55 protein-coding genes, 3 tRNA genes and 1 pseudogene (1 of these 59 only partly in view) are annotated in these 57,671 nt (G+C 49.8%); 28 read left to right on the forward strand and 31 right to left on the reverse strand.

All coding sequences use genetic code 11. From position 1 onward, the window contains the following. Nucleotides 1-26: 26 nt before the first annotated feature. Complete coding sequence (gene pdxB, locus NNO08_RS03670; RefSeq protein ID WP_271456209.1) at nt 27-1,163, reverse strand: 4-phosphoerythronate dehydrogenase PdxB; 1,137 nt, start codon at nt 1,161-1,163, stop codon at nt 27-29. A 108-nt stretch (nt 1,164-1,271) separates the two neighbouring features. Here pdxB and flk point away from each other — a divergent pair, with 108 nt between their 5' ends. Beyond that, a complete protein-coding gene (flk, locus tag NNO08_RS03675; protein ID WP_271456252.1) occupies nt 1,272-2,279 on the forward strand; it encodes a flagella biosynthesis regulator Flk in 1,008 nt (335 codons plus the stop codon). Here flk and NNO08_RS03680 read toward each other — a convergent pair. Both NNO08_RS03680 and NNO08_RS03685 read right to left on the reverse strand, forming a co-directional pair. Then, nucleotides 2,276-3,454, reverse strand: coding sequence for an MFS transporter (locus tag NNO08_RS03680; protein ID WP_271440236.1), 1,179 nt, complete (start codon nt 3,452-3,454; stop codon nt 2,276-2,278). The genes flk and NNO08_RS03680 overlap by 4 nt on opposite strands. 179 nt (nt 3,455-3,633) lie before the next feature. Beyond that, a complete protein-coding gene (locus tag NNO08_RS03685) occupies nt 3,634-4,008 on the reverse strand; it encodes a hypothetical protein (protein WP_271440255.1) in 375 nt (124 codons plus the stop codon). 171 nt (nt 4,009-4,179) lie between these two features. On the opposite strand from NNO08_RS03685, the gene NNO08_RS03690 reads away from it, so the two are divergent. From NNO08_RS03690 to NNO08_RS03700, 3 genes are all read left to right on the forward strand, one after another. Beyond that, nucleotides 4,180-4,437, forward strand: a complete 258-nt coding sequence (locus NNO08_RS03690; RefSeq protein WP_271440235.1) for a helix-turn-helix domain-containing protein — start codon at nt 4,180-4,182, stop codon at nt 4,435-4,437. 150 nt (nt 4,438-4,587) lie between these two features. Beyond that, nucleotides 4,588-4,956 (forward strand): hypothetical protein, encoded by a 369-nt coding sequence (locus tag NNO08_RS03695; RefSeq protein ID WP_271456210.1) that lies wholly within the window; start codon nt 4,588-4,590, stop codon nt 4,954-4,956. Beyond that, complete coding sequence (locus NNO08_RS03700) at nt 4,956-5,474, forward strand: YbjP/YqhG family protein (protein WP_271456211.1); 519 nt, start codon at nt 4,956-4,958, stop codon at nt 5,472-5,474. The genes NNO08_RS03695 and NNO08_RS03700 overlap by 1 nt, the downstream gene beginning before the upstream one ends. Nucleotides 5,475-5,521: 47 nt before the next feature. Here NNO08_RS03700 and fabB read toward each other — a convergent pair whose 3' ends face one another. Then, nucleotides 5,522-6,742 carry a beta-ketoacyl-ACP synthase I gene (fabB, locus tag NNO08_RS03705; protein ID WP_005129715.1) on the reverse strand — a complete coding sequence of 407 codons (1,221 nt, stop codon included), beginning with the start codon at nt 6,740-6,742 and terminating at the stop codon, nt 5,522-5,524. Between the two features lie 159 nt (nt 6,743-6,901). Here fabB and mnmC point away from each other — a divergent pair, with 159 nt between their 5' ends. Further along, nucleotides 6,902-8,902, forward strand: coding sequence for a bifunctional tRNA (5-methylaminomethyl-2-thiouridine)(34)-methyltransferase MnmD/FAD-dependent 5-carboxymethylaminomethyl-2-thiouridine(34) oxidoreductase MnmC (gene mnmC, locus NNO08_RS03710; RefSeq protein ID WP_271456212.1), 2,001 nt, complete (start codon nt 6,902-6,904; stop codon nt 8,900-8,902). Between the two features lie 151 nt (nt 8,903-9,053). Here mnmC and NNO08_RS03715 read toward each other — a convergent pair whose 3' ends face one another. The 6 genes from NNO08_RS03715 to prmB are packed head-to-tail and all read right to left on the reverse strand — an operon-like array spanning nt 9,054 to nt 13,604. Beyond that, nucleotides 9,054-9,329: a YfcL family protein gene (locus tag NNO08_RS03715; protein ID WP_005129722.1), complete on the reverse strand. Its 276-nt coding sequence runs from the start codon at nt 9,327-9,329 to the stop codon at nt 9,054-9,056. Nucleotides 9,330-9,361: 32 nt separating this feature from the next. After that, the gene (locus tag NNO08_RS03720; RefSeq protein WP_271440231.1) at nt 9,362-9,910 is read right to left on the reverse strand and encodes an elongation factor P hydroxylase; all 549 of its coding nucleotides are present in this window, start codon (nt 9,908-9,910) and stop codon (nt 9,362-9,364) included. Beyond that, nucleotides 9,910-10,719, reverse strand: coding sequence for a sulfite exporter TauE/SafE family protein (locus NNO08_RS03725; RefSeq protein WP_103014173.1), 810 nt, complete (start codon nt 10,717-10,719; stop codon nt 9,910-9,912). Before NNO08_RS03725 ends, NNO08_RS03720 begins: the two co-directional genes overlap by 1 nt. Next, entirely contained in the window at nt 10,719-11,543 is an 825-nt protein-coding gene (gene mepA / locus NNO08_RS03730; protein WP_271448544.1) for a penicillin-insensitive murein endopeptidase, read from the reverse strand. The genes NNO08_RS03725 and mepA overlap by 1 nt, the downstream gene beginning before the upstream one ends. A gap of 3 nt (nt 11,544-11,546) precedes the next feature. After that, entirely contained in the window at nt 11,547-12,632 is a 1,086-nt protein-coding gene (gene aroC / locus NNO08_RS03735; protein WP_271440229.1) for a chorismate synthase, read from the reverse strand. Between the two features lie 39 nt (nt 12,633-12,671). Further along, a complete protein-coding gene (gene prmB / locus NNO08_RS03740) occupies nt 12,672-13,604 on the reverse strand; it encodes a 50S ribosomal protein L3 N(5)-glutamine methyltransferase (RefSeq protein WP_271440228.1) in 933 nt (310 codons plus the stop codon). Nucleotides 13,605-13,770: 166 nt separating this feature from the next. On the opposite strand from prmB, the gene smrB reads away from it, so the two are divergent. Continuing rightward, nucleotides 13,771-14,322, forward strand: coding sequence for an endonuclease SmrB (gene smrB / locus NNO08_RS03745; protein ID WP_003839296.1), 552 nt, complete (start codon nt 13,771-13,773; stop codon nt 14,320-14,322). A gap of 100 nt (nt 14,323-14,422) precedes the next feature. Here smrB and sixA read toward each other — a convergent pair whose 3' ends face one another. The 4 genes from sixA to NNO08_RS03765 form a co-directional block, all read right to left on the reverse strand. Then, complete coding sequence (gene sixA, locus NNO08_RS03750) at nt 14,423-14,908, reverse strand: phosphohistidine phosphatase SixA (protein WP_048211041.1); 486 nt, start codon at nt 14,906-14,908, stop codon at nt 14,423-14,425. A 208-nt stretch (nt 14,909-15,116) separates the two neighbouring features. After that, nucleotides 15,117-17,264 (reverse strand): fatty acid oxidation complex subunit alpha FadJ, encoded by a 2,148-nt coding sequence (gene fadJ / locus NNO08_RS03755; protein ID WP_271456213.1) that lies wholly within the window; start codon nt 17,262-17,264, stop codon nt 15,117-15,119. After that, on the reverse strand, nt 17,264-18,574 hold the full coding sequence (gene fadI / locus NNO08_RS03760) for an acetyl-CoA C-acyltransferase FadI (protein ID WP_271448546.1): 1,311 nt from the start codon (nt 18,572-18,574) through the stop codon (nt 17,264-17,266). Before fadI ends, fadJ begins: the two co-directional genes overlap by 1 nt. A gap of 176 nt (nt 18,575-18,750) precedes the next feature. Next, entirely contained in the window at nt 18,751-19,035 is a 285-nt protein-coding gene (locus NNO08_RS03765) for a YfcZ/YiiS family protein (protein ID WP_137384194.1), read from the reverse strand. A 371-nt stretch (nt 19,036-19,406) separates the two neighbouring features. On the opposite strand from NNO08_RS03765, the gene fadL reads away from it, so the two are divergent. Then, the gene (gene fadL / locus NNO08_RS03770) at nt 19,407-20,738 is read left to right on the forward strand and encodes a long-chain fatty acid transporter FadL (protein ID WP_005129763.1); all 1,332 of its coding nucleotides are present in this window, start codon (nt 19,407-19,409) and stop codon (nt 20,736-20,738) included. A gap of 60 nt (nt 20,739-20,798) precedes the next feature. Here the strand turns inward: fadL and mlaA are convergent, their stop codons facing one another. Next, on the reverse strand, nt 20,799-21,554 hold the full coding sequence (mlaA, locus tag NNO08_RS03775) for a phospholipid-binding lipoprotein MlaA (protein WP_005129765.1): 756 nt from the start codon (nt 21,552-21,554) through the stop codon (nt 20,799-20,801). Nucleotides 21,555-21,840: 286 nt separating this feature from the next. Between mlaA and NNO08_RS03780 the strand changes: the two genes are divergently transcribed. The 3 genes from NNO08_RS03780 (at nt 21,841) to NNO08_RS03790 (ending at nt 24,259) form a co-directional block, all read left to right on the forward strand. Next, complete coding sequence (locus NNO08_RS03780; protein ID WP_271456214.1) at nt 21,841-22,782, forward strand: formate/nitrite transporter family protein; 942 nt, start codon at nt 21,841-21,843, stop codon at nt 22,780-22,782. Nucleotides 22,783-22,857: 75 nt separating this feature from the next. Further along, nucleotides 22,858-22,932, forward strand: a tRNA-Arg gene (locus tag NNO08_RS03785). Nucleotides 22,933-23,092: 160 nt separating this feature from the next. Continuing rightward, nucleotides 23,093-24,259 (forward strand): tyrosine-type recombinase/integrase, encoded by a 1,167-nt coding sequence (locus NNO08_RS03790; protein WP_222016555.1) that lies wholly within the window; start codon nt 23,093-23,095, stop codon nt 24,257-24,259. A 3-nt stretch (nt 24,260-24,262) separates the two neighbouring features. Here NNO08_RS03790 and NNO08_RS03795 read toward each other — a convergent pair whose 3' ends face one another. The 3 genes from NNO08_RS03795 to NNO08_RS03805 all read right to left on the reverse strand — a co-directional run bounded on the left by NNO08_RS03795 (nt 24,263) and on the right by NNO08_RS03805 (nt 27,172). Continuing rightward, on the reverse strand, nt 24,263-25,195 hold the full coding sequence (locus tag NNO08_RS03795; RefSeq protein WP_222016540.1) for a retron St85 family RNA-directed DNA polymerase: 933 nt from the start codon (nt 25,193-25,195) through the stop codon (nt 24,263-24,265). Beyond that, nucleotides 25,192-26,166 carry a retron St85 family effector protein gene (locus NNO08_RS03800; RefSeq protein ID WP_222016573.1) on the reverse strand — a complete coding sequence of 325 codons (975 nt, stop codon included), beginning with the start codon at nt 26,164-26,166 and terminating at the stop codon, nt 25,192-25,194. The genes NNO08_RS03795 and NNO08_RS03800 overlap by 4 nt, the downstream gene beginning before the upstream one ends. 733 nt (nt 26,167-26,899) lie before the next feature. Further along, nucleotides 26,900-27,172, reverse strand: a complete 273-nt coding sequence (locus NNO08_RS03805; RefSeq protein WP_023568591.1) for an ogr/Delta-like zinc finger family protein — start codon at nt 27,170-27,172, stop codon at nt 26,900-26,902. A gap of 237 nt (nt 27,173-27,409) precedes the next feature. Between NNO08_RS03805 and NNO08_RS03810 the strand changes: the two are divergent. Together NNO08_RS03810 and NNO08_RS03815 are read left to right on the forward strand one after the other, a co-directional pair. Next, nucleotides 27,410-27,532, forward strand: a pseudogene (locus NNO08_RS03810) (WbuC family cupin fold metalloprotein); the annotation flags it as partial. Nucleotides 27,533-27,648: 116 nt separating this feature from the next. Beyond that, nucleotides 27,649-28,188, forward strand: a complete 540-nt coding sequence (locus NNO08_RS03815; protein WP_271456215.1) for a DUF2058 domain-containing protein — start codon at nt 27,649-27,651, stop codon at nt 28,186-28,188. Nucleotides 28,189-28,288: 100 nt separating this feature from the next. On the opposite strand, the gene pgtA is transcribed toward NNO08_RS03815, so the two are convergent. From pgtA to pgtC, 3 genes are read right to left on the reverse strand one after another with little or no spacing between them, the layout of a single operon-like run. Beyond that, entirely contained in the window at nt 28,289-29,536 is a 1,248-nt protein-coding gene (gene pgtA, locus NNO08_RS03820; RefSeq protein ID WP_271456216.1) for a two-component system response regulator PgtA, read from the reverse strand. Next, nucleotides 29,526-31,535 (reverse strand): two-component system sensor histidine kinase PgtB, encoded by a 2,010-nt coding sequence (gene pgtB / locus NNO08_RS03825; RefSeq protein WP_271456217.1) that lies wholly within the window; start codon nt 31,533-31,535, stop codon nt 29,526-29,528. The genes pgtA and pgtB overlap by 11 nt, the downstream gene beginning before the upstream one ends. Then, complete coding sequence (gene pgtC / locus NNO08_RS03830; protein ID WP_271456253.1) at nt 31,532-32,731, reverse strand: phosphoglycerate transport regulator PgtC; 1,200 nt, start codon at nt 32,729-32,731, stop codon at nt 31,532-31,534. The genes pgtB and pgtC overlap by 4 nt, the downstream gene beginning before the upstream one ends. 415 nt (nt 32,732-33,146) lie before the next feature. Here pgtC and pgtP point away from each other — a divergent pair, with 415 nt between their 5' ends. Further along, complete coding sequence (pgtP, locus tag NNO08_RS03835) at nt 33,147-34,538, forward strand: phosphoglycerate transporter PgtP (RefSeq protein WP_040231431.1); 1,392 nt, start codon at nt 33,147-33,149, stop codon at nt 34,536-34,538. Nucleotides 34,539-34,653: 115 nt separating this feature from the next. On the opposite strand, the gene NNO08_RS03840 is transcribed toward pgtP, so the two are convergent. After that, nucleotides 34,654-34,896 (reverse strand): YfdY family protein, encoded by a 243-nt coding sequence (locus NNO08_RS03840; RefSeq protein ID WP_271440216.1) that lies wholly within the window; start codon nt 34,894-34,896, stop codon nt 34,654-34,656. 440 nt (nt 34,897-35,336) lie between these two features. Between NNO08_RS03840 and lpxP the strand changes: the two genes are divergently transcribed. Beyond that, nucleotides 35,337-36,257 (forward strand): kdo(2)-lipid IV(A) palmitoleoyltransferase, encoded by a 921-nt coding sequence (gene lpxP, locus NNO08_RS03845; protein ID WP_005129779.1) that lies wholly within the window; start codon nt 35,337-35,339, stop codon nt 36,255-36,257. A 41-nt stretch (nt 36,258-36,298) separates the two neighbouring features. Here lpxP and NNO08_RS03850 read toward each other — a convergent pair whose 3' ends face one another. Next, nucleotides 36,299-36,913 carry a lysozyme inhibitor LprI family protein gene (locus NNO08_RS03850; RefSeq protein ID WP_271448555.1) on the reverse strand — a complete coding sequence of 205 codons (615 nt, stop codon included), beginning with the start codon at nt 36,911-36,913 and terminating at the stop codon, nt 36,299-36,301. Between the two features lie 344 nt (nt 36,914-37,257). Here NNO08_RS03850 and ypdK point away from each other — a divergent pair, with 344 nt between their 5' ends. Next, nucleotides 37,258-37,329 (forward strand): membrane protein YpdK, encoded by a 72-nt coding sequence (gene ypdK / locus NNO08_RS03855; RefSeq protein ID WP_010723117.1) that lies wholly within the window; start codon nt 37,258-37,260, stop codon nt 37,327-37,329. A 67-nt stretch (nt 37,330-37,396) separates the two neighbouring features. Here the strand turns inward: ypdK and alaC are convergent, their stop codons facing one another. Beyond that, nucleotides 37,397-38,635, reverse strand: coding sequence for an alanine transaminase (alaC, locus tag NNO08_RS03860; protein ID WP_137384255.1), 1,239 nt, complete (start codon nt 38,633-38,635; stop codon nt 37,397-37,399). A gap of 387 nt (nt 38,636-39,022) precedes the next feature. On the opposite strand from alaC, the gene NNO08_RS03865 reads away from it, so the two are divergent. From NNO08_RS03865 to NNO08_RS03875, 3 genes are all read left to right on the forward strand, one after another. After that, the gene (locus NNO08_RS03865; RefSeq protein WP_086523807.1) at nt 39,023-40,720 is read left to right on the forward strand and encodes a sensor histidine kinase; all 1,698 of its coding nucleotides are present in this window, start codon (nt 39,023-39,025) and stop codon (nt 40,718-40,720) included. Between the two features lie 14 nt (nt 40,721-40,734). Then, the gene (gene ypdB, locus NNO08_RS03870) at nt 40,735-41,469 is read left to right on the forward strand and encodes a two-component system response regulator YpdB (protein WP_271440214.1); all 735 of its coding nucleotides are present in this window, start codon (nt 40,735-40,737) and stop codon (nt 41,467-41,469) included. 82 nt (nt 41,470-41,551) lie between these two features. Further along, nucleotides 41,552-41,752, forward strand: a complete 201-nt coding sequence (locus tag NNO08_RS03875; RefSeq protein WP_271456218.1) for a hypothetical protein — start codon at nt 41,552-41,554, stop codon at nt 41,750-41,752. A 78-nt stretch (nt 41,753-41,830) separates the two neighbouring features. Here the strand turns inward: NNO08_RS03875 and NNO08_RS03880 are convergent, their stop codons facing one another. Beyond that, nucleotides 41,831-42,457: a LysE family translocator gene (locus NNO08_RS03880; RefSeq protein ID WP_271456219.1), complete on the reverse strand. Its 627-nt coding sequence runs from the start codon at nt 42,455-42,457 to the stop codon at nt 41,831-41,833. 468 nt (nt 42,458-42,925) lie between these two features. Next, nucleotides 42,926-43,891: a glucokinase gene (gene glk, locus NNO08_RS03885; RefSeq protein WP_115643122.1), complete on the reverse strand. Its 966-nt coding sequence runs from the start codon at nt 43,889-43,891 to the stop codon at nt 42,926-42,928. Nucleotides 43,892-44,095: 204 nt separating this feature from the next. Between glk and NNO08_RS03890 the strand changes: the two genes are divergently transcribed. Then, complete coding sequence (locus NNO08_RS03890; RefSeq protein ID WP_271440210.1) at nt 44,096-45,331, forward strand: ion channel protein; 1,236 nt, start codon at nt 44,096-44,098, stop codon at nt 45,329-45,331. Here NNO08_RS03890 and NNO08_RS03895 read toward each other — a convergent pair whose 3' ends face one another. Continuing rightward, the gene (locus NNO08_RS03895) at nt 45,332-46,984 is read right to left on the reverse strand and encodes an alpha-keto acid decarboxylase family protein (RefSeq protein WP_271456220.1); all 1,653 of its coding nucleotides are present in this window, start codon (nt 46,982-46,984) and stop codon (nt 45,332-45,334) included. A gap of 183 nt (nt 46,985-47,167) precedes the next feature. Between NNO08_RS03895 and mgrA the strand changes: the two genes are divergently transcribed. From mgrA to NNO08_RS03925, 6 genes are all read left to right on the forward strand, one after another. Beyond that, nucleotides 47,168-48,157, forward strand: a complete 990-nt coding sequence (mgrA, locus tag NNO08_RS03900) for an L-glyceraldehyde 3-phosphate reductase (protein WP_271456221.1) — start codon at nt 47,168-47,170, stop codon at nt 48,155-48,157. Nucleotides 48,158-48,294: 137 nt separating this feature from the next. Then, nucleotides 48,295-48,621: a DUF2502 domain-containing protein YpeC gene (ypeC, locus tag NNO08_RS03905; RefSeq protein ID WP_005122377.1), complete on the forward strand. Its 327-nt coding sequence runs from the start codon at nt 48,295-48,297 to the stop codon at nt 48,619-48,621. Between the two features lie 277 nt (nt 48,622-48,898). Continuing rightward, complete coding sequence (locus NNO08_RS03910; protein ID WP_271456222.1) at nt 48,899-50,104, forward strand: PfkB family carbohydrate kinase; 1,206 nt, start codon at nt 48,899-48,901, stop codon at nt 50,102-50,104. 45 nt (nt 50,105-50,149) lie between these two features. Next, on the forward strand, nt 50,150-51,112 hold the full coding sequence (locus tag NNO08_RS03915; RefSeq protein ID WP_137384263.1) for a sugar ABC transporter substrate-binding protein: 963 nt from the start codon (nt 50,150-50,152) through the stop codon (nt 51,110-51,112). Nucleotides 51,113-51,185: 73 nt separating this feature from the next. After that, nucleotides 51,186-52,712 (forward strand): sugar ABC transporter ATP-binding protein, encoded by a 1,527-nt coding sequence (locus NNO08_RS03920; protein ID WP_271456223.1) that lies wholly within the window; start codon nt 51,186-51,188, stop codon nt 52,710-52,712. A 13-nt stretch (nt 52,713-52,725) separates the two neighbouring features. Further along, entirely contained in the window at nt 52,726-53,718 is a 993-nt protein-coding gene (locus NNO08_RS03925) for an ABC transporter permease (RefSeq protein WP_271456224.1), read from the forward strand. Nucleotides 53,719-53,769: 51 nt separating this feature from the next. On the opposite strand, the gene NNO08_RS03930 is transcribed toward NNO08_RS03925, so the two are convergent. Next, the gene (locus NNO08_RS03930) at nt 53,770-55,008 is read right to left on the reverse strand and encodes an Nramp family divalent metal transporter (RefSeq protein WP_048210998.1); all 1,239 of its coding nucleotides are present in this window, start codon (nt 55,006-55,008) and stop codon (nt 53,770-53,772) included. Then, nucleotides 55,005-55,079 carry a hypothetical protein gene (locus NNO08_RS23150; RefSeq protein ID WP_418219455.1) on the reverse strand — a complete coding sequence of 25 codons (75 nt, stop codon included), beginning with the start codon at nt 55,077-55,079 and terminating at the stop codon, nt 55,005-55,007. Before NNO08_RS23150 ends, NNO08_RS03930 begins: the two co-directional genes overlap by 4 nt. A 273-nt stretch (nt 55,080-55,352) precedes the next feature. On the opposite strand from NNO08_RS23150, the gene nupC reads away from it, so the two are divergent. After that, a complete protein-coding gene (gene nupC / locus NNO08_RS03935; RefSeq protein WP_048210997.1) occupies nt 55,353-56,555 on the forward strand; it encodes a nucleoside permease NupC in 1,203 nt (400 codons plus the stop codon). 145 nt (nt 56,556-56,700) lie between these two features. Here the strand turns inward: nupC and NNO08_RS03940 are convergent. Next, nucleotides 56,701-56,776, reverse strand: a tRNA-Ala gene (locus tag NNO08_RS03940). A 38-nt stretch (nt 56,777-56,814) separates the two neighbouring features. Further along, nucleotides 56,815-56,890, reverse strand: a tRNA-Ala gene (locus NNO08_RS03945). Nucleotides 56,891-57,111: 221 nt separating this feature from the next. Between NNO08_RS03945 and NNO08_RS03950 the strand changes: the two genes are divergently transcribed. Next, nucleotides 57,112-57,474 (forward strand): YfeC-like transcriptional regulator, encoded by a 363-nt coding sequence (locus tag NNO08_RS03950; protein ID WP_003028277.1) that lies wholly within the window; start codon nt 57,112-57,114, stop codon nt 57,472-57,474. A 1-nt stretch (nt 57,475) separates the two neighbouring features. Further along, nucleotides 57,476-57,671, forward strand: the beginning of a protein-coding gene (locus NNO08_RS03955) for a MerR family transcriptional regulator (protein WP_271440203.1). It continues 197 nt past the right edge of the window; only the first 196 of its 393 coding nucleotides appear in the window; the start codon lies at nt 57,476-57,478; its stop codon lies off the right edge, out of view.

Consider the following 57,671-nt stretch of genomic DNA (forward strand, 5'->3'; position numbering starts at 1 on the left):
ATTCAACAGGGAGCATTAAGAAGACATTAATGTGCCGGATGATGAACGGCGTTAAAACCCAGCTTACACAACAGGGCTGCGGCAGCAGCGTCGTCACACATTACGTATAAAGACGACCACTCGCGACGTTCAAGATAATTCTTGCGCAGTTTATCAAATTCACCCGGAATTCCAGCGACTTTGCGCAGTGGCGCATCGTCGCGGCGCACATCATACACTAAATGAACCAGCCTTTTCAGTGTTGGCTGATCTAACGGACCATGCAAGGTAATACGGCCAAATTCCGGTGCGGGCAACAGCGTATTCAATGCAACGTGCTGCTCACGGCCAATAAATTTGCTATAGGCCTCAAAGACCTGCGTTGTCCCACGCGCTTTCCCTTCCAGGGTATAGCCGGCAATGTGTGCCGTACCAATGTCCGCTTTCTCCAGCAGCGCCACATTCAGATCCGGCTCGCCTTCCCAGACATCCAGCACGACGCTCAGCGACTGCCCGGCGTTGAGTCGGTTCAGTAAGGCGGAATTATCCACGACCGGTCCGCGGCAGGCATTAATCAGAATGGTTCCGGGCTTCAGGCGGCTAATCAGCGCCTCATCGGCCAGATGCAGCGTTTTGTACGGACCGTCTTTAAACAACGGCGTGTGGAAGGTCAACACATCTGCTTGTTCAACCAGTTCTTCCAGTGCGCGGAAATCGCCTTCGTCGCCCCGATCGGCACGCGGTGGATCGCACAGCAAGGTGCGGATCCCTAATGCTTCCAGTCGCGCCTGTAAACGCCCTCCCACATTACCTACACCAACAATACCGACCGTACGGTCACGTAACGTAAAACCATCGCGCTCAGCCAGCATCAGCAGTGCAGAGAAGACATATTCCACTACCGCAATCGCATTGCAGCCGGGAGCCGCTGAAAAACCAATGCCTGACTGCGCAAGCCAGGCATCATCCACATGATCAGTGCCTGCCGTTGCCGTACCGACAAACTTTACCGGTTTTCCACTGAGTAGCGATGCGTTTACTTTCGTCACCGAGCGCACCATTAAGGCATCCGCATCATCCAGTTCTGCGACGGGAATCGGGCGACCGGGAACCGCTTTGACCTCCCCCAAACGACTGAACAGTTCGCGGGCATAGGGCATATTTTCATCAACGAGGATTTTCACGTCTTTCTCACCTGTTTGAGAACGAGAGTTAACCGGGCAAGTGTGCCATAATCTCGCCGCCAGGCATACTGCGAGACCTGGTTAGCACAGATTTAAGGAACAGAGATGATGCAGCCCATTTCAGGTATGCCCGCACGCCCTCCCGGTGAAGGCCAAAACCCTCCTTCCGTTGCCGGTGAACAGCCACTGTCCACGCAGCAGCGTACCGTGCTGGAACGATTGATTACCCGTTTGATTTCGCTTACCCAACAGCAAAGCGCTGAGGTGTGGGCTGGAATGAAGCACGATTTGGGCGTTAAAAGCGATTCGCCGCTGCAGTCACGTCACTTCCCTGCCGCTGAGCAAAACCTGAATCAGCGTCTGGGGGTTGCTCAGCAGAATCATGCTAACCGTCAGGTTCTGTCGCAGCTCACTGAATTATTGAGTCAGGGAAATAACCGCCAGGCGGTGAGTGATTTTATCCGTCAGCAGTACGGGCAAACGGCGCTCAGCCAGCTCACGCCTGAGCAGTTGAAGAACGTTCTCACCTTGTTGCAACAAGGGCAGCTTTCAATTCCGCAGCCGCAGCAGCGGCCGGCAACCGATCGCCCTTTATTACCCGCCGAGCACAATACGTTGAATCAGTTGGTCACTAAGCTGGCTGCCGCCACGGGAGAGTCGGGGAAAATGATCTGGCAGTCCATGCTGGAACTGTCTGGTGTAAAAAGCGGCGAGCTGATCCCGGCAAAACAGTTCACCCATCTGGTGACATGGCTGCAGGCGCGCCAGACCCTCAGCCTGCAAAATGCGCCGACGCTGCAAACGCTGCAGGCGGCGCTAAAACAGCCGCTGGAACCAAATGAGCTAACAACCATAAAAGAGTATGCGCAGCAAACGTACCAGATCCAGCCGCAAACGATCCTGACAGCGGTACAAGTGCAGGACTTGCTGAATCAAATTTTCCTGCGCCGCGTGGAACGTGACCGGGAGCAGGAATTAAACGATCCGCGTCATCTTCAACCCATTTTCAGCCCGTTCGCGCCGGTGATTGAAACGGTAAAAACACTGTCGGCACGACCAGGGCTGATGTTTGTCGCCTTGCTGGTAGCATTAGCCCTGTTCTGGTTGCTTGCTTAACCTTTTCGCAGAGTCAGCAGCGTCACGAAAATGCCCACTACAGCGGAAATCGCCCCGGCAAGGAATACCGAGGAGTAACCGTACGCAGTGGCCAGAACCCCGGCGACAGGACCGCTTATGCCGTAGGAGATATCCTGAAATGCGGCGTAACCGCCGAGAGCCGTACCACGAACCTGGGCAGGCACTCGCTTCACGACCTCCACGCCCAGCGCCGGGAAGATCAGCGAACACCCGGCACCGGTTAATGCGGCTCCCAGCAGTGCAATCCAGGCGGATGGAGCCTGCCACAGTAAAATCAGGCCCGCAGTTTCAACCAGCAAAGAGACAACCGCGACCTTCACCCCGCCAAACCTGTCTGGCATCCAGCCAAACAGAATACGCATCAGCACAAACGCGCTACCAAACGCAGTCAGGGTAAACCCTGCCATCGTCCAGCCATTGCTGACAAAGTAGAGCGAAATAAAAGTACCGATTACCGCAAAACCAACGCCCTGCAGCGCCAGGCCCAGACCCGGTTTCCAGATAAGCCCCACCACGCTCCACAAGGAAGGACGCTCTCCTGCATGGGCAGGGACTTTACGGACGGTACCGTTGAACGCCCATGCCAACAGCGGTAATACCATCGTGGTACCTGCCAACGCCGCGAAGCCAAAATGGCTGTGGATCAGCAGCCCCAGCGGTGCACCGGCCGCCAGCGCGCCGTAAATCGCCATTCCGTTCCACGACATCACCTTACCGGAGCGTGTTGGCCCGACCAGCCCAAGCCCCCAGGTCAGCGTGCCGGTGAGCAGTTGGCTTTCACCAAAACCGAGAATTAAACGTCCGACAATCAACAACGCAAACTTCACCGGAACGGAAACGGGCAAAAGCGCCGCTAGCAACCACGCTGCACCCGCCAGCGCACAGGCAAACATCCCCTGCAGCGCCGAGCGCTTGGCGCCATACTGATCGGCTAACCTACCGGCATAACCACGTGTTAATACCGTTGCCAGAAACTGGATGCCCACAGCGATACCGACCATGGTATTGCCATAGCCCAGCTCCTGGTGCACAAACAGAGGAATAACGGGCAAAGGTAAACCGACCGTCATATAGGTCAGGAAAACCGCAAAAGCGATACGAAACAGCGAAAAATTCGCCGAAGGTGTTTTTTCTTGTTGGGTTACAGCTGTCATGCGTTACTCCAAAATGCAGAGTAAGGCGAGGAATGTCCACGCCCCCTCTACCTGACTATCAGGATTAAGGTGCGTTGGATAACGTTAAACGCTTACGCATTATCAAGAGGATAATGTTGAAGCTGGAGTCTGCCTGCGAGTGGCCCTGGCTGTCAACTGTGAAAGCATAGCCGTGCGTGTCAAAGCGGTGATTTCTCTACGAACAAAAAGGGAAATACCGCATCAATGCCTTTCGCTCTGAACCGCCCGGTTACCTGTTCACGCTGCTGCGGCGTCAGGAGCAGGAACATCATATCCCAAATCTCTTTGGGTCCTGCTTCCTGCACGATGTTGCGATCTGGTGCTTCTGTTTTCTCATTTTCATTCAGATACGAGCGTACATACAGTGGGAACACAGAAATATGAAATTCCTCGGCCTTAGATTTCGCACGCTTGCGCTTAACGCCCTCTTTCCCTTCACTGTAAGTATTTAAGCGCAGGCGAACAGCGGGTGCGCTTCCTGGAAACCCCGGTAATTCAAGACACTCCTTTACCGTGAACCACTCTTTTACCATCAGTTTCTTTCCTTTCTGCTGATGAAATAAAAATATTTTTTCTTTTTCGCGAAATTTCAAATTAATTCTGGCAATATTCCTACGATAAAAAGAAAGTAACGTTCTTTTGTCTTTCTAATTTATAACCTGAAAAATATCGGTACCGATAACACATCTTCTTAGGATTACAGAATGGAACAAAAAAGCCAAGACTGGCATCGTGCAGATATTAAAAGTGCACTGGAAAAAAGAGGCATTACACTCAGAGAATTGTCACGTTCGGCGGGTTTATCTCCTGACTCGCTGCGTAATGTATTTACCCGCAGTTGGCCGCGTGCAGAACAGATCATCGCACAGGCGCTGGAAACCACGCCGGACGTAATTTGGCCGTCACGCTATCTCACGAAATCAGCAAAAAAAGTCGTCACAAAGAATAACCATCAATTATAAATATATTATCCATAATTTACCCGGCAGATTGATTAATATCTCAATCAAATATATTTACGATATTAATAGCACTATCGGCTATTCCCATCAGATTAAATCCTGTTAAAGCAATACGCGAACTTATTACCTATTCCATTAACAGGAGTCATGATGAGCTGGAATAAAACAACAGCGGTTAGTTATGCTAAATCACACGCGAGTTCACATTCTCAAGGACGCTGCGCGGAATTTACCCGCAAAGCCATTCAGGCAGGAGGTATCACTCTTGGGCATACTTATCATGCTAAAGATTATGGCCCCATGCTAAAAAGTGCCGGTTTCAGCCCCATTGGCCACTTTGAACAGCCCCGAGAAGGAGATGTCATCATCATTCAGCCGTATGAGGGAGGAAACCCAAGCGGTCATATGGCGATATTTGACGGCCAGGAGTGGTACTCCGATTTTAGACAGCGTGATATGTGGGCGGGGCCTGGCTATTGGGCGGCAAAACCGTCATACACCATTTACAGGAAACAGTAATGAAAGCGTTCTCGTTGATTGCTCTGGTTTTGTTACTTTGTGGCTGTTCTTCATTCCACCGTGACAGCACTCAGGATGTTAAACAATTCTATCTCGCATGGATGTCCGCATACACACAAGATCGAGACACGTCCGCACTCATGCAACGCTATGTGGCAAAAGACGTTATCAATCGTCTGACGCTGATTGATACACTTTACGAGCAGGAAATACAGGATTCTGACTACTTTATGTACGTGCAGGATTACGACCCAGAATGGATCCTGCAGTTACGGGTTGGACCGGCTCAACCCTTTCTCGGTGGCGAAAAGGTGGAAGTGCAATTAGGTGGGCCGACAGGCGAAGCACCCATGCTGCTGGAAGTGTATACGCGTTGGGAAGACAGGCGCTGGAAAATTTATCGCGTTCGCGATATTAGCGATCGTTATGAACAGCCCATCTACAGTACCGGGGATATTACCCGTGCGAAAGCATGGTCTGCGGAGATCGCACCGGAGTACGAAAAGATGAATAAGTAGAAAAGGGAGCCTGACGGCTCCCTTTCGTGTACTGCATGAGCCGAGACTTATGCTTTCAGCTTACGCATAACCAGCGTGGCGTTGGTGCCGCCAAAACCGAAGCTGTTAGACATAACAGTCGTCAACGCTTGCTCGGTCGGTTTAGTCACGATGTTCAGACCTGCCGCCTGCTCATCCAGCTCTTCAATGTTGATGCTTGGCGCGATAAAACCGTGCTCCAGCATCAGCAGAGAGTAGATAGCTTCCTGAACACCAGCCGCCCCCAGTGAGTGACCGGTCATGGCTTTGGTTGCAGAAATGGCCGGGCTGTTATCGCCAAAGACTTCGCGGATTGCACCCAGTTCCTTCACGTCGCCTACCGGAGTAGAAGTACCGTGGGAGTTCAGGTAGTCAATCGGGGTATCAACACCGTGCATCGCCATCTGCATGCAGCGAACTGCACCTTCACCTGACGGAGCAACCATGTCTGCGCCATCAGACGTTGCGCCGTAACCTACGATTTCAGCGTAGATGTGCGCGCCACGAGCCAGTGCGTGTTCCAGTTCTTCGACAACAACCATACCGCCGCCGCCTGCGATAACAAAACCGTCACGGTGTGCATCATAAGTACGGGAAGCTTGAGACGGGTTGTCGTTATATTTGGTAGACAGCGCGCCCATTGCGTCGAACTCGCACGCCATTTCCCAGCACAGCTCTTCGCCGCCGCCAGCAAAAACGATGTCCTGCTTGCCCAACTGAATTTGTTCAACAGCGTTGCCGATACAGTGTGCAGAAGTCGCACAGGCAGAGCTGATGGAGTAGTTAACGCCGTGGATTTTGAACGGTGTCGCGAGGCAGGCAGAAACGCCGGATGCCATCGCTTTGGTGACCACATACGGGCCAACCGCTTTCAGACCGCGCGGGCTACGCATTGCGTCAGCACCGAAGACCTGAAAACGCGGGGAGCCGCCGCCGGAACCTGCAATCAGGCCAACGCGCGGATTGTTCTGGTAATCTTCTGCAGCAAGGCCGGCATCAGCCACTGCCTGCTCCATAGAAAGGAAAGCATAGATGGATGCGTCGCTCATAAAGCGCACTACTTTGCGGTCAATGAGGCCAGTGGTATCCAGTTTTACGTTGCCCCAGACGTGGCTACGCATGCCGGAGTCCTTCAGCTCCTGAGAGAAAGTGATCCCTGAACGTCCTTCACGCAGAGATGCCAGGACTTCCTGCTGGTTATTACCGATGCTGGAAACGATGCCCAAGCCAGTAATCACTGCACGTTTCATTCAATACCTCTGTAAGTCGCACTATTTTAAAGTTTCGAGTGGCACAATAGCGTACACTTGTACGCCGAACAAGTCCGATCAGCCATTTAATGTGGAAATTTGCGCAGCCAGGCACTCCTCGTTAAGATCGGGGCACAGCCTGTCAGACGAGTAACTTACGTGAAACAATACGCTATACAACCTGCCAACCTTGAATTCAACGCTGAGGGTACACCTGTTTCCCGAGATTTTGATGATGTCTATTTTTCCAATGATAACGGGCTGGAAGAGACACGTTACGTTTTCCTCGGTGGCAACCACCTCGCCGAACGTTTTCCTGTGCACCCTCGCCCGGTGTTCGTGGTGGCAGAAAGTGGCTTTGGTACCGGGCTAAACTTCCTCACGCTCTGGCAGGCATTCGCCACCTTTCGCAACGCACACCCTGACGCTACCCTGGAAAGATTACATTTCATCAGTTTTGAAAAATTCCCGCTGACGCGTGAGGATCTGGCGTTAGCGCATCAGCACTGGCCGGAACTGGCGTCGTGGGCAGAGCAACTCCAGGCACAGTGGCCACTGCCGCTGGCTGGTTGCCATCGTCTACTGCTTGATGAGGGGCGGGTTACTCTGGATCTGTGGTTCGGTGACATCAACGAACTCACCGGAAAGCTGGACGAGTCCCTGAACCAACAGGTTGATGCCTGGTTTCTGGACGGCTTCGCCCCGTCAAAAAATCCGGATATGTGGACGCCAACACTCTTTAATGCCATGGCTCGACTGGCCCGACCGGGTGGTACGCTGGCAACCTTCACTTCGGCTGGTTTTGTACGCCGGGGATTGCAGGAAGCCGGATTTACAATGCAGAAGTGCAAAGGTTTTGGTCGAAAACGTGAAATGCTGTGTGGCGTGATGGAACAGACGATGACGCCTCCTTCATCAGCACCGTGGTTTTTGCGTACAGGAACGAAGAAACGTGAAGCGGCCATTATTGGCGGTGGTATTGCCAGCGCATTACTGTCTCTGGCGCTACTGCGCAGAGGCTGGCAGGTCACGCTCTACTGCGCTGACGATAAACCCGCGCAGGGTGCTTCCGGCAATCGTCAGGGCGCACTCTATCCGTTGCTCAGTAAACATGATGCGGCGATTACGCTTTTCTTCCCCACCGCATTTACCTTTGCTCGTCGCCTGTACGATGCCCTACCCGTTAATTTTGCCCATGACTGGTGTGGTGTCACGCAACTCGCCTGGGATGAGAAAAGCCAGCAGAAAATCAGCCAAATGTTGTCCCTTGAACTGCCCGATGCGCTCGCCGTCGGGGTGGACGCAGACCAAATCTTGCAAACCACAGGCGTTGTGACCGAATGTGATGGCATCCAGTATCCGGCCGGCGGATGGCTGTGTCCGGCACAGCTCACCACTGCCGTGCTCGACTATGCGACAACGCTTGGGTTACGTACCCAGTACCAACACACCCTGACCTCACTTGCTCATCACACCGATAGCTGGCAGCTGCAGTTCGCCAGCGGAGAAGCGGTAACACATGAGGTCGTGGTTCTGGCGAACGGGCACTGTATTCACCGTTTTGAACAGACTCAATCACTACCGGTGTATTCCGTTGGCGGTCAGGTAAGTCACATTCCCACGACGCCTTCGCTTTCCACACTGCGTCAGGTTCTGTGCTACGACGGCTACCTTACCCCGCAAAATCCGGAAAATCAGCAGCACTGTATTGGCGCCAGCTATCATCGGGGGAGTGAAGAGACGTCATTCCGTCATGATGACCAGCAACAAAACCGTCAGCGTTTGATCGACTGCTTGCCGAATGCGGCATGGGCAAAAGAAGTGAATGTCAGTGACAATGCTGCCCGTTGCGGCGTCCGTTGTGCCACGCGCGATCATTTACCGATGGTCGGTAATGTGCCGGACTATAACACCACTCTCGATCAGTATGCCCGGCTTGCAGAAGACAAAGAACATGCTTTAAGCGCACCAGTATACCCGGATTTGTTCATGTTAGGCGCGCTGGGGTCACGTGGGCTATGTTCTGCCCCGCTATGTGCAGAAATTCTGGCCGCGCAAATGAGTGATGAACCGATCCCAATGGATGCCAGCACGCTGGCGGCGCTGAATCCGAATCGTCTGTGGGTACGGAAGTTATTGAAGGGCAAAGCGGTGAAGTAAGATACCATCTCATTATTGCCTGATGCGCTGCGCTTATCAGGCCTACAACCCCAATCTGAATCGTTTGTGGGTAAAAAAATCGTAGGCCGGGTAAGCGTAGCGCCACCCGGCAAGCTGAGAATGCCGGATGGCGGTCGGCTACGGGCAATGATTATTTTGTCGCCTTCTGGAACAAGGTGTCCCACATCTCTTTCACTAATGCCTGGTCACGTGGCGAGAGTTCGCCCGCACTGATGGCTTTCTCCAGGCTGCTGGTCACATTGGCGTACAATGCTTCAGCGGAATGGTCCTCACCACCGTCCAGTTCAGCAACGGCCAGCGTCAGGTGCCCACGCAAGTAACCACTGGCAAACAACTCATCATCGCTGGCGTGCTCTACCATATCGTCGATTAATGCCAGAATGCGTGATTCAAACTCCGCGATCATCTTCTTTCCTCATTGTAAACGTGGCATCGGCGTCAGTTGAGCGCTTCGGGCCACGGGAATTGTTCCGCCTTAAGTTCAGGCGTGTGATAATAATTCTGTAGTGCGTTAATGAAACGCGCCGGGCGTTCGGGGATCCCCTGTTCCAGGTACTCCATCACCTGGGCATGAACGCGACGCTGGAATACCACGCGATCCGGTTCAAAGTCCCCTTCCAGGTTGTCGCAACTGACGTTAAACGGGTAGCCCGCCGCCATGCAAAACAGCCAGTCAAACGCCTGCGGCTTCACTTCCACATCTTCAAACTGGCATTGCGTCTTCGCGTCGCGGCCATCGGGGCAGTACCAGTAACCGAAATCGACCAGCTCACGGCGCGCCTTACCAGCGATGCACCAGTGTGAGATTTCGTGTAACGCGCTGGCGTAATAACCATGCGCAAAAACGATACGGTGATACGGTAATTCCGCATCAGCAGGAAGATAGATCGGTTCGTCGTCGCCTTTAATCAGACGGGTATTAAATTCATCGGCAAAGCAGCCGTTAAAAATCTCAATTAACTGTTCGTAGTGATGGGTATTATTCATTAGTTCATCCCCAGCCAGTGGAGAATCTCCTGTCCATGATTATCATAAAGTAATTTGGCACTCATCACTGCGGAAACAATGACAATCATCGGCCGAATGAGTTTTTGTCCTTTGCTGAGCACCAGTCGCGACCCCATCCGTGCGCCAATAAACTGGCCAATGAGCATCACAAACCCAGTCGCCCAAATCACTTTGCCGCCGAGAGCAAACAGCAATAGCCCGCCAATATTCGATGTGGCATTTAATACTTTGGCATGGGCTGTCGACTTCGCGAGGTTATAGCCACACAGCATGACAAAGGCCAGCGCGTAAAATGATCCCGCTGCCGGGCCAAAAAAACCGTCGTAAAAGCCAACACAGCCACCGGCTACCAGTGCGAAAGGCAACCCGTGCAATCGACGCTGTCGGTCTTCTTCCCCGATTTTCGGCATCAACAGAAAGTAAAGGCCAATACAGATAACCAGAACCGGCAGGATCTGGCGCAGAATATCTGACTGCACGTGCTGAACCAATAGCGCGCCGCTCATTGACCCGATAAAGGTCATGAAGATATTGAGCTTCTGATCCGCCAGGTTAACCACTCCCCGGCGAATAAAATAGAGGGAGGAAGAAATAGATCCCCCGCAGGCCTGCAGCTTATTGGTCGCCAGCGCTTGCGCAGGTGGCATCCCGGCCGCCATCAATGCCGGAATGGTGAGTAAACCACCGCCTCCGGCCAGAGAATCAATAAAACCTGCCAGCATCGCCACAAAAAAAAGCACACCTAACAGCAGTGGCGACACCATAAACAGAGAGGCAAAATGATCCATTAGAGTACATGCTCGTCCAGTAGCGCCTGGCAGGAAGGTGGCAACGGCGGCGGTGTCTTCTTCTCAGGCTTGGTGGTTCCAGGTTTTGGAGGTTCGAACCAGCTTTGCAGCTCTGCGCCACAGCCGTCACCCGGTGGCGGTAACGGTTGATCTTCGCACTCAAGGCTGTCCGCAGGGCAACGTAACCGCACGTGCATATGCGCACGATGCTGGAACCACGGCCGCACTTTACGCAACCAGTCCCTGTCGGTCCCTGCATCCAGGCAAAGTTGCTGCTTAATCGCCGGGTTCACGAAAATACGCGTTACTTCATTATCTTTTGCCGCCAGCCTAATCAGGCTGAAAATCTCCGGCTTCCACAGTGACGGCACGACACGTTTGCCATCCTGTGAGACCAAATCTAACGCCTGCGGTCGCAGCAGTTGCGACTGGGTCCAGCGCGTTTTCGGCAGTTGTAAGAAAATATCCACATCCAGTCCCGTCTGGTGGCTGGCGTGACCGCCATTGAATCGCCCACCGGCCGGCATACCCATATCACCGATTAACACCGTACCCAGCCCCTGACTATTGGCCTGATTACTCAGGCGCTGGATAAACCTCACCAGGTCCGGATGGCCAAAGTAACGACGCTGATCGGTGCGCATCACCTGATAGTGTTCTGACTGTACCGGAAGCGTATCCGCCCCCACGATACAGCCATTGGAGAATGCGCCGATAGACTGTGCGCTACCCGCAACCGGATGAGTAATTTTCTGCCAGGGCGTCGCCGCCAGACAGGCGGTGCTGGCAAGCAGAGCCAGCACCGCAAGTGCCGTTTTTTTCATTTCTTACCAGCGTGGAATGTCAGTCTTCACATCCGCATTTTGCGCCCGCTGGCGCAACAGGTGATCCATCAACACAATAGCCAGCATCGCTTCTGCGATCGGCACAGCGCGGATCCCAACGCACGGATCGTGACGTCCTTTGGTTACCATTTCGACTTCTTCACCAAAGCGGTTGATAGTACGCCCAGGCACAGTGATGCTGGACGTCGGTTTCAGCGCCATATGGGCAATAATTTGTTGCCCGCTGCTGATCCCGCCCAAAATGCCACCCGCATGATTACTCTGGAAACCGTCTTTGGTGATCTCATCACGGTTCTGACTGCCACGTAGCGCCACAACGTCAAAACCATCGCCAATCTCTACGCCTTTTACAGCGTTAATGCTCATCAACGCATGCGCGATGTCGGCATCAAGACGGTCAAAAACAGGTTCACCAAGACCCGCCGGCACACCGTCAGCAACAACGGTGACTTTGGCGCCAATGGAGTCGCCCTCTTTTTTCAACCCGCGCATCAATTCATCCAGCGCTTCGATTTTATCCGGGTCCGGGCAAAAGAAGGGATTCAATTCGACCTGAGACCAGTCTTTAATCTCCAGCGGAACATCGCCCATTTGAGTCAGACAACCACGGATTTTAACGCCGAATTTTTCCGCCAGATATTTCTTGGCGATTGCTCCCGCCGCTACACGCATTGCCGTTTCACGAGCGGATGAACGTCCACCGCCACGGTAATCACGCAAGCCGTATTTCTGCTCGTAGGTATAGTCGGCGTGTCCTGGACGGAAAACATCCTTGATGGCACCATAATCCTGAGAACGCTGATCGGTATTTTCAATCAGCAGGCCAATACTCGTACCGGTGGTGACGCCGTCGAATACGCCGGAGAGGATCTTCACTTGATCCGGTTCCCGACGCTGGGTAGTGTAACGCGACGTGCCCGGACGACGCCTGTCGAGATCGTGCTGCAGGTCGGCTTCAGTCAGAGGAATGCCCGGCGGAACACCATCAACGATACAACCGAGCGCCAGCCCGTGTGATTCGCCGAAGGTTGTTACGCGAAAGAGTTGCCCAATTGTATTTCCTGCCATCACGGCTCCGTTATGCGTGTTGTGTATCTGCGCGTGTATTTAGTCTTTGTAAATGCTGAAGTGCTCACGAGCGGCGATCAACTGCTCTTTGGTCAGCATGAATACACCGTCTCCACCGTTGTCGAATTCCAGCCAGGTAAACGGCACATCAGGGTATTGCTCTATCAGATGTACCATGCTGTTTCCGACTTCACAAATCAGAATACCGTTATCAGACAGGTAGTCCGGAGCATTGCCCAAAATGCGGCGAGTCAGCTTCAGTCCATCACTACCGGATGCCAGACCCAGTTCAGGCTCATGACGGTATTCGTTCGGCAGGTCTGACATGTCTTCCGCATCAACATACGGTGGGTTAGTGACAATCAGGTCATACTGGATTTTCACCAGATCGCGGAACAGGTCGGAACGGATCGGCGTTACGTGATGAATCAGACCGTGCTCTTCAATATTGTGTTCGGTAACCGCCAGCGCATCCGTCGAAATATCAACCGCATCCACTTCAGCTTCCGGGAAGGCATAGGCGCAGGCGATAGCAATACAACCGCTGCCGGTGCACATATCGAGGATATGCTGCGGCTGCTCGTTGATAAGACCCGCAAAGCGGTTATTGATCAGCTCGCCAATAGGCGAACGCGGAACCAGCACGCGCTCATCAACATAGAATTCATGCCCGCAGAACCAGGCCTTGTTGGTCAGGTAAGCCACCGGAATACGCTCGTTGACGCGACGAATCACACGCTCAACAATACGATGACGCTCGCTGGATGTCAGACGTGCGGTACGCATGTCCTCAGGAATATCCAGCGGCAGATAAAGAGACGGCAGCACCAGCTGTACGGCCTCATCCCACGGGTTATCCGTACCATGGCCATACCAGATGTTCGCTGCGCTAAAACGGCTGACCGCCCAACGCAACATGTCCTGAATGGTATGCAGTTCACTCACTGCTTCATCGACGAAAATTTTATCCACGTATTCCTCCAGGGCATGCTCGCATTAAATTCGGCGGCTAGTTTGCCACGAAGACGGCGATAAATCAGCATTCACACGGAGCCTGAACGCGAAAATTGCGTTTTAAGCGATCGGATGCCCGTCGAGTCGGGTTAAACTAACGGAAAATAAAAGTTGAGACTCTCGAATGAAAAAGAAAACATCGCTCAGCGAGGAGGATCAGACGCTGTTTCGCCAGCTGATGACCGGCACGCGTAAAATTAAACAGGACACCATTGTTCACCGACCTCCACGTAAAAAAATTGCCGAGGTTCCGGTTAAAAGACTGCTACAGGAGCAGGCTGATGCCAGCCACTATTTCTCGGATGAGTTTCAGCCGCTGCTGAATACGGACGGCCCGGTAAGATACCTGCGTGCCGACGTCAGCCATTTCGAACTGAAGAAAATGCGCCGTGGTGATTACTCCCCGGAGCTGTTTCTTGATTTGCACGGATTGACGCAACAACAGGCCAAACAGGAGCTCGGTGCATTGATTGCCGCCTGTCGTCGTGAGCATGTCTTTTGCGCCTGCGTAATGCATGGCCACGGGAAGCACATTCTGAAACAGCAAACGCCGCTGTGGCTGGCACAACATCCGCATGTGATGGCCTTCCATCAGGCACCGAAAGAGTACGGTGGCGATGCCGCACTGCTGGTACTGATCGAAGTGGAAGAGTGGTTGCCACCGGAACTTCCCTGAGGCAGCAATTCAGAAACAAAAAGAGCCGCATTTGCGGCTCTTTTATTTTCCGGATGGCGATTCTGCCATATCCAGACGATGAAACATGGCACGGATTCGATTAAATCGCTTTTGCCATTTTCAAATTACACGGGCTCATCTGCCAGTTAAAAATGCCCTTTCCGCTCTCATCAAGCGTTACGCTGGCTATCGCAGATGTGGTAAACATCGGCGGCGTTTCACCTGGGCAAAGCTCAGACACCAGATATCCCACTAACGGTAAGTGAGAAATCACCAGCGCCGTCGCGATACCTTCATTGGCCAGAGCCTGTAAATAGGCGCTGACCAGACCGACATCGCCGCAGGGAGTCAGCTCCGGCAAAACATCCACACCGGCTGGCAGGTTCATACATTCTCCCACCACATCCAGCGTCTGTTCGGCTCGTAGGAACGGGCTCACCAGAACACGTTCGATATCCACTTTTTGACCTTTCAGCCAGTTCGCCATCAGGCGAGATTCGTCACAACCACAAGAGGTTAAAGGACGAACCGAATCACTGGCGGCATCGAGGGCCGCGTCGCCGTGACGCATGATAAAAACTTGCATATTGCACCGCTTTTGTTAACCAGAATCACCGACACGTTTACACAAAGCCCCTATTGGCAGTGGTAACTATGTGGTGGCTGGCATTGTGCCTTATCCATTCACCGAATGAAACGCTGTTTTTTACCTCAACGGCGTAAGTATAGTCAATCTCTGTTTACATTTTGAGCGTGACACATACATTCAGTGCGGATTCATCCTACCTTTGACCTCATGAATTCAGGTCAGTTTCCCCGATATTCCAGAATCTTTCACCACGTTCCGCCATCTGCAATAACTGTTCACACGGTGTAAACCGTGAACCATATTGCGTGGACAGTCGTTGCAGAACCGCAACCACTTCACCCGCACCGAGAGAATCCATATACCGGAACGGGCCGCCGAGGAATGGCGGAAAACCAATACCAAATACAGCGCCGATATCACCATCACGTGCGCTGCGGACGACCTGCTCACCAAAACAGCGTGCTGCTTCGTTAAGCATTAACATGACACACCGCTCGGCAATTTGCGGGGCTGCGAGTTGGCCCTGACCCTGGACGCCAATAAGCATATAAATTGCAGGGTCGACCTGTTTTTTGCTTTTACGCCCTTTCGCACCATAAAGATAGAAACCCCGACCATTTTTTCTACCTTTGCGATCGTCATTCAAAATTGAAGCAACAACATTTGCAGGCGCGCTAAAACGTTCTCCATATGCGGCCTCAAGCACTGGTATAATTTTAGTGCCCGTATCAATTCCGACCTCATCCAAAAGTTGGATTGGCCCTACCGGAAAACCAAACTTAACCAGCGCGGCATCAATCGTATCGACACGTTCGCCTTCGGTCAGCATGCGAATCGCTTCGTTGATGTAAGGCGCTAAAATTCGGTTAACGTAAAAGCCAGCCTTATCCTGGACAACAATCGGTGTTTTGCCCTGTTTTTTCGCTAACTTAACGGTTGTGGCAATCGTCTGTTCAGAGGTTGTTGCATGCGGGATCACTTCCACCAGTGGCATTTTTTCTACCGGACTAAAGAAGTGCAGACCAATTACCTGTTCAGGTCTGGCAGCATTAGCCGCAATATCACCAATAGGCAAAGATGAGGTGTTCGATGCAAAAATAGTATGAGGGGCACAATTCTGTTCAATTTCTGCCACCATCTGTTGTTTTAACGACAGATCTTCAAACACCGCTTCAATAATCAGATCACGATGAGCAAAACCGCGATAATCGGTGGTTCCCGAAATCAGCGCCAGTTGTTTGTCACGTTCACCTGCCTTGATATGACGGCGACGAACCTTCGTTTCAAGTTGATCCCAACTGTACTTCAGCGCGTGGTTGATTCCTTTAGCATTAATATCTTTGATGCGTACCGGCAAGCCACCTTTACAGGCAGTGACATAAGCAATACCGCCGCCCATCAGGCCACCGCCCAAAATACCGACGCTATTCAGCGGGCCAGGCTTCGCTTCACTGCCGGGATCCTTTTTCACATCGGTATTGGCAAAAAAGATGTTCCGTAGTGCCTTAGACTGCGAAGTCATCGCCAGCTCACCAAACGCGCGGGCTTCCGCCTCATAGCCGCTGCTGCTGCCCTGTGCGAGACCGGTTTCGATCACCTCAAGAATGCGGTCCGTTGCAGGGTAGTTGCCCAGCGTTTTTTGCGCCGTCTTTTTGCTGACCATACGAAACAGCAGCGCACGTCCCAACGGCCCCGCCAACACACGTTCACGTACGGGCAGCACCCGGTGCGCCGAACTGTCTTTTTTGGCCAGTTCAACCGCGGCTTCCAGCAAAATGGTCTGTGGTACAACTTCGTCCACCAACCCCACTTTTAGCGCCTGTTTTGCCCGGAGCTGTTTTCCTGTCAGGATCATATCCAGCGCAGTACTGACACCAATAAGACGAGGTAATCGCTGGGTTCCACCGGAACCGGGAAGCAGGCCTAACTGCACTTCCGGTAAACCCAGCACGGTTTTAACGTCATCGGTACAGATACGGTTATGGCAGGCCAGCGCCATCTCCAGCCCACCGCCCAAACAGGCACCATGAATCGCGGCGACAACCGGGATCGGCAATGCATTAATTTCCGCCATGATCTGCTGCCCCTGACGGGCCAGCGTTTCAGCTTCCTGCGCACTGCGGCAATCGCCTATCATATTGATATCGGCACCGGCGATAAAATTATCGGGTTTCGCCGAAATGAACACGACACCACGCAACGCTTTATTGTCGCGAATTTGTTTCAGAATGGCCCGAACCTGAAAAGCAAACTCCGCTTTCAGGGTATTCATTTTCTCTCCGGGCACATCAATGGAGACAACGGCGACGTTATCCAGACGCACGTTGAGCGTAAAAGCCGATGTCATTTCCATTATTCTGCCTCCAGAACCATTGCCGCACCCAGACCACCTGCCGCACATGCGGTGACTAAACCAAAGCCACCGCCACGACGCCGTAGTTCATGGAGGGTTTGGGTGATCATTCGTGCACCAGTTGCGGCGAATGGGTGCCCATAGGCAATTGAGCCGCCCAATACGTTAAATTTACTGTCATCGACTTCACCTGTGGCATGGGAACGCCCCAACACTTCGCGGGCAAAACGCTCACTGCCCAGCAACTGGAGGTTCGCCAGCGTTTGTGCCGCAAAGGCTTCATGCATATCAATAAGCGTTAAATCCGCCATGGTTAACCCTGCGCGCTCCAGGGCAAGCGGGGTCGACCATGCAGGTCCCAACAGCATGTCCTGCCAGACATCAATGGCGGTAAAGGCAAAACTACGCAGATATCCCAGCGGTACCAGCCCTAACTCTTTCGCACGCGATTCCGTCATCACAATCACGGCCGCAGCACCATCTGTTAACGGCGTGCTGTTGGCCGCCGTAACGGTACCGTGTTTTCTGTCAAATGCCGGACGCAACCGGGCGTAATCCGCCATCGTCGAGTTACCGCGAATATTGTTATCTTCTGAAAAAGGATCTTTAAAGGGGGGCGCGTAGGTTGTCATCACCTCATCCGCAAGTTTTCCTTCAGACCATGCCTGAGCCGCGCGCTGATGAGAACGGTGCGCCAGCGCGTCCTGCTGCTCTCGGGTAATACCATAGGTTTTGGCCATTTGCTCGGCGGTATCCCCCATGCGTAAACCGGTGGAATATTCAGCAACAGCCGGTGGCACAGGCATCAAATCGCGCAAGCGCAATCGGGAGAAGAGCTTCAGACGTTGTCCGGTTGTGCGGGCTTTATTGACATCCACCAGTACTCGCGCCAGCTTTTTGCTGACGCCAATAGGCAGAACGGAAGAGGAATCTGCGCCGCCGGCAATCCCAGCACGAATAGTACCGGCCATCAGGCTTTCTGCAACATTCGCCACGGCCTGAAAGCTGGTTGCACAAGCCCGGCTTACGCTGTAAGCATCCGTATGCACATTCATCCCGGTTCCCAGAACGATTTCCCGGGCAATATTGGGGGCTTCTGGCATTTGAACCACCTGGCCAAAAACCAGCTGTTCAATCACGTCAGCGGGTATTTCGCTGCGGGCCAGCAATTCACTAACAACCATTTTTCCCAAATCAACGGCGGGAATGCCATGAAACGCGGTAGCCTGACGGGCAAATGGCGTACGCAATCCGCTCACGATGGCGATACGGTCGCCCTGGCGGGTAACCAGCGGTAAAGCCTGACTCATAACACTCCCCTGTAAAAAATAAAAACAAGTGGTCTGACCTGATCACAGTCTTAACCAATTTTTTACATTTAGCCAAGCGGGGAGAAAAGAAAGTGAGAGCTATGACACAGTGAATAGTCACTGACTGTTACGAAAATGCCCTTGCCACCAGGTGACAAGGGCATTAGCAGAAGGGATTAACGCAAGCCCAGCTGGAAAATTAGCGTTTCAGCTTCACAGGCAAAAACAAAGTCGATATCCAGACGCACACCCTCAGACTCTTCAGTGAAAGTCGAGGTGATTTTGCAAGGTTCAGATTCCACGCTGCGTGCCTTCTCAGTCAGAGCGGCCAGCGTTTCTTCTGCCTCTGCGCGATTCGCGAACACGCGGCTGTAGGAAGCGGTGCAATCGGAGTTGTCCATGATGGTGCCAACATCCATACAGCAGCAAACCGGGGTTTCATCAGCACTGCATTTACTCATTGTAGATTTCCTCTGTATTCGCACCCGAGGTGCCAGATAAACGATAGGGACATTTTACGCTCCCATTATTCGCCTCTCCAGTCGTTAATTGTGCGAAATGAGATAAGTGACAGAAATCACACTTAAAAATGATCTAAAACAAAAATCGCCCAAACAGGTGAGTGCGCGCACCCGCAATTTTGCCAGCTGGATCGCGTTTCTTAGATCAGAATTGAAAATATTTATAAACATACTTGCAACATTCTGGCTGGTCCGACCTATACTCTCGCCACTGGTCTGATTTCTATGTGGTACCTCAGACCCTACACTTCGCGCTCCTGTTACGGCATGTAACATAGTTTGTATAAAAATAAATCTATGAGGTTATGGTCATGAGCCAGAAAACCCTGTTTACAAAGTCTGCTCTCGCAGTCGCAGTGGCAATTATCTCCACACAGGCCTGGTCTGCAGGCTTTCAGCTAAACGAATTTTCTTCCTCTGGCCTTGGCCGGGCATATTCGGGTGAAGGCGCTATTGCAGATGATGCAGGTAACGCCAGTCGTAACCCCGCGCTGATCATGATGTTTGATCGCCCTACTTTCTCTGCTGGTGCGATTTTCGTTGACCCGGATGTCGATATTTCCGGACGCTCACGTATTGGTAACGACGCCAGCCAGGATAATATCGCCCCAACCGCCTGGATACCGAACGTGCACTTTGTTGCCCCAATTAACGATCAATTTGGTTGGGGGGCGTCAGTTACCTCTAACTATGGTCTGGCAACGGAGTTTAACAATAATTATGCAGCCGGCTCGATGGGCGGAAAAACCGACCTGGAAACGCTCAACTTAAACCTGAGCGGCGCCTACCGTCTGAATAATCATTTTAGCTTCGGCCTCGGTTTTAACGCCGTCTATGCCAAAGCGAAGCTTGAGCGTTATGCAGGCGATCTGCCGCAGCAAATCGTTGCAGGCTCTGGTGGCCGGGTTCCTCCCGCACTGGCCGCACAATACCCGGCAGATACCCAGATTGCGCGCCTGAAGGGTGACGAATGGGGCTTCGGCTGGAACGCCGGTATTCTTTATGAAGTGGATAAAGACAACCGTTACGGTTTCACCTACCGTTCGGAAGTAAAAGTTGACTTCGACGGTGATTACCGCAGCAGCCTGCCATCAATGGACCGTATTCCCGCGCAGTTGCGCCCGGTGTTCGCGAGCCTGCCTGCTGGCACTAACGGCAACACAATCGACGGTTCACTTGATCTGAACCTGCCAGAAATGTGGGAGTTCTCAGGTTATAACCGCGTTGCGCCACAGTGGGCGGTTCACTACAGCATGGCATATACCAGTTGGAGTCAGTTCCAGGAGCTTAAAGCAAAAGGCAGCAACGGCCAGACTCTGTTCTATAAAGAAGAAGGTTTCAAAGATTCTTACCGTATCGCGCTGGGTACTACCTATTACTACGATGATACCTGGACATTCCGTACCGGTATCGCCTTCGATGATAGCCCAGTTCCAGCTAACCGCCGTTCCATCTCTATTCCGGATCAGGACCGCTTCTGGCTGAGTGCGGGTACCACCTATGCGTTTAATAAAGATGCTTCATTGGATGTCGGCATTTCTTATATGCACGGTCAGAAAGTGAAATTCGAAGAAGGCCCGTACTCCTTCGAATCAGAAGGGAAAGCCTGGCTGTACGGTATGAACCTGAACTACGCATTCTGATTTTCATCAGACGTAAAAAAGGTGAGCTTTTTAGCTCACCTTTTTATTTGCCTCAATTCCTTACTCAGAATCGATCTCTTTTAACTCATCCTGAATATCTTTTGCGTTCGGGTTTTCTTCGGGTTTGAGTTTACCGCCATTCGCAATAAAGTCATGACGCTGGAAGTAAGCTTCACGCACCATGATGTAAGGATCTGAAGATTGGCGCAGCAGCCCGTCAGAATCGAGCAGTTGCGCACGCGTTTCAATTCCTTCAACCGTCCATTTACCTATCGACAATGGCCAGGTTAACCAGGACAGAACCGGATACAGCGTATCTACCATATCGCCGCCATCATCACGCAGCGTGAAACTGCCGTAGAACGGAAGCTGCATATATGGACCGTAACCTACATCATAGTGGCCTAATGTGCTGCCGAAGCGGTGTGGTTCAACACGCTGCAACTTCGGATTCGCCATCCCCGCCACATCAATAAACCCGCCCATACCTAGCAAGGTATTCAGGAAGAAACGGGTAAAATGCACCATCCCCTGATAGGGGTCGCCTTGCAGGAAATAGTTAACCATGACAGCCGGTTCTTCAAGGTTGCCCGTAAAGTTGCTCAAACCATTACGGGCCGGTTGCGGAACATAATCACGCCAGGCTACAGCCACCGGGCGAACAACATATGGATCCAACACATTAAAGTTGAAGTTGTACATGGTGCGGTTGAACCCTTCAAATGGGTCCGAACGCCCCTGCTGTTCAGTACCGGAGCTCGCACACCCCACCAAAAGTGTGGTTCCCAGCGCAAGCGCCGACAGGCGAAGCTTCATAAGTGTCTCCCTGTGTATTATGGCTATCGCTGATTGCCATCCATGACGGAACGATGATGTATCCGCCTGATTAGATGTGAGCGATTGTAACAGCACGTCAATCGATGTCTATATGCCCTAACTTACTGATTTGATCATAGCCTGGTAATACAGACACAGTGATGGTTCATTTTAACGAAGCCAATAAAAACATGCGTTACCATTTTTGCGATTTCAGACTTTATCCACCAGCCTTCAAATAAAAACCGCTACGCTTTAGCAATACGTGCTTATTCAGGATCCTGGTATGAATGACATCGAAAAAGAGAAGATTGATCGTCACAGCGACGAACTCCAGGTGGAAAGCGAAGAAAAGCGGAGCGGAAAAAAGATAGAACTCAATGAGGACAGACTCCCCTCACGTGCAATGGCGATCCACGAGCATATCCGCCAGGACGGAGAAAAAGAGATGGAACGCGACGCGATGGCGCTATTGTGGTCAGCCATCGCTGCCGGACTGTCAATGGGAGCCTCACTGCTGGCAAAGGGAATTTTTCACGTACAACTGGAGGGTGTTCCCGGCGGATTTTTGCTGGAGAATCTCGGTTATACTTTCGGCTTTATTATTGTGATTATGGCCCGCCAACAACTCTTTACGGAAAATACCGTCACCGCCGTCTTACCCGTTATGCAAAACCCCACCCTCGGCAATTTTGGTCTGTTGATGCGTCTGTGGGGCGTAGTACTACTGGGTAATATTGTGGGCACCGGGGTTGCAGCATGGGCGTTTGAATACATGCCGATTTTTGATGAGGCGACCCGCGACGCCTTCATCAAAATAGGCATGGATGTAATGAAAAATAACCCGACGGAGATGTTTGCTAATGCCATTGTCTCCGGATGGTTGATTGCCACGATGGTCTGGATGTTTCCCGCCGCCGGAGCCGCAAAGATTGTCGTCATTGTCCTGATGACCTGGCTGATTGCCTTAGGCGATACCACACATATCGTCGTGGGTTCAGTTGAAATTCTCTATCTGGTCTTTAATGGAACACTGCACTGGGGCGACTTTTTCTGGCCTTTTGCCTTACCGACACTGGCCGGAAATATCTGTGGCGGGACATTTATCTTTGCGCTGATGAGTCACGCGCAGATCCGCAATGACATGAGCAATAAACGCAAGGAAGAAGCCAGGTTGCAAGCAAAGCGGGAAGCACAACCGCAGAAAAACCAGAAAAAACAGACCTGAATGGCGACTGTTTGAGCAGTCAGGCAGCCTGAGACTTACCGTTGAGAGTAAAAAACGCTATACTCGTGCCGCTTCGTCCCCTTAGTTAAATGGATATAACGAGCCCCTCCTAAGGGCTAGTTGCAGGTTCGATTCCTGCAGGGGACACCATGAACACTTCTCACAAAGTCCAACACAGTACATAACTCATTGATTTTAGTTCATACCTTTTATTTTATTCGTCCAGTAAAGTGCCATTATTTCTAATGGAATCTATACATTTTTGCGTATAACATTGTGTATAACTGAGTTCGATCTTTTTTCTATACACATGCTGCTATCTGACATCCAAATAAAAAGAGCAAAACCGAAGGACAAACCCTATACGCTTAACGATGGTATGGGGCTATCACTCCTCATCGACACAGCGGGCAGTAAAGGCTGGCGTTTCCGCTATCGCTTTGCAGGTAAGCCTAAGATGATTTCCTTCGGCGTATATGGCGATGTGTCATTGGCACAGGCACGTGCTAAACGTGATGAAGCGCGTTCGATGTTAGCCAAAGGGATCAACCCAAGTGAAGCCAGAAAAGCAAATAAGATTGCTTTGCAGTTCGCGCATGAGAACAGCTTTGAGTCTGTGGCCAGAGAATGGCACTCATCGAAAAAAACCACCTGGTCAGAGGGGTATGCAAAAGAGGTTCTCAACTGCATGGAAAAGGATATTTTTCCTTTTATCGGTCAGCGCCCAATTGAGCAGATTGAACCACTAGAGCTGCTAACCGTCCTGCAAAAAATAGAGAAAAGAGGTGCGCTAGAGCAAACCAGCAAGATCCGCCGCCGTTGTGGTGAGGTACTTCGTTATGCTGTTGCCACTGGAAGAGCAAAGTATAATTTTGCACCCGATTTAGCTATCGCACTCAACAAACCTAAAACTCAACACTTCCCGTTCCTGACTGAAAGCGAGTTGCCCGAGTTCGTCAATGCTCTGGATAACTATCAGGGCAGTTTAGTCACCAAATACGCCACGCAGCTGTTGATGCTAACAGGCGTGCGAACAATTGAACTACGTGCAGCGGAATGGACTGAGTTTGATTTAGATAATGCCTTATGGGAGATCCCCAAAGAACGGATGAAGAAACGCCGCCCCCATCTGGTTCCGTTATCTACTCAGGCGATCAGCATCCTGAAAAAGCTGCAAGAAATAACTGGGAATTACAGCCTCGTTTTTCCTGGCCGCAATGATGTCAGGAAGCCTATGAGCGAAGCCAGTATCAACAAAGTGATAAAACTACTGGGCTATCATGGTCGGTTAACGGGTCACGGCTTCAGGCATACCATGAGTACTATTTTGCATGAACATGGTTTTGAAAGCGCATGGATTGAAATGCAACTTGCGCATGTTGATAAGAACTCCATTCGAGGGACTTACAATCATGCTCAATATATTGAACCAAGAAAAAAAATGCTGCAATATTATTCCAACCTCATTACTGAATGAGCATCAAATATTATATTTTTGAATTTCTCGAATAACATCACTTCCATATTTACTCTCAACTCTTTCAATAAATTCTGGTTCTATAAATTTAGCATTACCAAGCTCTCCTTTAAGAGTTAAAATTTCTTCAGGAGATAACAACCCTTTCCTATAATAATCAACCTTACTCCTTAGCAATCTTTTTCTTTCCCGACCTAACGATAATACCCCATTATTCGCAAGCGTCACCCCTGTAACATGCCTGTTAAATTTTTTCGATGAAAAAACTGTTTTCTCATGATTAATCTTAATATTTCTCAGACTTGTTTCATTAAGTATTTCCCTTACTAATCGAGGCACTTCAAAAAGAACATTTTTACGATTAGTGCTAAAAGTTAAATCATCCGCGTAACGTGTATAAGTGACTTCTATTTTTTTGCACTTTTCCGACATTACTGTATCAAAAAAGAACATCACTGCATTCGAGATAAAGGGTGAAGACGGAGCACCAATACTCAGACGTAACGGACTATTTCGTCTTAACTTCCAAAAGAATAAATTCTCCAAAACAAAAACATCATCATTTTCTAATGAAATACCCTGCATTTTAATTACATTCAATAAATTAACTGGTTTTATACTTAAGAAAAAGTTTTTAAAATCCATCTTTAGCAAATAGTCATGATCTTTATGAAGAGAAGCATTTTTCTTTATGTCACGTTCTTTTTCATAAGCAAAAGCGTGCTCATGTACTTTAATATTTTCACGTATATGCTTCAAGACAGCGCGTTGAATTGATTTGACCTGTCGTGCTGGCTGAGCAATTAACCTCCTGTCCAAACCATTACGTTTAGCAATCGTAAACTTTTTATACCGACGAGGAGCGGTAATTATAAACCGCTTAGTTTCATCTTCTGTTAAAAATAGTCCATTAGCGATATATTGTAATAAGTTCACGATTTTTGCGCCTCCCGAATCTTATTAATCTGAACTAAAGCATACTTCCTTTTCTTCGCAGTTTCATCCATGTTTTTATCATCAACATCAAGGTAAGACTGTCTTATGGCTATTTTGATACTCATAGAGTCTTTTATTTTACCATTACCACTTAAACCAAATTTTAATTTACTTTCCTTGTGTCCAACTGCAAAATAATAATCTGGGCCACTGTATGATATTGATGATACCAGATTCATTCTACTTAGAAGGTAAAGTAAGCGTGATATAAGTTTTTGTGATACATCTATCCCCATGCAATATAACGCCCACTCAATTTCAGTTTTTTTAATGGGTTCAGACAACAAAATTAACTCATAGATGAGTATCGCAAGATGGCCAGTATTATCAAAACTATATTTTTCTGTCTTCTTCACATTACGAAGACGAGTCTGTATGTCATGAAAAATCAATTCAATCTCATCATATCGCATACGTTCTTTATTAGGCCAAGGGTAAACCGATACGTAGCTTTGATCGAATTTCTTAAGGTATTGCAATGGCCCTAAATAAATGAATGAAGATTTAGGTGGTATTTTTTTCTCTATATTCCCTTCAATTTCTTCTAAAGGGGCTATCACATGTAATTTTTGAGCAAGTGTCTTTCTGTTAACAAAAAGGCCAAGTTCAACTAAAGAACCTGCACTCTCTAAACAAATGACGACAAGAGTAGATATATTAGCTATATCTTCCTCAAAAGACATTAAGTCTGTGTATGCACCATCTTTAAAGTAATCAGTAAAGTTCTCAGCTAATACTAACGAATCAGAAAGGTCTGGATGGTGTCCAGCAACATACGTAAAAATGTGATCTCTAACGCTTGGCGGAGTAGCATTCATCGGTCCACCGCATACGAAGATAACAGGAGGCATAAACTGAACGGTGAAGTTGGATGGCTTCAAATCACCAAACTGTTCGTGTAAAGCGTTCATGTAAGCTGAATCACTCAACCTTGAAATGCTCCCTGTTTCCTCTAAAGAAAAGGTGGCTTAACGCCACCTTTTGAATCCTTTACCTAAAGGATGCGCTTCAGACTTTCAGTAAGCTCCTGAATGAAACGCAGTGGAATGAAGGATCTTGCTGAAAGTGCTGAAGCGCAACCCTAAATATCCACAATAAATTAGTGTCTGGCGAAACGCCCGACAAGGATAAACCATTTGTTATCCCACGCGTAAAGGTTCATTGAGCATACCAAAAAAATGTTAACAATCAAACGTCCTAGTAAATGCTACGACAATAAAGCGTTTGTTAGAGACAAAACCCTGTTAGCACAGCGCCCTTATTAAGCAAGGAAAAATACCGATATAGCAAAAAGGCACTACACCGCACCCGCCTGCGGTTTTCATATCACTAAAATTTTTCAGTTGTGATTTTTTACAAACGATACCGCTAGGCCGCGCCCATGCTGGGGATGCACTGCGAGACAGGAACTGAAAAGAATGAAAAGAAATTCAGCTTTTTTCAGTTTTGCTGTCCATCGTATCTGTGGCCTGAATACGCAACACTATGATATTAAATGAATATTTAATTTTAGGTGTGATTTTTTATGAAGACTGGTGAAAAGAAAAAAACATAACACATTGAAATATAACTATTTTATCTCTGGAGAAACTGAAATCCTTTGACCGGACTCCGGGAACGGATCAACCATCCCCGGCGCACACTTTATCCATTCTTTTGCGCAGCCAGCAGCAATTCTAAGGCCTTTTCCCGCCCCTCTGGTGGAATTGCATCAATCAGCTCTTTAACCCTTCCCTGCCCGTTCAGCGCGCTTGGGCTGACCGAATGGGAGAAAGCAACATTCATCACAAACGAGTGACCACACTCCACGTTAGAGCAATAGCAGTACACATCGTACAGCTGCGGGTGTTTTCTGTTTGTTTTACCGATCCGCGCGACTGCCTTACATGTTGGGCAGTACATTTTCATCATCTTCATCGTTTTATCCTTTTGCCCGCCAGAAGAAGGGATTCTGGTTCCCTGCCTCTTGTTCTGAACGTGTAACACTGGTAACACGAGTAACATTGTTGATTTAAATGAATTTAATCCGTTACCAGTTAACTAAATTAAGAGGTAACGCGTGGTAACACACCGTTTTTTGTTACCACTGTTACCAGTACGTATTTTTGACTGGTAACAGTGAAGAACCGCATCAGTAGCGGGTGTTACCTCTGTTATCAACCCGTGGCCGAACAAGACGTTGCGGCCTGGGCTCCAGCCGAGGGCGAGCCCGGCACGGCTGAGTTGATGGCCTGGTATCAGCATGTTCAGCCCGGAGATGCGCCGTTTAACGCCTGAGCATTTCGCGGTAACAGACAGAAGCCAAACCAGTTTGGTAAAACCCCGTATTCTGGCATCCCATCGGACGTTAAGGTTATAATCCTGACAACGATTTTATTGGATCAGACACCAAAATGACAAAACTCACCCTACAAGAGCAGATGCTGAAAGCTGGCTTAGTCTCCAGCAAAAAAATGGCGAAAGTACAGAGAACAGCGAAAAAATCGCGCGTTCAGGCCCGTGAAGCCAGAGAAGCGGTTGAAGAGAATAAAAAAGCACAAATTGAACGGGATAAGCAGTTAAGCGATCAACAGAAACAAGCGATGCTGTCGAAAGAATACAAAGCGCAGATTAAGCAGCTTATTGAAATGAACAAAATCACCATTTCTAAAGGTGATATTGGGTATAACTTCACCGATAATAATCTGATAAAAAAAATCTACGTGGATAAGCTGACACAGGCGCAATTGATTAAAGGGCGTCTGGCTATTGCCCGGCTGACTGCCGAAAGCGACCGCGACAGTGAATATGCTATTATCCCGGCTGTCGTTGCCGATAAAATTGCACAGCGCGACGACAGCTACATCGTCTTAAATTGTGAGCTGAGCCAGGAAGCGAAAGACGAAGACGATCCGTACGCTGATTTCGTCGTACCTGACGATTTAATGTGGTAAATGAAAAATGCCGGATAATAAGTCCGGCATTTTTTCTAATAATGAGGTGACGACTCAGATGCTCACTCAACGCCCCTTATCATAACCGCACCGCCTCACTCTAGAACTTATAATGTTCTTTGCTTAACCCATATTTTCTCATCCGCAAATACAGCTTTTTGCGCGGAACTTGCAGATATTCTGCCACTTCATTAATACGCCCTTGATGAATATTTAGCGCTTCGGTAATGATTTGCCGCTCATACTCTTCAACCCGGCGATCTAACGGTGTCGGTTCCGGCATATGCAACTGCGGATTGGCGTTTTCCGCCAATGGCAGCAACCCAACGGCAAAAAGCTCTGCGGCGTTTGCCAGCTCTCGCACATTGCTCAGCCATACACGACGTCGCATCCCTTTCAGCAATTCCCCGTCGACCTCCGGAATGGGGTGGTTCAGACGCAGGCAGGCTTTTTGCAGGTAATGGCGAAAAAGCGGCTCAATATCGTCCGGGCGCAGGGATAGCGGCTGGCAGGCGATTTGCGTCATGGCGAAACAGTAATACAGTTCGGCCACGATCTGGTTTGTTGCCGCCAGCTCCACCAGCGATGTCGTACCAATACCAATTAACCGAAAAGGACGCCGCTCCTGGCTTTGCAGGTGAACCAACTGGTGCTGCTGCTCGCGCGTCAAACACGCTATATGGCTTAATACCAGCGTCCCGCCTTGCGCTTGTGCAATCAGCTCATCGAGCTGAGCGGTGTTCCCGATGGTGAGCTCTGCGCGAATAAGCGGCCCCTGGGCGCTACGTCCCAGTTGATGCAGATAACGGGCTCCCGTCATGCGTCCCGTCCCCGGCTCCCCATAAAACCAGACGGCAAGATCCGTTTCTGCCAGTTGCTGCAGGCGTTGACGGTACTGATTTATCCAGTCGCTGTAGCCAACCAGCTCAACCTGCAGCTTTTGTTGGCAGTAATGACGACGGGCAATCACAGATTTTCGCTGCTGCAACGCCTCTGCAACCTGCAACAGCAGCTTGCCGGGATCGACCGGCTTTTGCAGAAAATCCCATGCCCCTTTTTTCACCGCATCCACCGCCATCGGCACATCACCATGTCCGGTAATCAGCAGGATCGGCAGTTGGTTATCATCCTGATGAAAAAGAGCCATCAGTTCGATACCGTTACAGCCGGGCATACACACGTCACTCAGGACGATACCGGGCCAGTCAGCCTGTAGCCAATTTCGGGCATCATAGGGATTATTGCATGCGCATACCCGATAGCCTGCCTGCTCAAGCAACAAGGTGTAAGCATCAAGGACATCGGCATCATCATCAATCAGCAGAACAGAATATTCATCACTCAACATCTTCTACATCCGTCAGGTTGAATTGCAGTACCACGCAGGCATTGCGCCCCAGCGTTGACGCCAGGCGTAGCTCGCCGTTCATCTGCGTCATTAACGAGACACAAATTGATAGCCCAATACCGAGACCAACATCCTTACTGGTGGTAAACGGTTTTAATAGCGACGGCAGCAGTGCACCAGGCCAGCCGGGGCCATTATCGCTGACAAAGACACACACCGTGCTGCCCTCGACCTGCCAGTGAACGTCAATCTTCGCGGCAACCGGGCAGGCATCCAACGCATTTGCCAGTATGTTTACCAGAACTTGCTGAATTCTCACTTCATCGCCCGTAACCCACACGCGCTCAACCGGCAGCGAAAGCGTACCCTGCTGCGGTTTATGCCGCATAGACAATAGCTCCCAGGCCGCGCTGAAGGTTTGTCGTAAATCGACCGGATGCAGTGGTGCCCCCGGCTCGGCCCGGCGCGCAAACTGTCGCAATGAGCGGATAATGGCATCGATACGGGTAATGAGTCCTTCAGCTTTGGTTAACGTGCTTCTGGCCTGCACCAACTGCTCCTGTTCAATTGCCCTGCCCGCAGTAAACAGATACATCGACAAGGCATTCAGTGGTTGATTGATTTCGTGAGCCAGCGTGGTCATAGTCTGTCCAACCACCGCCAGTTTCGCCGTCTGAATCAATTCGCCCTGGGTCGCTCGCAGATCGGCTTCAATCTCCTTACGCTCGGCCACTTCCTGCTCAAGCTGACTTTTTTGCGTATTGAGCTGACCCAGCGTATGGCGCAGTAACCCCGCAATGCGCCCTAGCTCATCACGACCATAAACCGGTATTGAGGCATCGGTTCTGCCAAGACCAATTTGCACCACGGCCTGGTTGAGCGCGGTAAAACGCTTCACCAACCGTGAACGGATAAAGTAGTGGTTGAGCCCCCAGGCAAGAAGCAGCGCCAATAGCGTCGCCAGCAGAATAAGCCCACCGCTGACGCGAACAATCTGCTCCAGTCGCTGGTTAAACATCTGCATTTGCTGATGACTACTTCCCAACTGAGCCTCAAGCAATGTTCGAAAACGACCAAGCGTAGCTTCTCTGGCATGACTGGCATCAACCAGCGCTTTTTGCGCCGCGACGTAATCGCGCATCGTATCGGGCATTTTGTTTTTCATCATCCCGATTTCCAGCAATTCGTCGATGGTTTGTCGCAACGTGATAGTACTGGGCCAGTCGTCCAGGGTGCGGATATTTTCATCCGCCGTTTTCTTCAAATTTTCCAGATAGCGAATATGATTCTCTACCAGCATGCCGTCGTCGCTACCTGACTTCAGTTCATTCAACCTGTCGCGTAAATCATCGACAATCTGGTTTTCAATTCTTGCCAGCGTGTACACCTGTTGCTGCTCATTTTGCACCTCCCTGGCGCGTTTCAGGTACAACGCCGCGTCACCATTTTTCGCTTCAATTTGATCCAACAACGTTCCCTGCTGCCAGGTGAAATCCTGCACCAGAGAGTTCAGTTCGGTCGTGAAATCATCATGTAACCAGTCGATTCGCGCGGAAAGTTCGCTGACTTTTTCGCGTACCAGGAACATGTTGTAGAGCACCCTGTCCAGCTCGATCATCAACGCCCGGCTATCCTGCAAAATCACCGCCAGCTGTTGCTGTTCCGCGGGTTGCAATCCCCGACTCAGCAGTTCAATTTTGTCCAGATGTTCTATGATCTGATTGCGCAGTTGCAGCCGTACGGTCGTATTGGGGGCAAGCAGGAATTCATTAAGCTGATCGACAACCAGGTTAAGATTCCCTTCAATCAAAAAAGCGGAATGCACGCGCGGGAAATAGTCATCGAGCGAATAGCGGATTTGCGAGCTTTGCTCATGCCAGGAATACAAACTGACACAACTCACGCTTAGCGTCAGTAAAGCTCCCGTCAGAAAAGCACCCCGCAAACTGCTGCTGATGCTGAGCTGACGAATACGTTGCAATAGCGAACCGCCTTTCATTGTAGTTCTTCCAGTTTTGATATCGCCAGGCGCTGGTTTTTAAGAAACCAGAGTTGCCACTCCATCATTTGCTGTTCAGCAAAGCTTTTATTATCGAATTGAGCAAGCCAGGCTTCATCTTCGCTGCTCCTGGCGTCGATTGGGACCTGGGTTAACAGCGCTCTGATTTCGGGTAACGGGTGTTTCAGACGTGCTTCCGCACTGTACAGCGCTCGCCAGGCATCCTTAAGCTGCGCGAGGCGGAAACTGATGGCCGTATCAAACATGCGCTGGACCAGCTGTTGACGTTTCAGGATCAGACGGTAATTAAGCGGTGGCTGTTTCATCAAAATGGCCTGTTGGGCTGCACGCGGGTTATCTGCTGCCAGCGACGTTACCGGATATTTACCGGTATTCGCATCGGCAAGGATCCGCTGCCCTTCTGGGCTCAATAAATAGCGGATAAAACGTTGTGCTTCATTGGCACGCGGGCTGTTTTTCAGCACAGCTACGTAGGTCGGCGAGACCGCAGAGCGTGGGAAGTAAGTAAAGGTCAGATTGGGGTCATTGAGCAGCAGATTGGCATAGTTATCAATAACTGGCCCCGCAACGCCCAATCCGCTCTTAATTTTATCCGCAACACCAAAGCTGCGTGATGAGATGGTCACCAGGTTCCCGGCACTGGCCAGCAATGTCGCCCAACCTTCTTGCCACCCCTTTTGCTGCAGCAGTGATTCAACCATCAGGTGATTGGTATCGGAGCGCGATGGACTACTCATCAGCAGGGCATTTTGATATTTAGGATGCGTTAAATCCCCCCAGTCCGTCGGTGGAGGCAGATGTCGCGCTGTCAGTGCTGAACGATTAATCAGCAGACCAAATCCCGAGAGAGCCACGGCTACAGACGTCGACCGTATTGACTCAGGCACCAGCCGCTGGCTTTCCGGCAATGCGTTATCAAAAGGAGCAAGTTTCTGATGCTCCTGAAGATGCTGCAGTAGCATCGGCGAAGAGGTTAAAATCAGGTCAACGTTTTCCGCATTCGCGGTATCGAGCAGTTGTTCGAGAGAAGAACTGGTCCGGTTCAGCGTGCGGATCATCACGGACCCCGGCTCCGTTTGCCAGCGCTGAATAATCCAGGCCGTTGCCCCCGGGGAAAACGTCGTCGCCATCACCAGCTCCTTCCCCTGCGCCAGACAGGTCGCCGACAGCGACATAAAACACAGTGAGAGCGCCAACAAACTACCCCGGCAGAAAAGTCTGTTTGTGATCCTGTTCATAAATACCAACATCGTCGAAAAATAATATTGAGACAAAACTTACCCGTTTATCATGACAGGTGAAAAAGATAAAACTGCTATCAAAATAACCAGACGGAATGCGATAACAGAGATAAAGAATACCTGAAAATGTCGTTTGAATTTGTTAATACCCGCACATGCTGATGATAAAAACGCATTCAGAATAATAACTCTGACCTCACCAGAATTCAAAAGAGTCAAAATCAGTCCCACTTTCAGCAAATTGAGTCAATAGTGACACATTTCTTCAATTTGAATTTCTTCGCCACCTATTTCACTCTTCACTGCGAAAAATCCTGATATTCACATCAATATAAATTTAGGTGATGATATGTTATCAATATTCAAGACAGGGCCATCGGCAAATAAAGTCCCGGAAGAAAAAATTCAGGAGACTTATGGTCGATACCGCATTCAGGCGTTACTTAGCGTATTTCTTGGCTATCTTGCGTATTATATTGTACGCAATAACTTCACCCTCTCGACCCCGTACCTGAAAGAACATCTGGATCTCAGCGCAACACAGATTGGTTTACTCAGCAGTTGTATGCTTATTGCTTATGGGATCAGTAAAGGCATCATGAGCAGCCTGGCAGACAAAGCCAGCCCGAAAGTCTTTATGGCTTGCGGTCTGATCCTGTGCGCCATTGTCAACGTTGGCTTAGGGTTCAGCACCGGATTCTGGATTTTTGCCGCGCTGGTGGTCTTCAACGGGTTGTTCCAGGGGATGGGCGTCGGTCCCTCGTTTATTACCATCGCCAACTGGTTCCCACGCAAAGAGCGTGGACGCGTTGGCGCATTCTGGAATATCTCACACAACGTCGGTGGCGGTATTGTCGCCCCCATTGTTGGCGCCGCCTTTGCTATTCTCGGCAGCGAGCACTGGCAAAGCGCCAGCTATATCGTCCCAGCCTGTGTTGCGGTGCTATTTGCTTTTATTGTTCTGATGTTGGGCAAAGGCTCACCACGCGAAGAAGGCTTGCCTGCTCTGGAACAGATGATGCCGGAAGAAAAAGTCGTGTTAAATGCCCGACACGTAACCCAGGCACCGGAAAACATGAGCGCCTTTCAGATTTTTTGCACCTACGTGCTGCGTAACAAAAATGCCTGGTATGTTTCACTGGTAGACGTTTTTGTCTATATGGTGCGTTTTGGCATGATCAGTTGGTTACCGATTTATCTGTTAACTGAAAAACATTTCTCGAAAGAGCAAATGAGTGTGGCGTTCCTGTTTTTCGAATGGGCGGCAATTCCTTCCACACTGCTGGCAGGCTGGCTGACCGACAAACTGTTTAAAGGTCGTCGCATGCCGTTGGCCATGATTTGTATGGCGCTGATCTTCGTCTGCCTGATCGGTTACTGGAAAAGTGAATCTCTGTTGATGGTCACTATTTTTGCTGCCATCGTCGGGTGCTTGATCTATGTTCCCCAGTTCCTGGCGTCTGTTCAGACCATGGAAATCGTCCCTAGCTTTGCTGTCGGTTCGGCGGTCGGATTACGTGGTTTTATGAGCTACATTTTTGGTGCATCGCTGGGAACCAGTCTGTTTGGTGTCATGGTCGATAAAATGGGATGGCATGGCGGTTTCTATCTGCTGATGGGCGGGATTGTCTGCTGCATTCTGTTCTGCTATCTGTCTCACCGCGGGGCGCTGGAACTCGAACAACAACGAAAAAATGCCCAGCAACAGGACACCGAGCTGCAGCTTGCTGATGCAAGGTAATCTGCTTTAGAGAGAAAAAAGTGCCAGCGATGCTGGCACTTTAGTTTGCTCAGATGGAAGCCAGAAAATCAGTCAATGGGGTACACAATTGCGTTTTCAGTTATGAACCTTCGATTTAATGCTTATCATCCCCCACCATAAAGCGAATGATCAATCCGCATGTCGGGGCAAGAAAAAGAAATAGTCCCGTTACCATTTCGTTTCCATCAGTCAACCGTATGGTAAAGAAATAAATTAATGCCGTAAGGATAGCCATGCCGAAAAAAGAACTAATTGACGCGGCAGCGCCCATTACCTGCCAAATATAGCAACTGACGCACAGAATGCTCAATGCGAGGAAAGTCCAAAAATAGAACATAGCGTTACCTCCTGTCTGCCGTAAAAATCGACGTAAGTCCTTACACTTCCTTGATTTTATAGTCTAAGACAATTCCTATCCGTTCGCAATTCAAGCAACATTTTCGCTACAATAACTGTTCACCTTCTGAACAGAGCATTCTCTGTTGGCCTTTATTTAATCGTCATAAAAACAACAAATTATCTATAAACCTATTCTTGCTTTTTATCGACCAAAAAACATTTACGAAACTTGAGGAATTATTTCTGGATGACATTAATCTTCGGGTGTACATTGTGCGTCCGATCATTCATACCCCTCGTGGTTTGTCCTGACTCAGTTTTACACTCTTTACAGGAACCATTGTCGCTCATAGTGACCTAACTGTTCAGTGTCAGAGAGTAACGCTGTAGACAAAGAATCTTCGCGATACATTATTTTCGTACCAACAACAGGTGCTTATGTTCCCCCAATGTAAATTTTCGCGCGCGTTTTTGCATCCGCGCTACTGGCTCACATGGTTCGGTGTCGGTGTGCTCTGGTTACTGGTGCAACTCCCTTATCCTGTTTTATGTTTTCTGGGCACCCGTACAGGTACGCTGGCGCGCCCATTTTTAAAGCGCCGGGAATCCATTGCCCATAAAAATCTCGAACTCTGTTTCCCGAATCTGTCACAAGAAGAAAGGAACAAACTGGTCGACGAGAACTTCCGCTCACTCGGCATGGCACTGCTTGAAACCGGAATGGCCTGGTTCTGGCCAGATCGCCGGGTGCGTAAATGGTTTGATGTTGAAGGCCTGGACAACCTGCAACGCGCTCAGGCGCATAACCGTGGCGTAATGGTAGTCGGCGTGCATTTTATGTCGCTGGAACTGGGGGGCCGTGTGATGGGGCTTTGCCAGCCAATGATGGCAACCTACCGTCCGCACAACAACAAATTAATGGAGTGGATACAAACCCGTGGCCGTATGCGCTCGAACAAAGCCATGATCGGCAGAAATAATCTGCGCGGCATTGTCGGCGCACTGAAAAAAGGGGAAGCCGTATGGTTTGCACCCGATCAGGATTATGGCCGTAAAGGCAGCTCATTTGCGCCATTCTTCGCCGTCAAAGATGTTGCGACAACCAACGGTACCTATGTGCTGTCACGCTTGTCGGGGGCGAAAATGCTGACCGTCACCATGGTGAGAAAATCTGATAACTCCGGCTACCGTCTGTTTATCACACCAGAAATGGAAGGTTACCCGGAAGATGAAAACCAGGCCGCGGCCTATATGAACAAAATCATTGAGAAAGAGATTATGCGGGCACCCGAGCAGTATCTCTGGATCCATCGTCGTTTCAAAACCCGCCCGATGGGTGAAGCCTCGCTATATGTCTAAAAAGAAAGGCCGAATGGCCTTTCTTTATTTCTGCACTTGAATTACTTAACACCCCACTTGTTCTGTAATTCAGTCATTCGTTCGCTATATTCTCTGGCAAGGCAGGCGGGCTTATCCTGCTCTTTCCAGCATTCATTACGTCCTTTGATCCAGCCTCGTTGCTCTGCTTTTAGCGTCGGGTCATTTTTCGATTTAGCCAGCGCCTGCTTGTAGACCCCGTTCAATTTTAAATCCATTGCGGAGAGCGAGGGACTCTGACAGATAATCTCTTCCATACTTCCCTTTTCCGCTGCAGAACAGGAGAACGATGGGCCAGCATGAGTCGATTTTTTCGCCGGAGAGAAATCAACATTATCTTCAGGCTGACAAATCCCATGCTTGCGGTTTGGGCCAGCCCAGGACACTTCCGGGTTTCCGTCATCTTTTCTGGAAATAGAGACGGTATTTTTACCGCTCTTCGCCTCCCAGTAATTTTCATTGAAGGTCTTAATGGTCGCTTTTGTGCCATTAATCCATACATTGCCTTTACCATCACTATTCACACCACCAATACTTGCGCAGTTGAAATTGAACGCTTGTGGTGCAGCCGCCATCGACGTCAATGGCGCAAGAACAAGTGCTAACATCATTAATCTGGTCATTTTTAACCTTTTCATTATCAAATTCCGCGAGAAAATTAACCGCATTAACCTCAAGGTGATATGAGAATTCTCTGAGTAACAACTACGTCGCTCAATAGCAATTTATTACCGTCAGAAATTAAACTGTCGCCGAATCACGACACTTGTAAGTTACTAAAATTAAATAAAAAAATGCCTCTTGTTTCACCTCATTTTTAGGCGTACATTAGCGCCGTCTGGAGCATTAAAGCTCAGAATTCTGAGGTGATGCAGCCAAGCAAACGCGGGGTATTCTCCCTTTCGTTTATGCTCGCATCAGCTCTCTGTCAGGTAAGCATATGTTCATTTAGGCGTACTCATCGTATGCGGAGAGATGAAAAGTGAAATATTTCTTTATGGGCATTTCTTTTATGGTCATCGTATGGGCCGGTACTTTTGCCCTGATGATCTAAATTGAAAGATGCAGCAAAAAAACAGGAGCCATTTGGCTCCTGTTTGCGTTGTAAGGTGAAAGTTTTGCTAGTCGGTACTTTCAGTGGCTGATTTCGGGCTGGCCGGGAGTAAACCATCTGCGCGGAACATGGCTTTGATTCCGCGGATTGCCTGGCGGGTACGGTCACGGTTCTCAATCAACGCAAAACGCACGTGTGTATCACCATAGTCCCCAAAGCCAATCCCCGGCGAAACACAAACCTTCGCCTCATTCAGCAATTTTTTGGCAAATTCAAGCGACCCCATTGCGGCGTACTGCTCCGGAATTTTCGCCCACACGTACATCGACGCTTTTGGCATTTCAACCATCCAGCCCGCTTCATGCAGCCCTTTGACCAGCACATCGCGACGACGCTTATATTGCTCAGCGATATCCCGTACACACTGCTGATCACCTTCCAGCGCGGCAATAGCGGCTACCTGCAGCGGTGTAAACGTTCCATAATCGTGATAGCTCTTAATGCGCGCCAGTGCGTTTACCAGCGTTTTATTGCCAACCATAAAACCAATGCGCCACCCCGCCATGTTATAGCTTTTCGACAAGGTGAAAAATTCAACGGCAACATCACGGGCCCCCGGAACCTGCATAATCGATGGCGCTTTCCAGCCATCGTAGACAATATCGGCGTAGGCCAGGTCATGAACCACCAGCACGTCGTAGCGTTTAGCCAGTGCGACGACCTTTTCGAAAAACTCCAGCTCGACACACTGCGCCGTCGGGTTGGACGGGAAGCCTAAGATCATCATCTTCGGTTTCGGATAGCTTTCGCGAATCGCACGCTCCAGTTCATTAAAGAAGTCGACCCCTTCCACCAGCGGCACGGAACGCACCTGTGCTCCGGCGATAACGGCACCATAAATATGGATTGGGTAACTGGGATTCGGCACCAGGACGGTGTCGCCGTGATCCAATGTCGCCAACATCAGGTGAGCCAGCCCCTCTTTGGAGCCAATCGTTACAATCGCTTCGGATTCAGGATCGATCTCGACGTCATAGCGTTCCTGATACCAGCGAGAAATCGCCCGACGTAGACGAGGAATACCACGCGACGTTGAATAACCGTGGGTATCCGGGCGCTGCGCCACGGTACACAGTTTTTCGACAATGTGAGGAGGCGTAGCACCGTCCGGATTCCCCATGCTGAAATCGATAATATCTTCGCCGCGCCGACGCGCAGCCATCTTCAGTTCAGCGGTAATGTTAAAAACGTAAGGGGGGAGACGATCAATACGCGTAAAACGACGTTCAGGGCGGGAGTCAGCCATAATATCCTCAGATGTACGTTAGCGCCCGGACCGTCCGAGCGACGCTGCCACGATGGTGGCACGTTTAGAAAATAGCCTGATTAATTTCCTTCTGTCGAGAGGTACAGCAAAATATTTTTTATCGGCATAAAAGAGGAACAGCGTTTCTAAAACGGGAAATGCATGAATATCTAACCCTCATGAAATCACCATTTTTTAACATTTTGTTGTTAAATACATTACGTTGAAGTTCGCCTTCTCTGGAGGGATATTGTAAATACAACAATCATGCAACAATCCCCTTTTAATATTGTGGTTTTTCCTCATTAACCTGTGCTGGCAGGGATGCTGGTCATCCAGCCTCAGGTTACCTATCATAGGGGTTTAACCCCTTCGCAAGAGTCACCTGTGCACGAAATATTCAATATGCTGCTGGCGGTCTTTGATCGGGCAGCGCTGATGCTGTTCTGTCTGTTTTTCCTGATTCGTATCCGCCTGTTCCGCGAACTGTTGCACAAGTCAGCCCACTCGGTGAAAGAACTGCTCGCCGTTACGGCCATTTTCTCCATGTTTGCCCTGTTCAGCACCTGGTCTGGTGTACCAGTAGAAGGCTCACTGGTGAACGTGCGTATTATTGCCGTGATGTCAGGCGGAATTCTGTTCGGCCCATGGGTCGGTATCATTACCGGACTCATCGCGGGTACACACCGTTATCTGATTGATATTGGAGGTGTTACCGCCCTTCCCTGTTTTATTACCAGCATCCTTGCTGGCTGTATTGCGGGTTGGATCAACCGAAAAATCCCTAAGGCACAACACTGGCGCGCCGGTATTTTAGGCGGAATGCTGTGCGAATCATTGACCATGATTCTGGTGGTCGCCTGGGCTCCCACAACCGAACTGGGGCTGGATATCGTCTCGAAAATCGGTATCCCAATGATCCTTGGCAGCGTCTGTATCGGCTTTATCGTCATGCTGGTACAAAGCGTGGAAGGAGAGAAAGAAGCCAGTGCGGCAAAACAGGCTAAACTGGCGCTGGATATCGCCAACAAAACCCTGCCGCTTTTTCGTCAGGTCAATAGCGAGTCGCTACGCCAGGTGTGCGAAATTATTCGCCATGATATTCATGCAGATGCCGTCGCGATCACCAATACCCAGCACGTTCTGGCCTATGTCGGCGTTGGCGAACTGAACTACCGCGATAACGATGATTTCGTTAGCCCGACCACCCAGCAGGCGATAAATTACGGAAAAATCATCATAAAGAACAATGATGAAGCACATCGCACGCCGGAAATACACTCCATGCTGGTAATACCGTTGTGGGAAAAAGGTGTGGTCACTGGCACGCTGAAAATCTACTACTGCCATGCCCACCAGATCACCTCTTCATTACAAGAAATGGCTATCGGTCTGTCACAAATTATCTCGACTCAGCTTGAGGTTTCCCGCGCCGAGCAGCTACGCGAAATGGCAAATAAGGCAGAGTTGCGGGCACTACAAAGTAAAATAAATCCCCATTTTCTGTTTAACGCGCTAAACGCTATCTCATCGTCAGTGCGACTGAACCCGGACACTGCACGCCAGCTCATTTTTAATTTATCACGCTATCTTCGCTATAATATTGAATTAAAAGATGATGAGCAGATCGACATCAAGAAAGAGCTGTATCAAATTAAGGATTACATTGCTATTGAACAGGCCCGTTTTGGCGATAAGTTGACGGTTATTTATGATATTGATGAAGAGGTCAGCTGTTTTATTCCCAGCCTGCTGATTCAGCCATTGGTTGAGAACGCCATCGTCCATGGGATCCAACCCTGCAAAGGGAAAGGTGTGGTCACGATCAGCGTGGCGGAATGTGGTAATCGGGTACGCATTGCCGTCAGAGATACCGGCCATGGTATCGATCCGAAAGTCATTGAACGCGTTGAGTCCAATGAAATGCCGGGCAATAAAATTGGCCTGTTGAATGTGCATCACCGCGTTAAGCTCCTGTACGGTGAAGGGCTACATATCCGTCGTCTTGAACCTGGCACAGAGATTGCCTTTTACGTGCCAAACCAGCACTCACCTGCAGCAGCCCCGGCCACATTATTGCTTTAACCAGGAGTAAAGTTGTGAAAGTCATCATTGTTGAAGATGAATTCCTGGCCCAACAGGAACTTAGCTGGCTGATAAAAGAGCACAGCCAGATGGAGATTGTCGGTACATTTGACGACGGTCTGGATGTGCTTAAATACCTGCAGCACAACCGCGTTGACGCTATTTTTCTGGATATAAATATTCCGTCACTGGATGGTGTGCTGTTGGCACAAAACATCAGTCAGTTTGCGCATAAGCCCTTTATTGTGTTTATTACAGCCTGGAAAGAACACGCTGTTGAAGCCTTTGAACTGGAAGCGTTTGACTATATTCTGAAACCGTACCAGGAATCACGAATTGTCGGCATGTTGCAAAAACTGGAGGCAGCCTGGCAACAGCAGCAAACAGGAGCCCCCCTTAGCAGCCCGGTGACGCGTGAAAACGATACGATCAACCTGATCAAAGACGAGCGGATTATCGTTACGCCAATCAACGATATTTACTACGCTGAAGCCCATGAAAAGATGACCTTCGTCTACACGCGGCGCGAATCGTATGTCATGCCGATGAACATCACCGAATTTTGCAGCAAACTGCCTGCCTCACATTTTTTCCGCTGCCACCGCTCATTCTGCGTAAACCTGAACAAAATCCGCGAGATCGAACCGTGGTTTAACAACACCTATATTTTGCGATTGAAAGATCTGGAATTTGAAATCCCGGTTAGCCGGAGCAAAGTAAAAGAATTCAGGCAATTAATGCATCTATAGTGCGATTAGTCATGACCATGCGGATTGTTGTAAAATGGCGATCTACTGCCGGTGCTATAAAACGTAATAAAGTGAATTTTCAATGAAATACAGACATGCGCTATCCCAGTTATGTTTTCAGATGCTGGAAATGGGTGCAGATCGCCGTGCGGTGAAAAAAGCCCTCACCTCACGTCGAATGAAGGCTCGTCAGGCTATCGTACTGCTATGCAAGCAAGAGATGGTGCTACTGAGAGCCGGGAAACTGCCGAGACAAAACGCAACAAGCACGACATCTCACTGACAATAACAGGTCGCGAGCTAACTAAACCATTAGCTCGCGGCCACTTAGTGTGCAGGACATGCTACAGGCTAAACCGAATTAGCTAAGAGCAACCTTAATACCGAGAGCAATCAGCAGACCGCCCAGCATTTTATCGATGATTTTCTGCGCCTTTGCCAGGCCTGCGCGAACTGGCGCACTTTGGATAAGGATCACGAGTACCGGCCACCAAATCACTGACACCATCAAAATAACGCCGGCATACCAGGCTTTTTCTGGAAAACCAGACTGGACGCTCAGCACCTGAGTGAAGATCGACAGGAAAAACAGCGTCGCTTTTGGATTGAGCAGGTTGCACAAATAACCCTGCAGAAATGCTTTACCTAACGTTACTTCCTGGCGCGCAACCTGGGTCATATCCATGCTGTTGTGTCCGCGTGACAGCAGAGCTTGCAGCCCCACCCAAATTAGATACGCAGCCCCCGCATATTTCAGAATATCGAATAGCCAGGGTGTCGTGGTAATAACAACCGCCAGTCCAGCCACACAGTAGGACATATGGGTCGCCACACCACCGACGATGCCAAAAGCCGTCATCATGGCCTGAAGACGCTTGTAGCGCGCTGCATTTTTAATCACCATAAAGAAGTCCGGGCCGGGAGAAAGAATGCCCAATGTGGCAATCGAAGCAACAAAGGCCGTCGCACTAACAGAAGGAATAAACATATTTAAAAATTCGCCAGGCTGAAATGCATTACCAATAAATCAGGACGTTTATTCTAGCTCACCAGCCTCTTTAAGCTCCATCACTTTTACCGCTTGCTAAATAGACTAAAAAGAATTCCTCACGATAAATCGAGTCTTATTGCAGCAATCTGGCCTGGATAATGCAATACTATCCCGACGTATTACTCTAAATAAGATGTCCGTTCTCATAAAGTGAAAAGCATTAAACTTACGCTAACTTAATGATATTTCGACACGTTATCCACAAGAGTGATATTTATACTTTTTCTTATTATTGCGGCAACCTTTTGCGATTGTGCCTGGATATTTAATGTCAACATAATGACATTTGTAATAATTGATAATACAAAAAATCGCCCACATCCTCAGGGCGTTTCAGTTTTAACCGTCAACGGAATTATTTTCGTTGTTGGCCGGATAAGCGCAAAGCGCTATCCGGCACGAGTCTTACAGAATATGCCCCAGCGTCTGGCGTAAATGCGCGCCGGAACCAAGCAGGCCTGGATTATCATGCACAATCAGATATACCGGGATATCCTGCACATAGGCTTTAAAACGCCCTTTATCCTCAAAACCACCGCGAAAACCCGATGCTTTAAAGAATTCCAGGAAGCGCGGCACGATGCCACCGGCAATGTACACCCCGCCAAACGTCCCTAACGTTAATGCCAGATCGCCGCCAAACCGGCCCATGATGACGCAAAACAGCGACAGGGCACGACGACAGTCAATACAGGAATCGGCCAGTGCGCGTTCCGTAATATCTTTCGGTTGCAGATTTTCCGGCAGACGTCCGTCGGATTTGACAATCGCGCGATACAGATTTACCAGCCCAGGACCGGACAGCACGCGCTCTGCCGAAACGTGACCAATCTCAGCCCTCAACACCTCCAGGATAATCGCTTCTTCCTCGCTGTTCGGCGCAAAATCTACATGCCCTCCCTCGCCTGGCAGGCTCACCCAGCGTTTATCCACATGTACCAGATGCGCTACGCCGAGACCGGTGCCTGCACCATAGACCGCAATAGGTTTGCCCTCGACAGGCTCAGCGCCGCCAAACTGGATCAAATGCTCTTTTTTCAGCATTGGGATTGCCATTGATACGGCAGTGAAATCATTGATGATTTCCAGATGGCTAAAGCCCAGATTCTTTTTCATCTCAGCAATAGAAAATGCCCAGGTATGGTTGGTCATGGCCACCCAGTCACCGGTTATTGGGCAGGCAATAGCGATACAGCCATCTTTGACGCTAACGCTATGCTCATCCAGGTACACGCGCACAACGGCTTCAAGGCTCGGGTAATCCAGCCCGGAATAGGTTTTCGCTTGCGAAATCTCGCCACTGGCAATATCGCACAGAGCAAGACGCGCGTTGGTGCCGCCAACATCACCCACTAAAGCATATTTTGTCATTCTTCCACGGCTCCGCTAAAGTCAGAATAAATCTTTGTCACACTGTAAATTCATGGGGGCATAACAACAACGCCCTGAAGACTGATGCCCGTGGAATATCGATCCAGGTCACAGAATTACTTTATCGTTTCAGCACCATTTGCAGCGATGCCGTTGGGCAGGCTGTGCAAACTACGTCTATGACTCTGCATTAAGGAATAGAAAATGCTCCATCCGCGAGCCAGAACGATGCTCTTGCTATCAACGCCTGCGTTACTGATTGGGGTAGCGTCCAGTCTGGTGCTGATTGCTGTGATGAAAGTGGCTTCCGTTTTACAGCAATTTTTGTGGGAACGTCTGCCCATAAGCATCGGTATTGCCCAGGATTCTCCATTCTGGATTATTGCTATGCTCACGCTTACCGGGGTCATGGTCGGGCTCATCATCCGCTACAGTCATGGTCATGCTGGCCCTGACCCAGCCTGCGAACCCTTAATCGGTATGCCCGTCTCGACCTCTGCGTTGCCAGGATTGCTGGCCGCCCTGATTATTGGCCTCGCAGGGGGTGTCAGTTTGGGTCCAGAGCACCCCATCATGACCGTTAACATTGCGCTGGCAGTGGCGATGGGTAGCCGCATGTTTCCGCGAATTGCGAAGCTGGACTGGACCATCCTCGCCTCTGCTGGCACCATCGGGGCGCTATTTGGTACCCCGGTTGCCGCTGCGCTGGTCTTTTCACAAACGCTGAACAGCTCCAACGATGTCCCCTTATGGGACCGTCTGTTCGCACCGTTAATGGCCGCCGCGGCAGGATCACTTACCACCAGCCTGTTCTTTCATCCCCACTTTTCGCTGCCTATCGCGCACTATACGCAGATGCATCTGGTCGATATCTTCAGTGGCGCGGTCGTTGCGGCCATTGCTATCGCGGCGGGGATGGTGGCCGTGTGGTGCCTGCCTCGTTTGCACCATCTGATACATCGCCTGAAACACCCGGTGCTGATCCTCGGCGCGGGAGGCTTTATCCTCGGTATTTTGGGTGTTATCGGAGGACCACTGACTCTGTTTAAGGGCCTGGATGAGATGCAGCAAATGGCATTTAGCCAGACGCTGGGAGCCTCGGACTATTTCATGCTGGCGGTGATAAAGCTGGCGGCGCTGGTCGTGGCTGCTGCGAGTGGTTTTCGCGGTGGGCGGATTTTCCCTGCGGTATTCGTTGGCGTCGCGCTGGGGCTGATGCTGCACGCCCATGTCGAAGCCGTTCCTGCCGCGATTACGGTCTCCTGCGCCATTCTGGGATTGGTACTGGTCGTCACTCGTGATGCATGGCTGAGCCTGTTTATGGCGGCAGTGGTGGTGCCGGACACCACCCTACTACCGCTGTTGTGCATCGTCATGCTTCCGGCCTGGCTGCTATTAGCCGGAAAACCAATGATGATTGCTGACCGTCCCGATAAATAGCTACCCCCCGTTGCGGGATTCCAGCGCACGGGTCACCGTGCGCAAGAGTTCGGGAAGGTCAGCTTTCGGCAACACCACTTCTATCAACGAGAGGCGTTGCGGTTTTGCCAGACGAGCCAGAACCTCTTCCAGTTGGACAGCCTGCTTCACGCGCCAGCATTCCGCCTGACATTCACGACTTAGCGCCTGCGGCACCAGCGTCCAGCTCCATCCGGCTATATCATTGTATCGTTGGTTCGCACCATGAATGGCTCGTTCCACGGTATAACCGTCATTATTGAGCAGCAAAATAACAGGTGTTTGCCCGTCCCTAAGCATGGTTCCCAACTCCTGAATGGTGAGCTGTGCCGCGCCATCGCCAATAATCAGGATCACCCTACGGTGCGGGAAGGCTGTTTGCGCCCCGAATGCAGCAGGCAAAGCGTAACCGATTGACCCCCACAACGGCTGGACCAGTACTTCCACCCCGGCAGGAAGTGACAGCGCAGCTGCGCCAAATGCTGCGGTCCCCTGATCGACAAGGATAATATCGTCGGGGGCCAGATACTGTTGCACCGTATGCCAGAAATTTCCCTGCGTCAGAGGGCCTTTCTCAACCTGCAGACGCCCGGCACAAGGACGTTCAGGCGGAAGCGAAAACGACATTTCCAGGCACAGTTCCCGTAGCGTAGTAACCGCCTGTTCCATCGGGATGTTAAACCAGCTTCCCCCAACCCGCGATGCATGGGGTTGAACCTCAATCATTCGCTCGAGAGGTAAGTTTTGCGTAAACCCGGCGGTCAGCGTGTCAACAAACCGGGTGCCGACACAAATAATCGTATCGGCATCTTCTATCGCCTGGCGCGCATAATCACTGCTGGCCCCCGCACTGTATGTGCCCACAAACGCCGGATGTCGCTCGTCAAACAATCCTTTGCCCATCAACAGCGTGGCGTGAGCCATCGGCGTTTCCGTCATCCAGCGTTGTAAAACGGGCTGCAAGCCAAAGCGTAGCGCGAGAAAATCGGCTAATAGCGACACGCGCGAACTGTCCAGTAACTGCTCACGCGCATGATAGCGAAACGCAGCAGCTACACTACTTTCCGGCTCGCTCAAGGGAACAATAAGTATGTCACTCGGTGGTGTGGCGGGTTGTTTCGCAACATCAGCAGGTAGCATCAGGTAACCCGGTCGTCTTTCCGTTAACATCGCCTGCAACACGCGGTCAATTTCATAGCAGGCATTTTGTTCATCCAGCACTGCACTGGCTATCGTCACTGACTGTTGCATACGGTAGAAATGCTGAAAGTCACCATCGCCGAGGGTGTGATGCATTAACTCGCCACGACGCTGAGCGCTGCGACATGGTGCCCCGACAATATGCAGGACAGGAACGTATTCCGCGTAACTTCCGGCAATACCATTAATTGCGCTTAACTCGCCCACGCCAAAAGTGGTAAGCAACGCTCCCGCTCCAACTACCCTGGCATAGCCATCCGCGGCATACGCCGCATTCAATTCATTCGCACACCCGACCCAACGCACGCTTGAGTGGTCAATGACGTGGTCAAGAAACTGCAAATTGTAATCGCCCGGCACACCAAACAGATGGTCAATGCCACAGCCTGCCAGCCTGTCCAGCAGATAATCAGCAACGGAATACGGGGTTTGCATGACAGCTATCCTTCTGACGGTAACCTCATGTTGAGTATCGAAGAACTGTGATGACTGTCCAGGAATGTCGCTGCGAAGGAGGTGGAAAGCAGGGTGTACAGTTTTGACGATCAAAATGTCCTTGAAGAATCGATTGTGTAACCGTATACACTGAAAGGCACATATATTCTGGAAGGAGGCGACATGGCTTATCAGGCTAACGAAAATCGCTATCACACAATGGAATACCGCCGCTGCGGTCAGAGCGGCCTTAAACTGCCGATTGTCTCCCTGGGTCTGTGGCACAATTTTGGTGACACCACTCAGGTCGAAAACAGCCGGGACTTATTACAGCACGCCTTCGATCTGGGGATCAGCCATTTTGATCTGGCGAATAACTACGGCCCGCCGCCGGGTTCGGCTGAACGAAACTTCGGTCGCATCCTGCAGGAAGATTTTTTATCGTACCGGGATGAACTGATAATCTCGACCAAAGCGGGCTATACCATGTGGGAAGGTCCCTACGGTGACTGGGGATCGCGCAAGTACCTGATTGCCAGCCTCGATCAAAGTCTGAAACGTATGGGGCTGGAGTATGTTGATATCTTCTATCATCACCGCCCCGATCCCCAAACACCGCTCAGAGAAACCATGAACGCGCTGCATCATATTGTGCGTCAGGGGAAAGCGTTGTACGTAGGACTCTCTAATTATCCTGCGGATCTCGCCAGGCAGGCGATCGAAATACTCGATGATTTAGGGACACCGTGTCTCATCCACCAGCCGAAATATTCCATGTTTGAGCGCGGGGTTGAGGGGGGACTGCTGTCACTCTTGCAGGAAAAAGGCGTTGGCAGCATCGCCTTTTCCCCGCTGGCTGGCGGGCAATTAACTGACCGCTATCTGAACGGTATTCCGGCGGATTCCCGGGCAGCGAGCGCCAGTCGTTTTCTCAACCCAGACCAGATCACCCCACAAAAACTGGAAAAAGTCCGTGCCCTTAATGCGCTGGCCGGGCGCCGGGGACAAAAACTGTCCCAGATGGCGTTAGCCTGGGTTCTTCGCGATGATAAAGTGACGTCAGTACTGATTGGCGCCAGCAAACCTGCGCAAATTGAAGATGCCGTTGGCATGCTGGCAAACCGTCATTTCTCTGCCGAAGAGTGTGCGGAGATCGACGCCATCCTGGGTTGATGGAAATAAAGACACATTTATTAACAAAAAGTGCGCTCTCTGACGATTTAAGAGTTAAGGCGATGAAACGGGGCTTTACTGCCCCGTAATATTACGTTAACAGGCCGGCTACGGCTCGATCGTGAAGGAGAGAAAGAATGTTCAGGTCACTGATTCTGGCGGCAGTCTTATTGGCTTTTGCACCGCTGGCCGCAAACGCTGGCGAAATCACCCTGCTGCCGTCGATTAAATTACAAATTGGCGATCGCGATAACTACGGCAACTACTGGGACGGTGGGCGCTGGCGTGACCGGGATTACTGGCACCATAATTATGAATGGCGCAAAAATCGTTGGTGGCGTCATGACAACGGCTATCATCGCGGCTGGGATAAGCGCAAAGCTTATGAGCGTGGCTATCGTGAAGGCTGGAACGATCGCGATGACCATCGCGGGCGTGGACGTGGCCACGGGCACCGCCATTAATGTAACAAATCCCCATCATGCGGGGAGTATTGTTCACACAAATCATCGAGTTACCCAGGGCCTGTGTCTATACCCAGGCCCTTTTTGCATCACGCTTTGCCAATCGCCAGATGACAAGCAGCCACATCCGCTCTCCCCTGTTTTCCCGTAAATTTCCTGTTCATTTCACAAATTCGCAAAATCGGAAAAAAAAATTCCTATTTATCGTGTTTTTTTTGAACTTTGCGCGATAAATATTAACATTAATTTAATATTATAAAACCTGGGGTGAGCGCTAATGAAAAAACAAGAAAGACAAAAGGCCATTCGGGTTAAGTTAGTAACCGATAAAAAGGTTTATGTTAGCGAATTAGCAAAGGAATTATCTGTCACAACTCGCACGATCCGTAATGACTTAAATGAATTAAGTCAGAATAGCCTTTTCTCGTTATTTCATGGTGGTGCACGCTTAAAAAGCGCATCTGATGAATCATTATTTGAACAGTCTTTCACCAACACCATATTGAATGGGTTCAAAAGCCACAAAGAAATTGTATCGGTTTCTGCTCATGCCAAAAAAAATAGCTATATAGATGATAGCATTTACATACTTGGTTCATTTAATATCGATATTGTTTCTGAAACGACGACATTTCCTCAGATTGGCCAGACCATCCGAGCCTCTGCAACCCGTTTTTATGCCGGAGGAAAAGGCACAAACCAGGCGGTTGCCGCGGCTAAAATCAATAACAATGTTCATCTTACCGTTAAGTTAGGAGCTGATGAGTTTTCCAAAAAAGCCAAAAGATATTTAACCAATACTGAAATTTCTTCTTTTTCTTTTTTTGAAAATGAAATGTCATCCACGGGCATTGCAATGGTATGGGTTTCAGGTGCCACGGGTGACAATATGATCAGTATCGATCTTGGGGCCAATGAAACATTTACCCAGGAAGATATTCTATTGGATATTGATACCATCCGTAATTGCAAAGTTTTTTTAACTCAGCTGGAGAATAATTTTCCAATCACGCGTTTCGCTATCATGCAGGCAAAACTCGGAAAATCGCTGGTTGTCCTGAACCCGGCGCCTTATGTTTCAGAGATCAAAGAAATATTGCATTTAATTGACATTATTACACCGAACAAAATTGAAGCTGAAGCGTTATCTGGTATCAACATTGTTGATATCTATTCGGCCAAAAATGCCGCCAGGAGCATTTATGTGCAAGGCGCAAAATGCGTCATTATCACGTTAGGTAGCGACGGTTGTCTGATCTTTGATGGCACAGTTTTCACGCATATTCCTGCCTATAAATCAGCCGTGGTCGATACCAGTGGAGCAGGCGATGCCTTTACCGGGGCACTGGCTGCATGCATTGCAAACGGTAAAGGACTCATCAATGCAGCGCAGTATGCTTCTGCGTTTGCCTCGTTGAAAGTTGAACGTAAAGGTGCATCAAACATGCCCAACAATTCACTTGTTTATCATCGTATGCAGTAGCTGTTTAGAGCATCATTCAGCCCCCTACACCTATAGGATAATCTCATGAAAAATAAAATGTTTTATCGTGTTATCGGTGCCACAGTCGGTTTAGCGCTTTCCGCCACGTTCACCGCCCCTGCTTTTGCCGCCGATACTCAGACGCATAAACCTAAAGTCGCGCTGGTGATGAAATCACTGGCAAATGAGTTTTTCCTGACCATGGAAACCGGAGCAAAAGAGTATCAGAAAAAAAATGCCGACAAGTTTGATTTGATTTCTAACGGCATCAAAAACGAAACAGATACGGCAAATCAAATCCAGATCGTTGAACAAATGATTGTCTCAAAAGCCGATGCGATTATCATTGCACCATCAGATTCGAAAGCCCTTGTACCAGTCATTAAGAAGGCAATTGATGCCGGTATTATTGTCATCAACATTGATAACAAATTTGATGACGGTGTACTTAAAGATAAAAACCTGAATATTCCTTTTGTTGGCCCGGATAACCAAAAAGGTGCAAAAGAAATTGGCGATTATTTAGCGAAGCATCTTAAGGCCGGCGATCAGGTTGGTATTATTGAGGGCATCCCTACCTCCAGCAACTCTCAGCAACGTACTCTGGGCTTCCAAAATGCAATGGCGCAGGGCGGTATGAAAGTCGTCTCTGTTCAATCTGGCCAGTGGGAAATTAACAACGCCAATGCGGTCGCTGCGGCAATGTTAAGTGAGTATCCTGATATCAAAGCACTGTTAGCCGATAACGATAATATGGCATTAGGTGCCGTTTCCGCCATCCGTTCTGCCGGGAAAAAAGGACAGGTTCTGGTTGTCGGCTATGACAATATCGAAGCGATTAAGCCTATGTTAAATGACGGTCGTGTTTTAGCAACCGCGGACCAATTTGCCTCTCAACAAGCTGTATTTGGTATTGATGCCGCCCTTGATGCCTTAAAAAATGGCAAAAAACAGAGTGAGCTCTCCAGCAACGTAGAAACACCAATAAAACTGATCGTCAAACAATAAGCGGATTACAGTGCGCCGCTGTGGTACTGCCATCAATTGAGTATCAGAGCGGCTTACCGGATAAGGCCAGAATATGAAAAGTGGGCAAGAAATCCTCACAATACAGGGGGTAGGTAAAACCTACAGTGAACCTGTTCTGGTGGATGTGACGCTAGCATTATATCCAGGAAAAGTACTGGCCCTGACGGGAGAAAACGGTGCCGGGAAAAGTACGTTATCAAAAATTATTGGCGGGTTAACCAACGCAACGACCGGGAAAATGGTTTATCAGGGGCAGCCTTACGCACCTGCGAGCCGAAAAGATGCAGAAAAGCTGGGTGTTCGCATGGTTATGCAAGAACTCAATTTACTGCCTACGTTGTCGGTTGCAGAAAATTTATTTCTCGAACAACTTCCGCATCGATTCGGCTGGATCGATCGAAAAAAGCTAGCAGAAATGGCCCGTCCGGTAATGGCAATGGTTGGGCTGCAATCAGTCGATCCAAATACGCTGGTGGGCGAATTGGGTATTGGTCACCAACAGATGATCGAAATCGCCAGAAACCTGATTGGTGAAAGCCGGGTACTGATTCTGGATGAACCGACGGCCATGCTTAGTAGTCGTGAGGTCGAACTGCTGTTTAAACAAATAGCGCTCTTCAAAGCCCGAGGCGTTTCAATAATTTATATTTCTCACCGACTGGATGAGCTTGCGATGATAGCCGATGACATCGCGGTGCTACGTGATGGTCATTTGGTTTGCGTGGACGATATTAAACGTTATACCCGCGATCAACTTGTTTCGTTGATGGTCGGCCGCGATTTAGAAAGTTCATTTGATTTAAGTGGACGCCAGGCAGGTCAGCCCATCCTGAAAGTGGAAAATTTTAAGCGTGGGAAAATCATTCGCGACACGTCGTTTACCTTGCACAGTGGCGAAGTGCTCGGCATTAGTGGCCTGGTCGGCTCTGGCAGGACAGAGCTGCTACGCGCTATTTTTGGCGCGGACAAAATAGACAGTGGCACATTACTGATTGGCACTCCACTAAAACCGGTGGTGATCCGTTCGCCTGCACAAGCTATCCGACACGGTATCGCCTTAGTCACTGAGGATCGTAAAGGTGAAGGGCTTCTGCTACCACAGTCGGTTGCCGCAAATATCTCGTTGGGTAACAGCGGCAAAATTAGCCATCTGTCGGTCGTTAACACATTGAGTGAAACCACATTAGCGAATAAGCACATCAACAATTTAGGCGTTCGTACAACGAACACCTCACAGGCCGTGGAAAGCCTGTCAGGTGGTAACCAGCAGAAAGTTCTCATTAGCCGCTGGCTGGAACGAGACTGTGAAGTCGTCTTATTTGATGAGCCGACTCGCGGTATTGATGTAGGTGCCAAGCAAGATATTTATCAATTACTGAATACGTTAACGGCGAAGGGAAAAGGCGTTGTTGTCGTTTCCAGCGACCTGCGCGAACTGATGCTGGTTTGTGATCGTATTGCGGTCATTTCCGATGGCAAGTTAGTGAACACATTTACACGTGATAACTGGAGCCAGGATCGCATTTTAGCGGCTGCATTTTCGGCCTATCAGCATTCAGAAGAGACTGTCAGCGAGTAGCCGGGGATAAAAAATGAAAAACAATTTTGCGACAAAACAAGCGGCAGCAGAGAAACGAAATACACCGACGTCATGGAAAGGTCTAAGTAGCTATATCGGGTTGCTCGGAGCGTTAGCCGCAATGATCGTCCTATTTTCATGCCTCAGTTCTCATTTCTGGAGCATGAACACTTTCAGCACTATTGCGAATCAGATCCCCGATTTAATCGTCATGTCGGTGGGGATGACATTTATCTTAATCATTGCCGGCATCGACCTTTCCGTTGGATCGTTGCTGGCGCTTGCTGCTGCGGTCGTCAGCGTCACCCATTTAAATTTTCATTGGACGCCCTGGCTGGCCGCGCTTTCAGGCGTAGCACTCGCCACATTCGTTGGGGCGCTAACGGGCCTGATTACCGTTGCCTGGCGTATTCCGGCGTTTATCGTCTCACTGGGCGTTCTGGAAATGGCCCGCGGAGCAGCGTATCAGTTAACTGACTCGCGGACCGCGTATATCGGTTCTATTTATGATTATTTAGCCGACCCCATTCTCTTTGGCGTCTCCCCTTCTTTTATTATCGCGATCGTTGTCATTGTCGCTGGGCATCTGGTGCTGACGCGAACCGTATTTGGTCGCCATTTGATCGGTATTGGCACCAATGAAGAAGCCGTTCGATTGTCAGGTATAAATCCGGGTCCTTATAAGATCGCAGTCTTTGCTTTGATGGGGGGATTATCCGGTCTGGCGTCGCTGTTTCAGGTTGCCCGTCTTGAAGCCGCCGACCCCAATAGCGGCGTTGGCATGGAACTACAGGTGATTGCCGCCGTTGTGATTGGTGGCACGAGCCTGATGGGAGGACGTGGCTCTATTATTTGTACGTTTCTTGGCGCGTTGATTATTTCCGTTCTGGCAGCGGGACTGGCGCAAATTGGCGCAAGCGAGCCGACAAAACGTTTTATAACAGGAGCCGTGATAATCGTTGCAGTGGTACTTGATACATACCGTAGCCACTTAAATAAAAAATAATCATGAGGGTTACCCGGCTTGACCGGGTAACCACAGCAGATGAAAGCCCTGTTACAATCCGAGCACGGTTCCGACGAGCAGCCAAATATTCAGTGCCACGACCAGCACCACAATCACCCAGCCTACCTGTTTCACCCAACGACTATTAACTAAATCCCCCATCAGTTGGCTGTTGCTGGTAAAAATCAGTAGCGGTACCAGCGCCAGGGCGATACCAAAGCTGAGTAATACCTGACTCATCACCAGAATCCGGGTGGGATCAAGCCCCATTAGAATCACAATAAATGACGGCATCATGGTGACGCTACGACGCACCCAGAGCGGGATATGAAAGCGGATAAAACCTTGCATAACCACCTGCCCCGCCAGCGTGCCAACCACGGTAGAGGAAAGCCCTGCTGCCACCAGGCTTAAACCAAATACGGTAGCAGCAGCATGGCTCAGCAGCGGTTCAAGCGTCAGATAGGCCTGGTCCAGGTCTGCGATACCGGTATGCCCGCTAAAGTGAAACGCGGCTGCTGCGGTCGCCATCATCGCCAGATTCACAAATCCGGCAATCGTCATGGCGATAGCCACATCCCATTTCGTCGCTGCGTAACGCTGTTGGCGCGTACCACCGTGCAAATGCTGGGTTAAGGAGGAGTGCAGATAAATGACGTGCGGCATGATGGTAGCGCCAAGCACACCGGCCGCCAGGAACACCGCTTCAGAATTGGGCAGACTTGGTATAACCATTCCTTTGCTAAGCTGCGCAAGGTTCGGTTGGGAAAAGATCAGCTCGACAATGTATGCCGCGGCCACGAATAGCAACAAACCGCCGATCACTTTTTCCAGGGGTTTCTGCCCGCGACGCTGCAGCATCAGAATTAAAAATGTCGCAATACCCGTGAGCACAGCCCCCTGCAGCAGCGAAACGCCAAGGATGAGTTTAAAGCCAATCGCAGCGCCAATAAATTCTGCAAGATCGGTCGCCATCGCAATAATTTCGGCCTGTACCCAGTAAAACCAAACCACAGGACGAGGATAGTGATCACGGATCTGTTCCGCCAGGTTTTTGCCGGTGGCAATGCCAAGCTTGGCCGACAACACTTGAATCAGCATTGCCATCAGGTTTGCCCAGACCACAACCCACAGCAGTTTGTAGCCAAAGCTAGCCCCCGCCTGGATATTCGTAGCAAAGTTACCGGGATCGATATATCCGATAGCCGCGATGAACGCAGGTCCCATTAATGCGAGCTTCAACTTGCGCGCTGCCCGTCCACTGCTACTCTCAACGCGATCGTTAGTCATTTTAGTGCCTCAGAAACATAGCCTTTGCTATGTTTCAAGCTACGCCTATTGAGAATGATTATCAAATTCATTTTAATGGGTGAAGTTGATTTCTCTGATAGCGTTTGTCTATGGAACGGTAAGAAATTTGGAAATGCCGGTAAGATGTTTGATTATTGTTATGAGATTAGCACAGTGACATAACTTTTCACTTCCATACTAAACATAACGGAAGTGTATCACCGATCACTAATTTTGAATCTCGTCACAGGTCCTTATTATAGTGTGTGTTTGATCTCGTTTTCTTTACTGTTGTTACATAGAATGTGCACGAAAACTAAATCTGCCTCAAATTTGGAGCAAATATGGACCGCGTTCTTCACTTTGTCCTGGCCCTTGCCGTGGTTGCGGTACTCGCACTGCTGGTAAGCAGTGACCGTAAAAAAATCCGCATTCGTTATGTTATTCAATTGCTTGTTATCGAAGTGTTACTGGCATGGTTCTTCCTGAACTCTGATGTCGGCCTGGGCTTTGTAAGAGGCTTCTCCGAGATGTTTGAAAAACTGCTCGGATTCGCTAATGAAGGGACTAACTTTGTCTTCGGCAGTATGAATGATAAAGGCCTGGCATTCTTCTTCCTGAAAGTGCTTTGCCCAATCGTCTTCATTTCCGCCCTGATCGGTATTTTGCAGCATATCCGTGTTCTGCCGGTTATCATCCGCGCGATTGGTTTCCTGTTATCCAAAGTGAACGGTATGGGCAAACTGGAATCCTTCAACGCCGTTAGCTCCCTGATCCTGGGTCAGTCCGAGAACTTTATCGCCTATAAAGATATCCTCGGTAAAATGTCTCGCAACCGCATGTACACCATGGCAGCAACGGCGATGTCTACCGTTTCCATGTCTATCGTCGGCGCGTACATGACGATGCTGGAACCAAAATACGTTGTTGCTGCGCTGGTTCTGAACATGTTCAGCACCTTTATTGTTCTGTCACTGATCAACCCTTATACCGTTGATGCCAGCGAAGAAAATATTCAGATGTCCAATCTGCACGAAGGTCAGAGCTTCTTCGAAATGTTGGGTGAATACATTCTGGCAGGCTTCAAAGTTGCGATTATCGTTGCGGCAATGCTGATTGGTTTCATCGCGCTGATCGCTGCCCTGAACGCCCTGTTCGCTACCGTTACCGGTTGGTTTGGCTACAGCATCTCCTTCCAGGGCATCCTGGGTTACATCTTCTACCCGATTGCATGGGTGATGGGTGTGCCGTCCAGCGAAGCGCTGCAGGTGGGCAGTATCATGGCAACCAAACTGGTTTCCAACGAATTCGTCGCAATGATGGACCTGCAGAAAATCGCCTCTACGCTCTCTCCGCGCGCTGAAGGCATTATCTCTGTATTCCTGGTTTCCTTCGCGAACTTCTCTTCTATCGGTATCATTGCAGGTGCAATTAAAGGCCTGAACGAAGAGCAAGGTAACGTGGTTTCCCGCTTTGGTCTGAAACTAGTATACGGTTCTACGCTGGTCAGCGTACTGTCTGCTTCCATTGCAGCACTGGTACTGTAAGTGTAAGACAATATCGTTGTAAAAATGCCGGGGATTTTCCCCGGCTTTTTTATGCCTGCTATTCAGCAAACCGAAGGGATATAGGGTAAGAACGGACAGGATACAGAAACGAAAAACCCCCGCTTTTCAGCGAGGGTTTCAATTTTGGTGGAGCTAAGCGGGATCGAACCGCTGACCTCTTGCATGCCATGCAAGCGCTCTCCCAGCTGAGCTATAGCCCCACGATGCGTTTACGTACCAAATTCATTGGGATTAAATTTGGTGGAGCTAAGCGGGATCGAACCGCTGACCTCTTGCATGCCATGCAAGCGCTCTCCCAGCTGAGCTATAGCCCCGTCACGTAAAGCTTGTCGAGTTGACGGGCGGCATCATATGAATTCCCTTCGCGTGTGTCAACGGCAAAATTAACTCATAGAATTCAATCGCTGAAAAAGCAGGCAAATGAAGAACATTGCGCAACAACTCGCATTCAGTAGTTAAACGCGTCACGGTTTCTACTAAAATGGTGCTATAAAATGAGCCACTAATTAACCCCACGACTATTCAGGGAATCGTTATGTTCAAGGAACGGATGACGCCAGAAGAACTTGCTAATCTGACCGGATACAGCCGACAGACCATCAATAAATGGGTGCGCAAGGAAGGTTGGGCTACCTCACCCAAACCAGGCGTTCAGGGCGGTAAAGCCCGTCTGGTTCACGTTACCGAACAAGTTCGTGAATACATTCGCAGCGCTGAGCGTTCAGCGGAAGGCTTATCAGATAATTTATCTTTATCAGGTGACACCTCCATCGAAGCTCTACTGATAAGACTCGCCAAAGAAATGACGCCATCAGAACAGAAAATGTTTACGTCGCTGATCCTGCGTGAAGGCATTACGGGTTTGTTACAACGCTTAGGGATTCGCGACAACAAATAATATGAAAAAATTACGCAGTAAAATGACCACCGAAGAGCTGGCTGAATGTCTCGGTGTCGCCAAACAAACCGTCAATCGTTGGATCAGAGAGCAAAACTGGACAACCGAAAAATTTCCCGGTGTTAAAGGTGGTCGCGCAAGGCTTATTCATATTGATGCCGGCGTCCGAGAGTTTCTTCTCAACATTCCAGCTTTTC

This window comes from Citrobacter sp. Igbk 17, from assembly GCF_028069775.1.
Lineage (GTDB): Bacteria > Pseudomonadota > Gammaproteobacteria > Enterobacterales > Enterobacteriaceae > Citrobacter.

Coding starts and splice junctions, on each gene's coding strand:
- NNO08_RS03800 (WP_222016573.1), bottom strand. CDS start 26,166: ATGAACGCTTTACACGAACAGTTTGGTGATTTGAAGCCATCCAACTTC.
- NNO08_RS03690 (WP_271440235.1), top strand. CDS start 4,180: ATGGAACAAAAAAGCCAAGACTGGCATCGTGCAGATATTAAAAGTGCA.
- NNO08_RS03915 (WP_137384263.1), top strand. CDS start 50,150: ATGAAAAATAAAATGTTTTATCGTGTTATCGGTGCCACAGTCGGTTTA.
- NNO08_RS03695 (WP_271456210.1), top strand. CDS start 4,588: ATGAGCTGGAATAAAACAACAGCGGTTAGTTATGCTAAATCACACGCG.
- fadJ (WP_271456213.1), bottom strand. CDS start 17,264: ATGGAAATGACATCGGCTTTTACGCTCAACGTGCGTCTGGATAACGTC.
- pgtP (WP_040231431.1), top strand. CDS start 33,147: ATGTTATCAATATTCAAGACAGGGCCATCGGCAAATAAAGTCCCGGAA.
- sixA (WP_048211041.1), bottom strand. CDS start 14,908: ATGCAAGTTTTTATCATGCGTCACGGCGACGCGGCCCTCGATGCCGCC.
- lpxP (WP_005129779.1), top strand. CDS start 35,337: ATGTTCCCCCAATGTAAATTTTCGCGCGCGTTTTTGCATCCGCGCTAC.
- NNO08_RS03765 (WP_137384194.1), bottom strand. CDS start 19,035: ATGAGTAAATGCAGTGCTGATGAAACCCCGGTTTGCTGCTGTATGGAT.
- NNO08_RS03930 (WP_048210998.1), bottom strand. CDS start 55,008: ATGACTAACGATCGCGTTGAGAGTAGCAGTGGACGGGCAGCGCGCAAG.
- NNO08_RS03950 (WP_003028277.1), top strand. CDS start 57,112: ATGTTCAAGGAACGGATGACGCCAGAAGAACTTGCTAATCTGACCGGA.
- NNO08_RS03910 (WP_271456222.1), top strand. CDS start 48,899: ATGAAAAAACAAGAAAGACAAAAGGCCATTCGGGTTAAGTTAGTAACC.
- NNO08_RS03850 (WP_271448555.1), bottom strand. CDS start 36,913: ATGAAAAGGTTAAAAATGACCAGATTAATGATGTTAGCACTTGTTCTT.
- NNO08_RS03725 (WP_103014173.1), bottom strand. CDS start 10,719: ATGGATCATTTTGCCTCTCTGTTTATGGTGTCGCCACTGCTGTTAGGT.
- NNO08_RS03895 (WP_271456220.1), bottom strand. CDS start 46,984: ATGCAAACCCCGTATTCCGTTGCTGATTATCTGCTGGACAGGCTGGCA.
- fadL (WP_005129763.1), top strand. CDS start 19,407: ATGAGCCAGAAAACCCTGTTTACAAAGTCTGCTCTCGCAGTCGCAGTG.
- ypeC (WP_005122377.1), top strand. CDS start 48,295: ATGTTCAGGTCACTGATTCTGGCGGCAGTCTTATTGGCTTTTGCACCG.
- mgrA (WP_271456221.1), top strand. CDS start 47,168: ATGGCTTATCAGGCTAACGAAAATCGCTATCACACAATGGAATACCGC.
- NNO08_RS03780 (WP_271456214.1), top strand. CDS start 21,841: ATGAATGACATCGAAAAAGAGAAGATTGATCGTCACAGCGACGAACTC.
- NNO08_RS03715 (WP_005129722.1), bottom strand. CDS start 9,329: ATGATCGCGGAGTTTGAATCACGCATTCTGGCATTAATCGACGATATG.
- nupC (WP_048210997.1), top strand. CDS start 55,353: ATGGACCGCGTTCTTCACTTTGTCCTGGCCCTTGCCGTGGTTGCGGTA.
- NNO08_RS03685 (WP_271440255.1), bottom strand. CDS start 4,008: ATGGTAAAAGAGTGGTTCACGGTAAAGGAGTGTCTTGAATTACCGGGG.
- NNO08_RS03840 (WP_271440216.1), bottom strand. CDS start 34,896: ATGTTCTATTTTTGGACTTTCCTCGCATTGAGCATTCTGTGCGTCAGT.
- smrB (WP_003839296.1), top strand. CDS start 13,771: ATGAAAAAGAAAACATCGCTCAGCGAGGAGGATCAGACGCTGTTTCGC.
- alaC (WP_137384255.1), bottom strand. CDS start 38,635: ATGGCTGACTCCCGCCCTGAACGTCGTTTTACGCGTATTGATCGTCTC.
- pgtA (WP_271456216.1), bottom strand. CDS start 29,536: ATGTTGAGTGATGAATATTCTGTTCTGCTGATTGATGATGATGCCGAT.
- aroC (WP_271440229.1), bottom strand. CDS start 12,632: ATGGCAGGAAATACAATTGGGCAACTCTTTCGCGTAACAACCTTCGGC.
- mlaA (WP_005129765.1), bottom strand. CDS start 21,554: ATGAAGCTTCGCCTGTCGGCGCTTGCGCTGGGAACCACACTTTTGGTG.
- mepA (WP_271448544.1), bottom strand. CDS start 11,543: ATGAAAAAAACGGCACTTGCGGTGCTGGCTCTGCTTGCCAGCACCGCC.
- NNO08_RS03720 (WP_271440231.1), bottom strand. CDS start 9,910: ATGAATAATACCCATCACTACGAACAGTTAATTGAGATTTTTAACGGC.
- NNO08_RS03920 (WP_271456223.1), top strand. CDS start 51,186: ATGAAAAGTGGGCAAGAAATCCTCACAATACAGGGGGTAGGTAAAACC.
- NNO08_RS03880 (WP_271456219.1), bottom strand. CDS start 42,457: ATGTTTATTCCTTCTGTTAGTGCGACGGCCTTTGTTGCTTCGATTGCC.
- glk (WP_115643122.1), bottom strand. CDS start 43,891: ATGACAAAATATGCTTTAGTGGGTGATGTTGGCGGCACCAACGCGCGT.
- NNO08_RS03790 (WP_222016555.1), top strand. CDS start 23,093: ATGCTGCTATCTGACATCCAAATAAAAAGAGCAAAACCGAAGGACAAA.
- fabB (WP_005129715.1), bottom strand. CDS start 6,742: ATGAAACGTGCAGTGATTACTGGCTTGGGCATCGTTTCCAGCATCGGT.
- fadI (WP_271448546.1), bottom strand. CDS start 18,574: ATGAGTCAGGCTTTACCGCTGGTTACCCGCCAGGGCGACCGTATCGCC.
- NNO08_RS03815 (WP_271456215.1), top strand. CDS start 27,649: ATGACAAAACTCACCCTACAAGAGCAGATGCTGAAAGCTGGCTTAGTC.
- NNO08_RS03925 (WP_271456224.1), top strand. CDS start 52,726: ATGAAAAACAATTTTGCGACAAAACAAGCGGCAGCAGAGAAACGAAAT.
- flk (WP_271456252.1), top strand. CDS start 1,272: ATGCAGCCCATTTCAGGTATGCCCGCACGCCCTCCCGGTGAAGGCCAA.
- pgtB (WP_271456217.1), bottom strand. CDS start 31,535: ATGAAAGGCGGTTCGCTATTGCAACGTATTCGTCAGCTCAGCATCAGC.
- NNO08_RS03875 (WP_271456218.1), top strand. CDS start 41,552: ATGAAATACAGACATGCGCTATCCCAGTTATGTTTTCAGATGCTGGAA.
- NNO08_RS03805 (WP_023568591.1), bottom strand. CDS start 27,172: ATGAAGATGATGAAAATGTACTGCCCAACATGTAAGGCAGTCGCGCGG.
- NNO08_RS03700 (WP_271456211.1), top strand. CDS start 4,956: ATGAAAGCGTTCTCGTTGATTGCTCTGGTTTTGTTACTTTGTGGCTGT.
- NNO08_RS03890 (WP_271440210.1), top strand. CDS start 44,096: ATGCTCCATCCGCGAGCCAGAACGATGCTCTTGCTATCAACGCCTGCG.
- pgtC (WP_271456253.1), bottom strand. CDS start 32,731: ATGTCGCTGTCGGCGACCTGTCTGGCGCAGGGGAAGGAGCTGGTGATG.
- NNO08_RS03680 (WP_271440236.1), bottom strand. CDS start 3,454: ATGACAGCTGTAACCCAACAAGAAAAAACACCTTCGGCGAATTTTTCG.